Origin of the sequence: Tardiphaga sp. OK245 (assembly GCF_900108575.1) — a bacterium.
Taxonomy (GTDB): Bacteria; Pseudomonadota; Alphaproteobacteria; order Rhizobiales; family Xanthobacteraceae; genus Tardiphaga; species Tardiphaga robiniae.
On record NZ_FNWZ01000002.1, the window covers coordinates 572,663 to 628,828 of the forward strand.

General features: G+C 61.5%; 54 protein-coding genes (2 of these 54 only partly in view). 32 read left to right on the forward strand and 22 right to left on the reverse strand.

Features of this window, described 5'->3' with window-relative positions:
- The 3 genes from lnt to trmB all read left to right on the forward strand — a co-directional run.
- Positions 1–775: the 3' end of an apolipoprotein N-acyltransferase gene (lnt, locus tag BLW80_RS09355; protein ID WP_093757735.1), read on the forward strand. 833 nt of this gene lie to the left of the window's left edge; 775 of the gene's 1,608 nt are visible here — the last part of the coding sequence; its start codon lies beyond the left edge, outside the window; the stop codon is at positions 773–775.
- Between the two features lie 273 nt (positions 776–1,048).
- Complete coding sequence (locus BLW80_RS09360; RefSeq protein WP_068730045.1) at positions 1,049–1,465, forward strand: helix-turn-helix domain-containing protein; 417 nt, start codon at positions 1,049–1,051, stop codon at positions 1,463–1,465.
- Between the two features lie 78 nt (positions 1,466–1,543).
- A complete protein-coding gene (gene trmB / locus BLW80_RS09365; RefSeq protein WP_093758194.1) occupies positions 1,544–2,302 on the forward strand; it encodes a tRNA (guanosine(46)-N7)-methyltransferase TrmB in 759 nt (252 codons plus the stop codon).
- Between the two features lie 28 nt (positions 2,303–2,330).
- Here trmB and BLW80_RS09370 read toward each other — a convergent pair whose 3' ends face one another.
- Positions 2,331–3,332 carry a 2-hydroxyacid dehydrogenase gene (locus BLW80_RS09370; protein WP_068730047.1) on the reverse strand — a complete coding sequence of 334 codons (1,002 nt, stop codon included), beginning with the start codon at positions 3,330–3,332 and terminating at the stop codon, positions 2,331–2,333.
- A gap of 224 nt (positions 3,333–3,556) precedes the next feature.
- Between BLW80_RS09370 and BLW80_RS09375 the strand changes: the two genes are divergently transcribed.
- Together BLW80_RS09375 and BLW80_RS09380 are read left to right on the forward strand one after the other, a co-directional pair.
- A complete protein-coding gene (locus BLW80_RS09375) occupies positions 3,557–4,084 on the forward strand; it encodes an SH3 domain-containing protein (RefSeq protein ID WP_068730049.1) in 528 nt (175 codons plus the stop codon).
- Positions 4,085–4,194: 110 nt separating this feature from the next.
- Entirely contained in the window at positions 4,195–4,878 is a 684-nt protein-coding gene (locus BLW80_RS09380; protein ID WP_244528080.1) for an SGNH/GDSL hydrolase family protein, read from the forward strand.
- Positions 4,879–4,900: 22 nt separating this feature from the next.
- Here BLW80_RS09380 and irrA read toward each other — a convergent pair whose 3' ends face one another.
- Positions 4,901–5,389 (reverse strand): iron response transcriptional regulator IrrA, encoded by a 489-nt coding sequence (gene irrA, locus BLW80_RS09385; RefSeq protein WP_089263317.1) that lies wholly within the window; start codon positions 5,387–5,389, stop codon positions 4,901–4,903.
- A gap of 309 nt (positions 5,390–5,698) precedes the next feature.
- Here irrA and fabA point away from each other — a divergent pair, with 309 nt between their 5' ends.
- The 3 genes from fabA (at position 5,699) to fabI (ending at position 8,358) form a co-directional block, all read left to right on the forward strand.
- Positions 5,699–6,238, forward strand: a complete 540-nt coding sequence (gene fabA, locus BLW80_RS09390; protein ID WP_210269351.1) for a bifunctional 3-hydroxydecanoyl-ACP dehydratase/trans-2-decenoyl-ACP isomerase — start codon at positions 5,699–5,701, stop codon at positions 6,236–6,238.
- Between the two features lie 82 nt (positions 6,239–6,320).
- The gene (gene fabB, locus BLW80_RS09395) at positions 6,321–7,547 is read left to right on the forward strand and encodes a beta-ketoacyl-ACP synthase I (RefSeq protein WP_068730055.1); all 1,227 of its coding nucleotides are present in this window, start codon (positions 6,321–6,323) and stop codon (positions 7,545–7,547) included.
- A gap of 4 nt (positions 7,548–7,551) precedes the next feature.
- Positions 7,552–8,358 (forward strand): enoyl-ACP reductase FabI, encoded by an 807-nt coding sequence (gene fabI / locus BLW80_RS09400; RefSeq protein ID WP_093758195.1) that lies wholly within the window; start codon positions 7,552–7,554, stop codon positions 8,356–8,358.
- 6 nt (positions 8,359–8,364) lie between these two features.
- On the opposite strand, the gene BLW80_RS09405 is transcribed toward fabI, so the two are convergent.
- Entirely contained in the window at positions 8,365–8,970 is a 606-nt protein-coding gene (locus BLW80_RS09405; protein WP_089263313.1) for a glutathione S-transferase family protein, read from the reverse strand.
- A gap of 220 nt (positions 8,971–9,190) precedes the next feature.
- Positions 9,191–11,395: a catalase/peroxidase HPI gene (katG, locus tag BLW80_RS09410; protein WP_093757737.1), complete on the reverse strand. Its 2,205-nt coding sequence runs from the start codon at positions 11,393–11,395 to the stop codon at positions 9,191–9,193.
- Between the two features lie 237 nt (positions 11,396–11,632).
- Here katG and BLW80_RS09415 point away from each other — a divergent pair, with 237 nt between their 5' ends.
- A complete protein-coding gene (locus tag BLW80_RS09415; protein ID WP_093757738.1) occupies positions 11,633–12,538 on the forward strand; it encodes a LysR substrate-binding domain-containing protein in 906 nt (301 codons plus the stop codon).
- A 75-nt stretch (positions 12,539–12,613) separates the two neighbouring features.
- Here BLW80_RS09415 and BLW80_RS09420 read toward each other — a convergent pair whose 3' ends face one another.
- Together BLW80_RS09420 and BLW80_RS09425 are read right to left on the reverse strand one after the other, a co-directional pair.
- Complete coding sequence (locus tag BLW80_RS09420) at positions 12,614–12,985, reverse strand: ComEA family DNA-binding protein (RefSeq protein ID WP_068730064.1); 372 nt, start codon at positions 12,983–12,985, stop codon at positions 12,614–12,616.
- A gap of 101 nt (positions 12,986–13,086) precedes the next feature.
- Entirely contained in the window at positions 13,087–13,593 is a 507-nt protein-coding gene (locus tag BLW80_RS09425) for an Lrp/AsnC family transcriptional regulator (protein ID WP_093757739.1), read from the reverse strand.
- A gap of 132 nt (positions 13,594–13,725) precedes the next feature.
- Here BLW80_RS09425 and BLW80_RS09430 point away from each other — a divergent pair, with 132 nt between their 5' ends.
- Positions 13,726–14,121: a nuclear transport factor 2 family protein gene (locus tag BLW80_RS09430; protein ID WP_093757740.1), complete on the forward strand. Its 396-nt coding sequence runs from the start codon at positions 13,726–13,728 to the stop codon at positions 14,119–14,121.
- Positions 14,122–14,124: 3 nt separating this feature from the next.
- Here the strand turns inward: BLW80_RS09430 and BLW80_RS09435 are convergent, their stop codons facing one another.
- From BLW80_RS09435 to ccmA, 5 genes are all read right to left on the reverse strand, one after another.
- Positions 14,125–14,703 carry a DsbE family thiol:disulfide interchange protein gene (locus BLW80_RS09435; RefSeq protein WP_093757741.1) on the reverse strand — a complete coding sequence of 193 codons (579 nt, stop codon included), beginning with the start codon at positions 14,701–14,703 and terminating at the stop codon, positions 14,125–14,127.
- Positions 14,700–14,879, reverse strand: coding sequence for a heme exporter protein CcmD (gene ccmD, locus BLW80_RS09440; RefSeq protein ID WP_068730071.1), 180 nt, complete (start codon positions 14,877–14,879; stop codon positions 14,700–14,702). The genes BLW80_RS09435 and ccmD overlap by 4 nt, the downstream gene beginning before the upstream one ends.
- Complete coding sequence (locus BLW80_RS09445; protein ID WP_089263301.1) at positions 14,879–15,616, reverse strand: heme ABC transporter permease; 738 nt, start codon at positions 15,614–15,616, stop codon at positions 14,879–14,881. The genes ccmD and BLW80_RS09445 overlap by 1 nt, the downstream gene beginning before the upstream one ends.
- A 123-nt stretch (positions 15,617–15,739) precedes the next feature.
- The gene (ccmB, locus tag BLW80_RS09450; RefSeq protein WP_093757742.1) at positions 15,740–16,408 is read right to left on the reverse strand and encodes a heme exporter protein CcmB; all 669 of its coding nucleotides are present in this window, start codon (positions 16,406–16,408) and stop codon (positions 15,740–15,742) included.
- Positions 16,405–17,007, reverse strand: coding sequence for a heme ABC exporter ATP-binding protein CcmA (gene ccmA, locus BLW80_RS09455; RefSeq protein WP_093757743.1), 603 nt, complete (start codon positions 17,005–17,007; stop codon positions 16,405–16,407). The genes ccmB and ccmA overlap by 4 nt, the downstream gene beginning before the upstream one ends.
- Before the next feature lie 230 nt (positions 17,008–17,237).
- Between ccmA and acnA the strand changes: the two genes are divergently transcribed.
- The 3 genes from acnA (at position 17,238) to BLW80_RS09470 (ending at position 21,677) form a co-directional block, all read left to right on the forward strand.
- Positions 17,238–19,958 (forward strand): aconitate hydratase AcnA, encoded by a 2,721-nt coding sequence (gene acnA / locus BLW80_RS09460; RefSeq protein WP_093757744.1) that lies wholly within the window; start codon positions 17,238–17,240, stop codon positions 19,956–19,958.
- A 167-nt stretch (positions 19,959–20,125) separates the two neighbouring features.
- Positions 20,126–20,878 carry a DUF1223 domain-containing protein gene (locus BLW80_RS09465; protein WP_089263293.1) on the forward strand — a complete coding sequence of 251 codons (753 nt, stop codon included), beginning with the start codon at positions 20,126–20,128 and terminating at the stop codon, positions 20,876–20,878.
- A gap of 436 nt (positions 20,879–21,314) precedes the next feature.
- On the forward strand, positions 21,315–21,677 hold the full coding sequence (locus tag BLW80_RS09470) for a DUF2794 domain-containing protein (protein WP_089263291.1): 363 nt from the start codon (positions 21,315–21,317) through the stop codon (positions 21,675–21,677).
- A gap of 15 nt (positions 21,678–21,692) precedes the next feature.
- Here BLW80_RS09470 and BLW80_RS09475 read toward each other — a convergent pair whose 3' ends face one another.
- The 4 genes from BLW80_RS09475 to BLW80_RS09490 all read right to left on the reverse strand — a co-directional run bounded on the left by BLW80_RS09475 (position 21,693) and on the right by BLW80_RS09490 (position 26,713).
- Positions 21,693–22,217, reverse strand: a complete 525-nt coding sequence (locus tag BLW80_RS09475) for a GNAT family N-acetyltransferase (protein ID WP_089263290.1) — start codon at positions 22,215–22,217, stop codon at positions 21,693–21,695.
- Between the two features lie 82 nt (positions 22,218–22,299).
- Positions 22,300–23,088 (reverse strand): Bax inhibitor-1/YccA family protein, encoded by a 789-nt coding sequence (locus tag BLW80_RS09480; protein ID WP_089263288.1) that lies wholly within the window; start codon positions 23,086–23,088, stop codon positions 22,300–22,302.
- 312 nt (positions 23,089–23,400) lie between these two features.
- Entirely contained in the window at positions 23,401–25,968 is a 2,568-nt protein-coding gene (locus tag BLW80_RS09485) for an ABC transporter permease (protein WP_093757745.1), read from the reverse strand.
- A gap of 4 nt (positions 25,969–25,972) precedes the next feature.
- The gene (locus tag BLW80_RS09490; RefSeq protein ID WP_089263284.1) at positions 25,973–26,713 is read right to left on the reverse strand and encodes an ABC transporter ATP-binding protein; all 741 of its coding nucleotides are present in this window, start codon (positions 26,711–26,713) and stop codon (positions 25,973–25,975) included.
- Between BLW80_RS09490 and BLW80_RS09495 the strand changes: the two genes are divergently transcribed.
- The 6 genes from BLW80_RS09495 to sucD all read left to right on the forward strand — a co-directional run bounded on the left by BLW80_RS09495 (position 26,712) and on the right by sucD (position 32,897).
- Positions 26,712–27,419, forward strand: coding sequence for an arylesterase (locus tag BLW80_RS09495; RefSeq protein ID WP_093757746.1), 708 nt, complete (start codon positions 26,712–26,714; stop codon positions 27,417–27,419). The two genes, BLW80_RS09490 and BLW80_RS09495, sit on opposite strands and share 2 nt — an antisense overlap.
- A 227-nt stretch (positions 27,420–27,646) precedes the next feature.
- Complete coding sequence (thpR, locus tag BLW80_RS09500; RefSeq protein ID WP_089263280.1) at positions 27,647–28,183, forward strand: RNA 2',3'-cyclic phosphodiesterase; 537 nt, start codon at positions 27,647–27,649, stop codon at positions 28,181–28,183.
- Between the two features lie 64 nt (positions 28,184–28,247).
- A complete protein-coding gene (gene zapE / locus BLW80_RS09505; protein WP_093757747.1) occupies positions 28,248–29,432 on the forward strand; it encodes a cell division protein ZapE in 1,185 nt (394 codons plus the stop codon).
- Between the two features lie 207 nt (positions 29,433–29,639).
- Entirely contained in the window at positions 29,640–30,605 is a 966-nt protein-coding gene (gene mdh / locus BLW80_RS09510) for a malate dehydrogenase (RefSeq protein ID WP_093757748.1), read from the forward strand.
- 206 nt (positions 30,606–30,811) lie between these two features.
- Complete coding sequence (gene sucC / locus BLW80_RS09515) at positions 30,812–32,008, forward strand: ADP-forming succinate--CoA ligase subunit beta (RefSeq protein WP_089263274.1); 1,197 nt, start codon at positions 30,812–30,814, stop codon at positions 32,006–32,008.
- Positions 32,009–32,012: 4 nt separating this feature from the next.
- Positions 32,013–32,897, forward strand: a complete 885-nt coding sequence (gene sucD / locus BLW80_RS09520; protein ID WP_093757749.1) for a succinate--CoA ligase subunit alpha — start codon at positions 32,013–32,015, stop codon at positions 32,895–32,897.
- 130 nt (positions 32,898–33,027) lie between these two features.
- Here sucD and BLW80_RS09525 read toward each other — a convergent pair whose 3' ends face one another.
- From BLW80_RS09525 to BLW80_RS09535, 3 genes are all read right to left on the reverse strand, one after another.
- The gene (locus BLW80_RS09525) at positions 33,028–33,906 is read right to left on the reverse strand and encodes a sulfurtransferase (RefSeq protein WP_093757750.1); all 879 of its coding nucleotides are present in this window, start codon (positions 33,904–33,906) and stop codon (positions 33,028–33,030) included.
- Positions 33,907–34,031: 125 nt separating this feature from the next.
- Positions 34,032–35,171, reverse strand: a complete 1,140-nt coding sequence (locus tag BLW80_RS09530) for an acyl-CoA dehydrogenase family protein (RefSeq protein WP_093758196.1) — start codon at positions 35,169–35,171, stop codon at positions 34,032–34,034.
- A gap of 67 nt (positions 35,172–35,238) precedes the next feature.
- The gene (locus tag BLW80_RS09535; RefSeq protein ID WP_089263266.1) at positions 35,239–35,781 is read right to left on the reverse strand and encodes an OsmC family protein; all 543 of its coding nucleotides are present in this window, start codon (positions 35,779–35,781) and stop codon (positions 35,239–35,241) included.
- A gap of 236 nt (positions 35,782–36,017) precedes the next feature.
- Between BLW80_RS09535 and BLW80_RS09540 the strand changes: the two genes are divergently transcribed.
- The 7 genes from BLW80_RS09540 (at position 36,018) to BLW80_RS09570 (ending at position 45,005) form a co-directional block, all read left to right on the forward strand.
- On the forward strand, positions 36,018–36,701 hold the full coding sequence (locus BLW80_RS09540) for a TetR/AcrR family transcriptional regulator (protein ID WP_093757751.1): 684 nt from the start codon (positions 36,018–36,020) through the stop codon (positions 36,699–36,701).
- Positions 36,702–36,875: 174 nt separating this feature from the next.
- On the forward strand, positions 36,876–39,833 hold the full coding sequence (locus BLW80_RS09545) for a 2-oxoglutarate dehydrogenase E1 component (protein ID WP_093757752.1): 2,958 nt from the start codon (positions 36,876–36,878) through the stop codon (positions 39,831–39,833).
- Between the two features lie 116 nt (positions 39,834–39,949).
- Positions 39,950–41,194, forward strand: a complete 1,245-nt coding sequence (odhB, locus tag BLW80_RS09550) for a 2-oxoglutarate dehydrogenase complex dihydrolipoyllysine-residue succinyltransferase (protein WP_093757753.1) — start codon at positions 39,950–39,952, stop codon at positions 41,192–41,194.
- A gap of 122 nt (positions 41,195–41,316) precedes the next feature.
- Positions 41,317–42,063 (forward strand): SDR family oxidoreductase, encoded by a 747-nt coding sequence (locus tag BLW80_RS09555; protein ID WP_093757754.1) that lies wholly within the window; start codon positions 41,317–41,319, stop codon positions 42,061–42,063.
- 45 nt (positions 42,064–42,108) lie between these two features.
- Entirely contained in the window at positions 42,109–43,512 is a 1,404-nt protein-coding gene (gene lpdA, locus BLW80_RS09560; RefSeq protein WP_093757755.1) for a dihydrolipoyl dehydrogenase, read from the forward strand.
- Positions 43,513–43,550: 38 nt separating this feature from the next.
- Entirely contained in the window at positions 43,551–44,081 is a 531-nt protein-coding gene (locus BLW80_RS09565) for a hypothetical protein (RefSeq protein WP_068730456.1), read from the forward strand.
- Between the two features lie 30 nt (positions 44,082–44,111).
- Complete coding sequence (locus tag BLW80_RS09570) at positions 44,112–45,005, forward strand: alpha/beta fold hydrolase (RefSeq protein WP_244528178.1); 894 nt, start codon at positions 44,112–44,114, stop codon at positions 45,003–45,005.
- 4 nt (positions 45,006–45,009) lie between these two features.
- On the opposite strand, the gene BLW80_RS09575 is transcribed toward BLW80_RS09570, so the two are convergent.
- The 3 genes from BLW80_RS09575 to BLW80_RS09585 form a co-directional block, all read right to left on the reverse strand.
- The gene (locus BLW80_RS09575) at positions 45,010–45,600 is read right to left on the reverse strand and encodes a DUF4337 domain-containing protein (RefSeq protein WP_068730131.1); all 591 of its coding nucleotides are present in this window, start codon (positions 45,598–45,600) and stop codon (positions 45,010–45,012) included.
- Between the two features lie 103 nt (positions 45,601–45,703).
- Complete coding sequence (locus tag BLW80_RS09580; RefSeq protein WP_093757756.1) at positions 45,704–46,702, reverse strand: tyrosine recombinase XerC; 999 nt, start codon at positions 46,700–46,702, stop codon at positions 45,704–45,706.
- An 84-nt stretch (positions 46,703–46,786) separates the two neighbouring features.
- Positions 46,787–47,419 (reverse strand): carboxymuconolactone decarboxylase family protein, encoded by a 633-nt coding sequence (locus BLW80_RS09585; RefSeq protein ID WP_170849622.1) that lies wholly within the window; start codon positions 47,417–47,419, stop codon positions 46,787–46,789.
- A 144-nt stretch (positions 47,420–47,563) separates the two neighbouring features.
- On the opposite strand from BLW80_RS09585, the gene BLW80_RS09590 reads away from it, so the two are divergent.
- Positions 47,564–49,762, forward strand: coding sequence for a primosomal protein N' (locus BLW80_RS09590; RefSeq protein WP_089263251.1), 2,199 nt, complete (start codon positions 47,564–47,566; stop codon positions 49,760–49,762).
- 192 nt (positions 49,763–49,954) lie between these two features.
- On the opposite strand, the gene BLW80_RS09595 is transcribed toward BLW80_RS09590, so the two are convergent.
- Positions 49,955–50,446, reverse strand: coding sequence for a septal ring lytic transglycosylase RlpA family protein (locus tag BLW80_RS09595; RefSeq protein ID WP_089263249.1), 492 nt, complete (start codon positions 50,444–50,446; stop codon positions 49,955–49,957).
- A gap of 694 nt (positions 50,447–51,140) precedes the next feature.
- Here BLW80_RS09595 and BLW80_RS09600 point away from each other — a divergent pair.
- From BLW80_RS09600 to BLW80_RS09620, 5 genes are all read left to right on the forward strand, one after another.
- Complete coding sequence (locus tag BLW80_RS09600; protein WP_089263247.1) at positions 51,141–51,701, forward strand: F0F1 ATP synthase subunit delta; 561 nt, start codon at positions 51,141–51,143, stop codon at positions 51,699–51,701.
- Positions 51,701–53,236: a F0F1 ATP synthase subunit alpha gene (gene atpA, locus BLW80_RS09605; protein WP_068730144.1), complete on the forward strand. Its 1,536-nt coding sequence runs from the start codon at positions 51,701–51,703 to the stop codon at positions 53,234–53,236. Before BLW80_RS09600 ends, atpA begins: the two co-directional genes overlap by 1 nt.
- Positions 53,237–53,357: 121 nt before the next feature.
- Positions 53,358–54,233: a F0F1 ATP synthase subunit gamma gene (locus tag BLW80_RS09610; RefSeq protein ID WP_068730146.1), complete on the forward strand. Its 876-nt coding sequence runs from the start codon at positions 53,358–53,360 to the stop codon at positions 54,231–54,233.
- A 76-nt stretch (positions 54,234–54,309) separates the two neighbouring features.
- The gene (atpD, locus tag BLW80_RS09615; protein WP_089263243.1) at positions 54,310–55,752 is read left to right on the forward strand and encodes a F0F1 ATP synthase subunit beta; all 1,443 of its coding nucleotides are present in this window, start codon (positions 54,310–54,312) and stop codon (positions 55,750–55,752) included.
- Between the two features lie 157 nt (positions 55,753–55,909).
- Positions 55,910–56,166 carry the 5' portion of a F0F1 ATP synthase subunit epsilon gene (locus BLW80_RS09620; protein ID WP_093757757.1) on the forward strand. 151 nt of this gene lie beyond the right edge of the window, so 257 of the gene's 408 nt are visible here — the first part of the coding sequence; its start codon is at positions 55,910–55,912; its stop codon lies off the right edge, out of view.

Below are 56,166 nucleotides of genomic sequence, written 5' to 3' on the forward strand. Positions count from 1 at the left end.
TCCGCAGAATTCAGGCGTCGGTGCAGCCAATATCCTGATCTGGCCGGAATCCGCATTCCCGTTCTTCCTGTCGCGCGAACCCGATGCGATGGCGCAGATCGCCAATCTGCTGCCGAAGGGCACCGTGCTGGTCACCGGCGCCGTGCGCCCGCCGGATGCTCCGCTCGGCGTACGCATCACGCAGGCCTATAATTCTATTTACGTGATCGATCATGACGGCAGCATCCTGTCGACCTACGACAAACTGCATCTGGTGCCGTTCGGCGAGTATCTGCCGTTCCAGAGCTTCATGGAGAAGATCGGCTTCCAGCAATTGACCAAAGTCCATGGCGGCTTCATTCCCGGCACGCGCCGGAAGCCGATGGACATTCCCGGCGCGCCGCGCATGCTGCCGCTGATCTGCTACGAGGCGGTTTTCCCGGACGATATCACCACGCGTAACGATCGGCCGGGCTGGATCGTCAATCTCACCAATGATGGCTGGTTCGGGATTTCCACGGGCCCCTATCAGCACCTGCAGCAAAGCCGCGTCCGCGCCATCGAGGAAGGCCTGCCGCTGGTTCGCGCTGCGAACACCGGCATTTCCGTCGTGGTCGACCCTGTCGGCCGCCTGATCGCGCGGCTCGATCTCGGTGTCGAAGGCGTGCTGGATTCGGGATTACCAGCGGCCATTTCGCCGACGGTCTACTCGAAAATCGGCGATATTCCCGCCGCGATGTTTGTCGCGCTCGCGATCATTTTCGCCGTTCGGCGGCGTACGCCGGTACGCCACTAGCTTGATACTTGAAGCATTTGATATAGCTTGCAAGCTAGCTTTCGCCGCCTACCGAACAACCCTCTCGATGTGATTGCTTTTTAAGCTAGCTTTGTAAGCTTTATTTCTCACCTATTGAGAAATAAAGGTGCAGTGGCTTAAATTTTCCGCTTAGGAAAATTTGCGCGGTTGTTATAATCCACTAGGATACCTTTGGTTACAACCGAAGCCGCCCTAAATGACGGATTGCCACGCATTATCCGTCTCCCTTGATGTGATCCAGGAGTAATTGAGATGTCGACGAAAGCGCCCAATCCTGTTGACAAATATGTCGGCAGCCGTGTGCGCATGCGGCGCATTATGCTCGGCATGAGTCAGGAAAAGCTGGGCGAAGCCCTCGGTCTGACGTTTCAGCAAGTTCAGAAATACGAGAAGGGCACCAACCGCGTCGGCGCCAGCCGGCTGCAGCAGATTTCGGAAATTCTGCAGGTCCCCGTCTCGTTCCTGTTCGAAGGCGGCCCCGGCGCGATCCATAACGGCGAAGGCTTCGCTGAAGCGTCCTCGCCTGCCTATGTCTCCGACTTCCTCGCCACCTCCGAAGGCCTCGCTCTGACCCGCGCCTTCACGCGCATCACCGATGCCAAGCTCCGCCGCAGCATCGTCGACCTGGTCGAACAGATCGCTTCGCGCGAAGCCCCGGATCAGCGCTAAAATCACGGTACTTTCAACGGAAATTCGTCATCGCGCCTGATGGCGCCGATGGCGTTTCGGCTGTATCACTCGCGCGCGATGACCACAGCCAATTCCAATCATAACGATCACGATGCCCCCGCTGACGCGGGTGCGTCCACGCCTGCCGAGAGCGGCCATTACACCGGTTCGTTCTTCGGACGCCGCAAGGGCCACAAGCTGCGCGACCATCAAGCCGACCTGATGGCGACGCTGCTGCCGGCGCTCACCGTCGACATCGCACATCCCGCACCTGACGATATCCGCACGCTGTTCGGCACTGAGGTCGAGACCGTGCGTCTGGAGATCGGCTTCGGCGGCGGCGAGCATCTGGTCGCGGAAGCGCTGGCGCATCCTGACATCGGCTTCATCGGCTGCGAGCCCTATATCAACGGCATGGCGAAGATTCTGACGCAGATCGAGGCGCAGAATATCGGCAATATCCGCCTCGTCGCCGGCGACGCCGCTGAACTTCTCACATGGGCACCGGCGCAATCGCTGTCACGCATCGACCTGATCCATCCGGATCCGTGGCCGAAGAAGCGTCACTGGAAGCGCCGCTTCGTGCAGGACGCAACACTGGCGGCGATGGCGCGCGTGCTGAAGCCGTCAGGCGAATTTCGTTTCGTGCATGACATTCCGGATTACGTCGCGTGGACACTCTCGCATGTGTCGCGATCGCCGGATTTCATCTGGACCGCAGAGCGCGCCGATGACTGGCGCCTGCCATGGCCGAACTACACCATGACGCGCTACGGCCGCAAAGCCACCCGCGAGGGCCGCATCGCCGCCTATCTCATCTTCAAGCTGATCTCGTAAGATAAGCGGCGAGCGTAAGCGCTTCGCCTCACAGCATGTTCGGAAGCACACGATCCGGCGGCTTGTGATTGTCGAGGAAGGCACGGATGTTGATGATGACTTTCTCGCCCATCTCGACACGGCCTTCGATCGTCGCCGAGCCCATATGCGGCAACAATACCACTTTGCCGGCGCGCGCGAGCCGCACCAGTTTCGGACTCACCGCGGGCTCGTGCTCGAACACGTCGAGCGCGGCACCGGCAATGTCACCCGATTCGATCAGCTTGATCATCGTCTCTTCATCGATCACCTCGCCGCGCGCGGTGTTGACGATATAGGCGTCCTTGCGGATCAGCTTGAGACGGCGCGCCGACAGCAGGTGGAACGTCGCCGGCGTATGCGGACAGTTCACCGAGATGATGTCCATGCGCGCCAGCATCTGGTCGAGCGAATCCCAATAGGTCGCACCGAGTTCTTCGGCGATCTTCGGCGCGACAGGTTTGCGGTTGTGATAGTGGATCTGTAGCCCGAAGGCGCGGGCGCGGCGCGCCACGGCCTGGCCGATACGGCCCATACCGATGATGCCGAGTCGCTTGCCCCCTAACCGCTTGCCCAGCATCCAGGTCGGCGACCAGCCCTGCCAGTCCTTGCCTTCGGTCAGAATCGAGGCACCCTCGATCAGCCGGCGCGGCACCGCGAGAATCATCGACATGGTCATGTCGGCGGTGTCTTCAGTGAGCACCTTCGGCGTGTTGGTGACGGTGATGCCGCGGGCATGGGCCGCGACGACATCGATATTGTCGACGCCGTTGCCAAAATTGGCGATCAGCCTGAGCTTGCAGTCGGGATGCTCGAGCAGTTCCTTGGTGATCTCGTCGGTGACGGTTGGCACCAGCACGTCGGCGGTGCGGGTCGCTTCAGCGAGTTGCTCGGGCGTCAGCGGCGTGTCGTCGAGATTGATGTGCGCATCGAACAGTTCGCGCATACGGGTCTCGATCGAGTCCGGCAGCTTGCGCGTGACGATGACGAGAGGCTTTTTCTTGACCGACATGTCCTGCTCACTCGCGCTTTGGCTAATCCGTTCAGTCCGCATTAACCCGGTTGTTCGAAACTGCCGCAGCCGCGAATTCACCGTTTCCTCGGGTTCCCCGACACCCTTTTTGGTGCCTTGGCCTTCGGTCCTCTCTAGCAGAAGACCAAGCCAAAACAAGAACCCAACAGGCGCGTGCGGCGCGGCGGCACTTGCGTTCTTTGGATTGGGTTGAGGTGGGGTTGATGGCGTTCCGGCGATTTGCGTGTGCGATGTTGGCGATGGGTACTCTGATCGCGGCAGCAATCGATCCGGCTCTCGCTGCCAAGGACACGCCGCTGGGCGCCAGCGGCCTGCCGGTGCCGCGCTACGTCAGCCTCAAGTCGGATCACGTTAATGTCCGCGCCGGCCCCACCAAGGACAACGATGTCGCCTGGGTCTATACTCGCTCCGGCCTGCCGGTGGAGATCACCGCCGAATACGAGAACTGGCGCCGCGTCCGCGATTCCGAGGGCGCCGAGGGCTGGGTCTATCACTCGCTGCTGTCCGGCCGCCGCACCGCGGTCGTGACCATGAAATCCAAGGACGAACTCGCCTCGATCTATGACAATCCGGATGCGACCAGCGCTGTTGCGGCCCGGCTGCAGGCCGGCGTTGTGGCGCAGGTGAAGCGCTGCAACAATGGCTGGTGCCGGGTGATCGGCAACGGCTTTGATGGCTGGATCGAACAGCAACGGCTATGGGGCGTCTACGCCGACGAGAAGGTGAACTGAGCACATCCCGCATCGGGAGCCTGGCCTGCGCCGGCGCAGTGGTCGCCGTTGCAGCGCTGTCATGGTCCGGCCCGGCTCGTGCGCAATCCGCCACTGAGACGTGTCTGGCAGTGGATCAGCGACTGTCTGGTGATGCGACCCTTCCGCGCACCGTAGCTGCGCTCAAAACCGGTGGCCCGCTCAAGATCGTCGCCATGGGCTCGTCCTCGACGCTCGGCCTGTGGCAATCCGACCCCGCCAAAACCTATCCCGGCATGCTGCAGAGCGAGCTGCAACACCTGAAGCCGGGACTGCGGCTGGAGGTCATCAATAGTGGGCGGAACGCCGACACGATCCCGGGCAATATCGCCCGCTTCGACCGCGATGTGCTGGCGCATCGCCCGGATCTCGTGATTTGGCAGATCGGCACCAATGACGTGACCTGGCTGCAAAGCGCTGACAGCCTGACCGGCAGGATCGTCGAGGGCATCCGCCTGCTGAAGGCTGACGGCGCCGACGTGATCCTGATGGATCAGCAATACGCGCCGGTCATTCTCGCATCGCAATATTCCAAGATGCAGGCGAGCATAGCTGACGCCGCCCGGCAGGAACGCGTACCGCTGTTCTCACGCTTCGAGCTGATGCGCCGTGCAGTAGACGCAGGGCTCTCCATGGGAGCGCTAACGGCTTGGGACGGACTACACAATTCCGCAGCCGGCTACGAATGCACCGGCCGCTCCCTCGCCCGCGCGATCGTGGCGACGGCTGCAGCTGGCGAGCAAACGCCGCCGAAAACGGTTCGGCGGCGCAAATAACTTCAGAATTTGGATAAAGCCGTTAGCGCTTTTTGCGCAGACGAACGACCATGTCGATGCGGCTGATCTCGAAGCCCTCGGGGACTTCCGGCATCTTGGTCAGCACGAGGTTCTGGTCCGGAATATCGACCAGCTCGTGGTTGTTCTCGAGATAGTAGTGGTGATGCGAGGTCACATTGGTATCGAAATAGGTCTTCGTACCATCGACGCTGACCTGACGAAGCAGGCCGGAATCCGTGAGCTGATTGAGCGTGTTGTAAACGGTCGCCAGCGACACCGGCACCTTGGCGAGAGTCGCTTCCTCGTACAGCATTTCCGCGGTGAGATGACGCGCGCCCTTGCCGAACAGCAGCCAGCCCAGCGCCATGCGCTGACGGGTGGGACGCAGGCCGACCGACTGCAGCATCTCGTTGACGTCATGCCACGGGCAACCAGTCAAAGCCGGCTGGCGGCCGTGATTGATTTCCGCAACCGCAGCTGCGTCATCCAGAACTGAAACGCTGTCGCTCATATCCACGTCAGTAATCCTGCCGTTCACACTCAAAAAGAACACTGAATTAGCCTTCTATTATAGAAAGGCGGGGCCTCAGATGCAAGGTTTTCGCAACTAGGAGCCATGCATCAGAAGGGATGCTTCCGCAGTGCATCGCAACATGGTCAATAACCCGCCAAAAGCAGGCGATCCGGCGCTTTGCCGCCCCCTAAGCCTATGATAGAGAGCGCCCAACCGGGGCAAGTTCCCGTGTCATTTGGAACAATTCTATATGTGGCGACTCCAACCTGGGGTAGCCACCACCATCGATGGACCCAGAAAGCCGGCATGATCCAGGAACAACGCAACAGCTACGCATATGAAGACCTGCTGGCCTGCGGCCGCGGCGAGCTGTTCGGACCCGGCAATGCGCAATTGCCACTGCCGCCGATGCTGATGTTCGACCGCATCACCGAGATCACGGCTGACGGCGGCGAATTCGGCAAGGGTCTCGTGCGCGCTGAACTCGATGTCAATTCGGACCTCTGGTTCTTTGCCTGCCACTTCAAGGGCGATCCGGTCATGCCGGGCTGCCTCGGCCTCGACGCCATGTGGCAGATGGTCGGGTTCTTTCTGGGCTGGTCGGGCGGCATCGGCCCCGGACGTGCGCTCGGGCTCAGCGAGCTGAAGTTTTCCGGCCAGGTTCTCCCGAACGTCAAAAAGGTCGTGTACACCATCGATATCAAACGCGTGATGCGTTCAAAATTGTGGTTGGGGATTGCCGACGGCTCGCTTTCGGCCGATGGCGAGATTATCTATCGCGCCAAGGACCTGAAGGTCGGCCTGTTCAAGCAGGAAGCACCTGCCGCATTGCAGCCGGGAACGTGATCTACCGGGTGCCATTCAACGGCGGTCTCCGAGGGGGCGACCGCCAGTTCCACAACAACGTAATTCAAAGGGCGAGGCGATCATGAGGCGGGTTGTCGTCACGGGGATGGGCATTGTCTCATCTATCGGAAACAACACTCAGGAAGTGCTTGCGAGCCTCCATGAGGCAAAGTCGGGCATCACGCGCGCCGACAAATACGCAGAGCTTGGTTTCCGTTCGCAGGTGCAGGGCGCACCGACCATCAATCCGGCCGATGTGATCGACCGCCGCGCGATGCGCTTCCTCGGCGAAGGCGCCGCATGGAATCACATCGCCATGGAACAGGCCATCCAGGACTCCGGTCTCGAAGAGTCGGATATCTCGAACGAGCGCACCGGCATCATCATGGGCTCGGGCGGACCTTCCGCACGCACCATCGTCGAAGCCGCGGACATCACGCGAACGAAGGGTCCGAAGCGCGTTGGTCCGTTCGCGGTGCCGAAGGCGATGTCCTCGACCGCTTCTGCGACGCTCGCGACCTGGTTCAAGATCAAGGGTGTGAACTATTCGATCTCCTCCGCCTGCGCGACCTCGAACCATTGCATCGGCAATGCCTACGAGATGATCCAGTGGGGCAAGCAGGACGTCGTTTTTGCCGGCGGCTGCGAGGAACTCGACTGGTCGCTCTCGGTGCTGTTCGACGCCATGGGCGCAATGTCCTCGAAGTATAACGACACACCATCGACAGCCTCGCGTCCCTATGACGTCAGCCGCGACGGCTTCGTCATCGCCGGCGGCGCCGGCGTGGTCGTGGTCGAAGAACTCGAGCACGCGAAAGCACGCGGCGCCAAGATCTATGGCGAAATCATCGGCTACGGCGCCACCTCGGATGGCTACGACATGGTCGCTCCATCCGGCGAAGGCGCAGAGCGTTGCATGAAGATGGCGCTGGCCACCACCGGCGGCATCAAGATCGACTACATCAACCCGCATGCGACGTCGACGCCTGCCGGCGATCCGCCGGAAATGCAGGCGATCCGCAACGTGTTCGGCACTGGCGAGAAATGCCCGCCAATCTCGGCGACCAAGGCGCTCACCGGCCACTCGCTCGGCGCCACCGGCGTACAGGAAGCAATCTACTCGCTGCTAATGATGCAGAACGGGTTTATCTGCGAGAGCGGCAACATCACCGAACTTGATCCGGTGTTCGCCGACATGCCGATCGTGCGCAAGCGCATCGACAATGTGAAGGTCGGCACCGTGCTGTCGAACTCCTTCGGCTTCGGCGGCACCAACGCTACGCTGGTCTTCAAGCGGATGGATGCATAACGCGATGCCATCACTGATGCAGGGCAAGCGCGGACTGATCATGGGCGTCGCCAATGATCATTCTATCGCGTGGGGAATCGCCAAAGCCCTGCATACGCAGGGCGCCGAACTGGCTTTCACCTATCAGGGCGATGCGCTTGGCAAGCGCGTCAAGCCGCTGGCGGAATCGCTCAATGCGGATCTGATCCTGCCCTGCGACGTCGAAGACATCGCCAGCGTCGATGCTACGTTCTCTGCGATCAAGGAGAAATGGGGCAGGCTGGATTTCCTGGTCCACGCCATCGGTTTCTCCGACAAGAACGAACTCAAGGGCCGCTACGCCGACACCACGCGCACCAATTTCTCGCGCACCATGGTGATCTCCTGCTTCTCCTTCACCGAAATCGCCAAACGCGCGTCGGAAATCATGAAGCCCGGCAGCGCCATGATCACGCTAACTTTTGGCGGATCGACCCGCGTGATGCCGAACTACAATGTCATGGGCGTTGCCAAGGCCGCTCTCGAAGCCTCGGTGCGTTATCTCGCATCTGACTTTGGCCGCCAGGGCATTCGCGTCAACGCGGTGTCGGCTGGCCCGGTACGTACACTGGCCGGCTCGGGCATCGGCGATTCCCGCGCGATGTTCGCATTCCAGCAGAAGCATTCGCCGCTCGGCCGCGGCGTAACACTGGAAGAACTCGGCGGCACTGCGCTGTATCTGCTGTCGGATCTTTCCGGCGGCGTGACCGGCGAAACGCATTTCGTCGACTCCGGCTACAATATCATCTCGATGCCGCATCCGGATGCGTTGAAGGCAGACGCAAGCGAGTAATTCGCCTTACGTCTTTTCCCCCGATGCAAATTCCATTGCCCGCTGGAAGGCCGGACGAGCGCTGCAACGGTCGAGATAGCGCTCGAACGCCGGGCGCGACGGGACCATCTTGAAATTGCGCACGGCAAAGTTCAGTCCTGAACCGATGGCGATATCGGCGGCAGAGAATTGTGCGCCAAGAATCCATGGACCTTCATCAAGCGCGGCTTCGAGCACATCGAACACGCGCTGCGCATCACCCCAGCCCGCGGCCACCGGATTCAGCTCCATCTTGGTCGCGATCTGTGCGATCGCCGGTTCGATACAGCCCGGCGCAAAGAACAGCCAATAGAGATATTTCGCGCGATGAGAATCGCCGAGCGGGGGCGCCAGCTTCGCCTCGGGGTAGCGTTCGGCCACATAAGCGCAGATTGCCGCAGCCTCGGCCATAGTGGCGTCGCCATCCTGCAGAGCCGGCACCTTGCCCATCGGATTGACGGCGAGGAATTCCAGCGTGCGCTGCGCACCGGTGGAGATATCGGTCAGCACGCGCTCATAGGCGACGCCGGTTTCCTCCATCAGCCAAAGCGCCGTGAATGAGCGCGAGCGCGGCGACCAGTAGAGTTTCATCATCTGGAGATCCTCCGGAGAAACATTTTGCCATTTGTGCGGGGATTCGGACGAGCGTGCAAGACGCAGAGCGCTCAGACTCTTTGAAACTCTCATCGCCGCGAAAGCGGGATCCAGTAACCGGCAGTGTCAGTGATGACAGTTGAGTATGACGCGGCGCGACAAGAAAAAGCCCCCGCGACATAGTCGCAGGGGCTTTCATATTCACGATGGCGGGCCGAGGTTACTCAGCCGCCTGCAGTATCGGCCTCTCGACGAGATCAAAACGATCCGCGTTCATCACCTTGACCCAAGCCTTGACGAAGTCCTTCACGAACTTCTGCTTGGCGTCGGTGCTTGCATAGACCTCCGCGAAGGCACGCAGCTGCGAGTGCGAACCGAAGACCAGATCGGCGCGTGTACCGGTCCACTTGACTTCGCCGCTCTTGCGATCACGTCCCTCGTACACGTTGTTCGAGCCATCGACTGCCTTCCACTGCGTGCTCATGTCGAGCAGGTTGATGAAGAAGTCGTTGGTCAACGTCTCCGGTGTCTTGGTGAAGACACCGCGCACGGACTGCCCGGAATTCGCACCAAGTACTCGCAAGCCGCCGACGAGAACCGTCATTTCCGGAGCAGTCAGCGTCAGCAATTGCGCGCGATCCACCAAAGATACTTCGGCCGGTACGGCAGACGTGCCCTTGAGGTAGTTACGGAAGCCGTCCGCGACCGGTTCCATCACCTCGAAGGATTCCACATCGGTTTGCGCCTGCGAGGCGTCGCCGCGCCCCGGAGAGAACGGAACGGTTACATCCAGGCCAGCATCCTTCGCGGCTTTCTCGACCGCCGCGCTGCCGCCGAGGACGATCAGGTCGGCAAGCGAAACCTGCTTGTCACCGGATTGCGCCGCGTTGAACTCCTTCCGGATTCCATCGAGCACCTGCAACACCTTGGCTAGCTGAGCCGGCTGGTTAACCTCCCAGTCCTTCTGAGGGGCCAGACGGATGCGCGCGCCGTTGGCACCGCCACGCTTGTCGCCGCCACGGAAGGTGGAGGCCGAAGCCCAGGCCGTGCTGACCAATTCGGACACGGTCAGGCCCGATGCCAGCAGCTTGGCCTTGAGCGCAGAGACGTCGGTGTCGTCGATCACCGGATAGTCAACCGCAGGGATCGGATCCTGCCAGATCAACTCTTCCTTGGGCACTTCCGGACCGAGATAACGCACGCGCGGACCCATGTCGCGATGAGTCAGCTTGAACCAGGCCCGAGCAAAAGCTTCAGCGAAGGCCTGCGGATTCTGCAGGAAGCGGCGTGAGATTTTTTCATAGGCCGGATCCAGACGCAGGGACAGATCCGTCGTGAGCATGGTCGGCTTGTGCTTCTTCGATGGATCATGCGCGTCGGGGATCACTTCCTCGGCGTCCTTGGCCTCCCACTGGATGGCCCCACCGGGGCTGCGGGTCTGCACCCATTCATACTTGAACAGGTTCTCGAAGAAGAAGTTGCTCCACTGCGCCGGCGTCTGCGTCCAGGTGACCTCAATGCCGCTACCAACGGCGTCTGCACCGGATCCAGTACCGTAGTTGCTCGCCCAGCCAAGACCCTGCGCTTCCAGGCCGGCAGCTTCAGGCTCGGGACCCTTGTGGGACTCAGGCGCAGCGCCATGGGTCTTACCGAAGGTGTGACCGCCGGCGATCAGCGCCACGGTTTCCTCGTCGTTCATCGCCATGCGCTTGAAGGTCTCGCGGATGAAGCTGGCGGCCGCAACCGGATCGCCGCTGGCACCCGGACCTTCCGGATTCACATAGATCAGGCCCATTTCCGTGGCACTGAGCGGAGCTTCGAACTTGTCGAGCGACCGGTGGGACAGCCACGTGGTTTCGGGGCCCCAGTTCACGTCCTGATCAGGCTCCCAGACGTCGGCGCGACCGCCGGCGAAACCGAAGGTGCGAAAACCCATGGTCTCCAGCGCCACGTTGCCAGTCAGGATCAGCAGGTCGGCCCACGAGATCTTGTTGCCGTATTTCTGCTTGATCGGCCACAGGAGGCGGCGTGACTTGTCGATGTTGACGTTGTCCGGCCAAGAATTGAGCGGAGCGAAACGCTGCTGACCGCGACCGCCACCGCCGCGGCCATCGCTGAGCCGATAGGTGCCGGCGGCATGCCACGACATGCGGATGAACTGCGGACCGTAATGTCCGAAATCAGCCGGCCACCAATCCTGCGAATCGGTCATCAGCTTGCGCAGGTCGTTTTTCAACGCCTCGTAATCAAGCTTCTTGAATTCCTCGGCGTAGTTAAACGCATCGCCCATCGGATCGGACAGCGACGAGTGCTGGTGGAGAATCGACAGGTCTAGCTTGTTCGGCCACCAGTCACGATTGGCCCGGGCAGCGGGGGCATGCGCAACGGGGCACTTGCCGGCGCCATTCTCATTCGTCGTGTCCATCAGTCTCTCCTTCTGGCTGTTTGGAATATGAGCCGTCCCAGGCAACACCGACACATCGGATCGCCTTCAAAAACCCGCTCAAATTTTCCAAAAGCTGTCTAATTTCAATTGTCTGCCGAATTCCTCGGCGAGCTTGTCGCTCACCCTAATTGGATTTCGTGACGAGAGATTGGAAGAATTCTTAGATCAGGTCCAGTCGAATTGTCTTCTCCTTCCGATCAGTTTATCTGATGATCCATGATTACGCTCCGCCAGCTCCGCTATCTCGCCGCGCTCGCCAAACACGGTCATTTCGGCCGCGCGGCCGAGGCCTGCAACGTCACCCAGCCTGCGCTGTCGATGCAGATACGCGATCTCGAACGGACGCTGGGCGTCAAGGTGGTGGAGCGCCGGCCCGGCGAGGTGATGCTGACCGATGTCGGGCGCGAAGTCGCGCGGCGCGGCGAGGACGTGCTGGCGGCCTCGCGCGACCTGGTGGACTTTGCGCGGCATCGCGGCGGACTCCTGACCGGGCGGCTGACGCTCGGCGTGATCCCGTCGCTGGCGCCGTATCTACTGCCGCGGATCCTGCCGGTGCTACAGAAACAGTTTCCGGAATTGCGGCTGGAGCTGCGCGAGACGCAGACTAGGCAACTGGTCGACGATATCAAGTCAGGCGCACTCGATGCCGCGATGCTGGCGCTGCCGCTTGGCGAGCCTGAGATCGATACGGCCAAATTGTTCGACGATCTGTTCCTGCTCGCGGTGCCGGCAGACGATCCCCGCCCGGCCGACAAACGCATCAAGGCGATGGAGATCGACCAGAGTCGACTGATCCTGCTGGAAGACGGCCACTGCCTGCGCGATCAGGCGCTGGCCTTCTGCGCCACCGCAGCGCGCGGCCATCAGTCCGGCGGCAACGGCATGGCCTTCGCTGCGTCCAGCCTCTCCACGGTGATGCAGATGGTCGCCAGCGGCTATGGCGTGACATTGATCCCGCAGATCGCCGCCGATGTCGAACAACGCGACCAGCGCGTCAAATTCCTGCGGTTGGAGAATCCGCAGCCCGGCCGCACCATCGGCCTCGCCTTTCGCCGGACGTCTCCGCGCAAGGCGGACTTCGCCGCATTGGGCGATGTGGTGAAGGACAGCGTTATCGGCTGATCGTGATGGACCGCAAAAGAAAACGCACCGGCGCGGCTGCGCCGATGCGTTTCCGGACGAGCGAAGCGATCGCGCCTAGCTCTTCTGCTTGGCGATGACCTTGTCCTTGATGCCGTCATAGGTCTTCTCGGGCACGATCTTCTTCTGCACGAGTTCGTCCTTGCCCTTATACGGACGGCCTTTGACGATGGCCGCCGAATAGGCCTTGCCGATACCCGGCAGAGCCTCGAGCGCCTCGACACTCGCCGAGTTGAGATCAAGCAGTTCAACCTTCGGTGCCGGAGCCATCTTCGATTCGCTGGCAGGCGCCATCTTGGATGTGGCGGCCGGAGCCATCTTGCCGGCGGGAGCAGCAGGCTGCGGCGACTGCGCCATCGACGGCGCGGATGCGAGCAGACCCAGAGTGAGAGCGGCAGCGGTCAAAGTAGCAAATTTGAAATGGCGCATCGTGGTGTCCCTCCAAGGACGGTTAAGTAACGCCATCAAGCTAGCTGCGGATTCATGGCGCCGCCATGGCGCGAAAATGAACCGCAGATAAAAGCTGAAGTTTATTTCGTGCGTACTTCGGGAGCGACCGGTTTCAAGTGTTGGAGCGGGAGCGGCGCGCCCGCCTTCAGCGTTTGAATCGCGATATTGCTCCGCACCTCGCGCACGATGGACAGGTTGAGAAGCTTGCCGACAAGGAAACGTTGATAGCCAGCCAATTCAGGCACGACCACTTCAAGAAAGTAATCGGACTCGCCGGATACGAGATGGCATGCGACCACCTCGGGCATCTCCACGACGGCCTTCTCGAACGCGATTGCACGTTTGTTGGCATGCCCGTCGATCTTCACACCGACGAAGGCCGTAAACCCCAATCCAACGCGCTCACGCCGCAACGCCGCACGGTATCCATCGATGTATCTCGCTCGCTCCTGGTTCTTGACCCGCCGCAAGCACGGCGACGGCGACAAGCCGACCCGATCGGCCAGTTCGATGTTGCTCAGGCGGCCGTCGGCCTGAAGCTCCGTGATAATTCGGCGATCAATATCGTCCAACTGGATTTCGGGCATGATCCACCAATCTAAGGTCAGTAAAGGACCATTCGTTGCGCGAGCACGCTCGATATTAGCCAAGTTCGCAAGGACATGCGCAGGGGTCAAGTGTCATCGTCGGACTCACTCTCCCAACGAAAGAGCATCCCGATGCCCGACCGACTGATAACGCAATCACTGCTCGATGCCGTCGAATGCTACTTCGACCTGATGTTCGACAACGACGTCTCGCATTTCGATCAGGTATTTGCCGGAAGTGCACAACTGCATGGACTGCGCGACGGCAGCCTACGTTTGCTGCCGGCCGCAGACTACAAGGCGATGCTGGCCTCTACACCATCGCCAAAGAGCAAGGGCGCGCCGCGCGAACAGGCGGTATTGCTGGTGGACTTCGCCGCACCGACCCAGGCGCTGGTCAAGGTTCTCGTCCGGATCGATACGCTCTGGTACTGCGACTACCTGTCCTATCATCGCATCGGCGATGCCTGGCTGGTGACCGCGAAGTCGTTTCATATTGCCCGGCGGCTCGAGGCGACCGATCAATAGGCGTCAGGACCCTGCCTGCAGTGCCTTGTCGATCTCGACTTTCAGCACGCGCTCGTAATTTTCCTGCGTGATGCCACCGACCATCTTGTAGGCGATGCGGCCGTCGCGGCCGACGATGAAGGTTTCGGGCACGCCATAGACACCCCATTCGATCGCGGCGCGGCCGTTGCCGTCGACGCCAACGATGCCGAACGGATTGCCGTAACGACCGAGAAAGCGGCGCGCGTTGTCCGGTGCGTCCTTGTAGTTGATGCCGACCAGTTGCAGCCGTTTGTCCTTGCCGAGTTCTGTCAGCAGCGGCGCCTCCTCATGGCACGGCACGCACCACGATGCCCAGACATTGACGAGACTGACCTTGCCCTTGAAGGCTGCGGGATCAAGACCCGGCACCGGCGCACCGCTATCGGTAAGGCCTTCCAGTGCCGGTAATGTCGTCTGTGGCGCGGCGCGGCCGATCAATGCCGAGGGCAGTTTCGCAGGGTCGGCTCCGAGCCGAAACCAGAACAGCCCTGCGAGCGCGGCAAAGATCAGCAGAGGCAGTGCCAGCACCCAGCGGCGCTTTGGAGTGGCTTGCGTGGTCATGTGAGATCCGTCGCGCCACGACCCGAGCGCCGCGCCACGCCGGAGGATTCCAACTCATGCAGCCGTGCGCGGACGCGGCGGTGATCGATGGCGATCCACACGATGAGGATCAGCACCACCGCTGCGACCAGCGCGTAGGACGTGACGATGAAAGATGCGTAGGGACCAAGCGCCATCACGGGAGTGCCACCGGCTTTGAGGCCTGCAGCATCTGCAGCGCACGCAGGCGGCGCCGCAGGATCTCGTTACGCATAGCCGCGAGATGCAGTGTGATGAACAGCAGCGAGAATGCCACCGCCATCACCAGCAGTGGGATCAGAAACGACTTGTCGAGCGACGAGCCGCCCATCTTCATCACCGACGCAGGCTGATGCAGCGTATTCCACCAATCGACCGAGAACTTGATGATCGGAATATTGATGGCGCCGACGAGCGTCAGCACCGCAGCGGCGCGCGCCGCCCGCGATGGGTCTTCAACGGCACGCCACAGCGCGATCAGGCCGAGATACATCAGAAACAGAATGAGCACCGAAGTCAGTCGGGCGTCCCATTCCCAATAGGTACCCCACATCGGCCGGCCCCACAGCGAACCCGTGACCAATGCGAGAAAGGTGAAGGCCGCGCCGATCGGTGCTGCGGATTTGGCGGCGACGTCGGCGAGCGGATGCCGCCACACCAGCGTGCCCAGCGATGCCACGCTCATGACGCCCCAGACGAACATCGACAGCCAGGCATTGGGCACATGGATGAACATGATCTTGACGGTGGCGCCCTGCTGATAGTCATCGGGGGCCATGGCCGACTGATACAAGCCGATCGCAAGCAGAATGCCCGTCGCCATCGCCAGCCACGGCAGGATGCGGGTGGCGAGCGACAGGAACCGGGTTGGATTGGCGAGTTCGGTCAGCGTCATGACATTTCCAATAGTCGCGGCCCTGTCCGCGATCAATGCAACTTATTCTCGTTCAACACGGCTCGCGACGAGTTGACCCAGGTCAATCCAGTGTCTCAGCCTGTCGTGATCCATCCAACTGTCTCAATCCAGTCCATGCCGCAGGCTCGCCGCCGCCGCGAAAGGTCCGATCACGAGGCTCGCCAGCGATAGCGCGCAGAGGATCGAGAATGGCGTCGAGAATGACAACTGTCCGGCGATGGCCGCATTCGAGGCCGCAACGCCGAAAATCAGCACCGGTATCGATAACGGCAACACCAGCACCGCCAGCAAGAGCCCTCCGCGCTGCAGCGTCACCGCCAGCGCGGCCCCGATCATGCCGGTGAAGGTCAGCGCCGGCGTGCCCGCCAACAGCGTCAGGGCGACCGCCAGCGTCGCCGATCCGTCGAGATTGAGCAGCAGCCCCAGCACTGGCGTCGCGACGATCAGCGGCACGCCCGCGGCCAGCCAGTGTGCAAGAGCCTTGGCGGCGCAGGCGAGTTCCAGTGGCGTCCGGCTCATCAGAATGAGATCCAGCGAGCCATCGTCGTGATCGGCGGTAAACAACCGGTCCAGCGTCAGCAGGCTCGCGAGCAGCGCCCCGAGCCAAAGAATCGCCGGCCCCAGCCGTGCCAGCAGCGCCAGATCCGGCCCCAGCGCGAAAGGCATCAGGACGACAACCGTCAGAAAGAACAGCACACCGATCAGCGCCCCGCCGCCAACCCGGACGGCAATGCGGATATCGCGTCGAATCAACGCGCCAAGGGCACTCACGCCTCGCCCCCGATGCGCAACTCCCGGGCGGGAATGCCGAGCGGACCATGGGTCGCGGCAATAACCAGTCCGCCCGATGCGAGATGATCCGTCATCAGCCCAGCAAACACTCGCTGGCTGGCGAGATCCAGCGCTGCGGTCGGTTCGTCGAGCAGCCAGATCGGACGGCGGACGGCCAGCAGACGCGCAATTGACAGCCGGCGGCGCTGGCCGGCCGACAAGAAACCCGCGGGCAATGCTGCGGCATGGGAGAGGCCTACTGCTGCAATGCACGTGGCTGGATCGGCCGGCCTGCCACCGAGGAAGTCGGCCCAGAAGGTCAGGTTTTCCATCACCGTCAAAGCCGGTTTCATGGCGTCGCGGTGGCCCAGGTAATGGGCCTGTTCGGCAACGGTCATTTCGCCGTCGCCGCCCTCGAGAGTGATGGAGCCCTCGGCCGGCGCCAGCAGGCCTGCGATCAACCGCAGCAACGAAGTTTTGCCTGCCCCGTTAGGGCCAATGACCGCCACGGCCGTGCCTGCCGTGGCATCGAAATCGAGCCCGGCGAAGACTTCGCGGCCGCCCCGCAGGCATCGTAAATTGCGCCCCGAGAGCCGCATCTTAACCCTTCCATGACGATCTGATTTGGCTCAGAGGTCGCCGCGGCGTTGTTGCATCATTTCGCAGGGCTGCAAACGATTGTCGATATGGCAGCGGTTCTAGAAAGATTCTATAAGTCGGAACTTGATGCAGCACACAATCGGCGCCTGCGAGCAAACCGGCCTTCTCCGCCGACGGTGTCTCGGTACCATTTTCCGGGTATCGGTCAACTGAATTGGGACCCCTTCACATGACCTCGCTCGACAGTTTCAAGTGCCAAAAAACCCTCAAGGTGGGCGCTAAAACTTACGTGTACTACAGCCTGCCGCTCGCTGAGAAAAATGGTCTGACAGGCATTTCGAAGCTGCCCTATTCGATGAAGGTCCTGCTGGAAAACCTGCTGCGCAACGAGGACGGCCGCAGCGTCAAGAAGGAAGACATCGTTGCTTTCTCGAAATGGCTGAAGAAGCGCAAGCTTGAGCACGAAATCTCGTTCCGCCCTGCGCGCGTGCTGATGCAGGACTTCACCGGCGTCCCGGCGGTGGTCGATCTCGCTGCCATGCGTAATGCGATGCAGGCGCTGAAGGGCGATCCCAAGAAGATCAACCCGCTGGTCCCGGTCGATCTGGTCATCGACCACTCGGTGATCGTGAACTTCTTCGGTGACAACAAGGCGTTCGGCAAGAACGTCGCCGAAGAGTACAAGCAGAACAAGGAGCGCTACGAGTTCCTGAAGTGGGGCCAGAGCGCGTTCTCGAATTTCTCCGTCGTGCCGCCCGGCACCGGCATCTGCCATCAGGTCAATCTCGAATATCTCGCCCAGACCGTCTGGACGAAGAAGCAGAAGATGACGGTCGGTAAGAAGACCGGCACCTTCGAGGTCGCCTATCCGGACACGCTGGTCGGCACCGACTCGCACACCACCATGGTCAACGGCCTCGCCGTGCTCGGCTGGGGCGTCGGCGGCATCGAGGCGGAAGCCGCGATGCTCGGCCAGCCGCAGTCGATGCTGCTGCCCGACGTGGTCGGCTTCAAGCTGTCGGGCGCACTCAAGGAAGGCGTCACCGCCACCGACCTCGTGCTCACCGTCACCCAGATGCTGCGCAAGCAGGGCGTCGTCGGCAAGTTCGTGGAATTCTACGGCCCCGGCCTCGACGCCATGTCGGTCGCTGACAAGGCGACAATCGGAAATATGGCGCCGGAATATGGCGCGACCTGCGGCTTCTTCCCGGTCGATGCCGCCACCATCGACTATCTGAAAACTTCGGGCCGCAAATCGGCGCGTGTCGCACTGGTTGCCGCTTATGCCAAGGCGCAGGGCCTGTACCGCACCGCCAAGTCGCCCGATCCGGTGTTCACCGAAACGCTGAAGCTCGATCTCGGCGACGTAGTACCCTCGATGGCCGGCCCGAAGCGTCCCGAAGGCCGCGTCGCACTGCCCGCCATCGCCGAAGGCTTCTCTGCCGCGCTAACCACCGAATACAAGAAGCCGGATAACCACAACGCGCGCTTCCCCGTCGAGGGCAAGAACTTCGATGTCGGCCATGGCGATGTGGTGATCGCTGCCATCACCTCCTGCACCAACACCTCGAATCCGAGCGTGCTGATCGCCGCCGGCCTGCTGGCACGTAACGCCGTGGCCAAGGGCCTCAAGACCAAGCCGTGGGTGAAGACCTCGCTGGCGCCGGGCTCGCAGGTCGTCGCTGAATATCTCGCCAATTCCGGCTTGCAGCTCGACCTCGACAAGATCGGCTTCAACCTCGTCGGCTTCGGCTGTACCACCTGTATCGGCAATTCCGGCCCGCTGCCGCCGGAGATTTCGAAGTCGATCAACGACAACGGCATCGTTGCCGCAGCGGTTCTCTCGGGCAACCGTAACTTCGAGGGTCGCGTCTCGCCGGACGTGCAGGCAAACTATCTCGCCTCGCCGCCGCTGGTCGTCGCGCACGCACTTGCCGGTACGGTGACCAAGAATCTCGCGATCGAGCCGATCGGCGAAGGCAAAGATGGCAAGCCGGTGTTCCTGAAAGACATCTGGCCGACCACGAAGGATATCAACGCCTTCATCAAGAAGTACGTGACGTCGACGATCTTCAAGAAGAAGTACGCAAACGTGTTCGACGGTGACGCCAACTGGCGCAAGATCAAGACGGTCGAGAGCGAGACCTACAAGTGGAACATGGGTTCGACCTATGTGCAGAACCCGCCCTACTTCGAAGGCATGAAGAAGGAGCCGGAGCCGACCACTGACATCGTCGATGCGCGCATCCTGGCTTTGTTCGGCGACAAGATCACCACCGACCACATCTCGCCGGCCGGCTCTATCAAGCTCACCTCGCCTGCTGGCAAGTATCTGTCGGAGCATCAGGTGCGCCCGGCCGACTTCAACCAGTACGGCACGCGCCGCGGCAACCACGAAGTGATGATGCGCGGCACCTTTGCCAATATCCGCATCAAGAACTTCATGATGCAGGGTGCTGACGGCAACGTACCGGAAGGCGGCATGACCAAGCACTGGCCCGATGGCGAAGCGATGTCGATCTACGACGCCGCGATGAAGTACCAGGCCGAGCAGGTGCCGCTGGTCGTGTTCGGCGGCGCCGAATACGGCAACGGCTCGTCGCGCGACTGGGCTGCGAAGGGCACCCGTCTGCTCGGCGTTCGCGCCGTGATTACCGAAAGCTTCGAACGTATTCACCGATCCAATCTGGTCGGCATGGGCATTCTGCCGCTAACCTTCGAGAACGGCTCATCGTGGAAGAAGCTCGGCCTCAAGGGCGACGAGAAGGTCACGATCCGCGGCCTGACGGGCGACATCAAGCCGCGCCAGCAGATGGTGGCGGAAATCGTGTCGGCCGATGGCTCACTCCACAAGGAGACGCTGCTCTGCCGCATCGATACGCTGGACGAGCTCGAATATTACCGCAATGGCGGCATCCTGCATTACGTGCTGCGTCAGCTTGCAGCCTGACGCCCATACGTGGTGTGACGTAGTGCCTCACCGCGAAGTGAGTGGCTAGTGAACAGAAGGCGGCCTATGAAGGGCCGCCTTCTGGCGTTTGAGGGCATGAACGTGTTAGCGACACCAATGTGCGACACCGTCTGTTATGTGTCTCACCTCGAGCGTGGCAAAACCTCATGAAATCCTTTGGCGGCATATCGCAGTGGACCGGCGCGCTCAGCGTGTGCGCCGCCATTGCAGCAAGCGGTAGCGCGCTGGCCCAGCCTAGGGCCGTGGTGGAGCTGTTTACCTCGCAAGGTTGCTCGTCCTGCCCGCCTGCAGACAAGATCATCGGCGACCTCGCCAAAGACCCATCCGTGATCGCATTGAGCATGCCGATCGACTACTGGGACTACCTGGGCTGGAAGGACACGCTGGCCGACTCGCGTTTCAGCGCGCGGCAGAAGGCCTATTCACAGATGCGCGGCGATCGCGACGTCTACACGCCGCAAGTCGTCGTCAACGGCGCCACTCAGGTGATCGGCAGCGATGCCGATCGTATCCAGGGCGCGATCAGCGAAACCAAGAAAGGCACCGTGATGACGGTGCCGGTGTCGATGTCGGTTTCCGGCAAACACGTCAACGTGTCCGTTGCCGCATCGAGCAATGCGCCGGATACGGCGCATGGCGAAGTCTGGATCTGTTCCGTGTCGAAGGCAGTGCCGATCACGGTCGGGCGCGGCGAGAATCGCGGCAAGCAACTGACCTACTACAATGTCGTCCGGAACTGGCTGAAGGTCGGTGACTGGACCGGCAACGCCGCCAACTGGACGCTGCCGCTGGAGAACATCTCCAGGGATGGGGTCGATGCCGCCGTCGTTTATGTGCAAGACGGCACGCGCGACAAGCCCGGCGCGATGCGCGGCGCGGCTTATACGTCGCTACAGTAAGTCTTCAGATTGATAACTTCGGTAGCTGCTGCGCTTACGCGTGGCATGCCCGCACCATTGTGAGCCCTCGGCGAAGACTGGATTGCTTCGTCGCTTCGCCTATCGCAATGACGCTTGATGGTCTCGCAAAAGCATCCACCAAAAAGAAAAGGACCAACTTGCGTTGGCCCAGTGGGGATTAACTTCCTGCGCAGGGTCCGATCCCAACGACCGCGGGGGGCTGGGGGCTGAGGAATCCGAGACCGGAAGAACCGGACCCGACGCAGTATCTTCTTGTCGCAATCCAGAAGGGCGCCCGATGGGCCAAAATTTGGCGGCAATAAGATTCACCTGACGTTCCCGTGACGGGAAATTTCTACCATCGGGCCTGCGGATCGGCCCTTGCAGAGGACCGCGGTCGGCGCGATCATGTCGACGATATGACAGGAGGCGCTGCATGAATGTGATTCCGGGAGATACTGAGCCCACCGAGAATCGCGCGGCGACGGGCTCTGCCGCCGCCGCACCCGTCGTCAGCTTCAATCGCCTTGAGCTCAGTCGCATCCTCAACCTGTACGGCCGTATGGTCTCCGACGGCGAGTGGCGCGATTACGCCATCGACTTTCTGCGCGACCGCGCGGTGTTCTCGGTGTTCCGCCGCTCGTCGGAAGTGCCGCTCTATCGCATAGAGAAAGATCCGCGACTGGCGCGCAAGCAGGGCATGTATAGCGTGATTTCGGCCAGCGGCATGATTCTGCGCCGCGGCCAGGAACTCGACCGCGTGCTCCTGGTGATCGATCGCAAGCTGGCGGTGGTGTAATCGATTCGCAGAGCGTCAGGGCAGCGTGCGGGCGCCGTCGCCAAGTGCGAGCTGCATCGAAACGGTATCAAGCCAGCGATCGAACTTGAACCCGACATCGGTATGCACCCCAACCATCTGAAATCCGGCATTGCGATGAACCGCGATGGAGCCAGCATTCGCGCTGTCACCGATCACGGCGACCATCTGGCGGTAGCCGCGGCTCTCGCATTCGGCGATCAACCGCGCGAGAAGTTTGCCGCCAACGCCTCGCCGTTGGGCTTTCGGATCGAGATAAATCGAATTCTCGACGGTAAAGCGATAGGCCGGTCGCGGGCGATGCGCGCTGGCATAGGCATAGCCGACAACCCGGCCTTCCAGCACAGCCGCGAGATACGGATAGCCCCCGCTCACCATCCCCTCGAAACGCCGCGTCATCTCGGCCAAATCCGGCGGGATCAGTTCGAACGTGGCCGTGCCGAACTGCACCGCCTCGGCATAGATCGCGGTGATCGCGGGCAGATCTGCCGCCGTGGCGGGCCTGATTTCAATATCGGACATGGCGCTGAGACTATTTTTGCTCCACCCAAAAGAAAAGCCCCGGCCTTTCGGCCGGGGCTAAGATCTTCTCTATGCTCTGAGCTTATTCGCGCTGTCCGAGCAGCTGCAGCAGCAGCGTGAACAGGTTGATGAAGTTCAAGTAGAGCGACAGGGCACCGGTGATCGCCGCGCGCTCGGCGATATCACCGCCCTGCGAGGCGTAACCGTAGATGTAGTCGTTCTTCAACCGCTGGGTATCGTAGGCAGTGAGGCCCGCGAAGATCAGCACACCGACGACCGACACGATGAACTGCAGCATCGACGAAGCGACGAAGATGTTCACGACGCTCGCGATGATGATGCCGAACAGGCCCATCAGCAGGAACGAGCCCATGCCCGTCATGTCACGCTTGGTAGTGTAGCCGTAAAGGCTCAGCGCACCGAACGAGGCAGCGGTGATGAAGAACACCCGCACGATCGACGTGTGCGTGTACACCAGGAAGATCGACGACAGCGAGATGCCCATCAGAGCCGCGAAGGCCCAGAACAGCAACTGCGCAGTAGCCGGCTTCAGCCGGTTGATGCCGAACGAGATGGCGAACACCATGACCAGAGGCGCCAGGATGAACACCCACTTCAGCGGGCTCACGAACATCGCATAGCCGAACGGCGTCAGGTAGGAGCTACCGATCCGGGCAGCAGCGCCCGACGGATCGGTCGTGACAGCCGCCATGTACACGCCGAGAGCAGCGAGGCCGGTGATGGCCAGACCGATCGTCATGTAGTTGTAGATGCGCAGCATGTAGGAGCGCAGTCCGGCGTCCACGGCAGCGGCATCGCGCGCGCCGGCCCGGCCGAAGGGGGAAGCATAGTTACGGTCTAGATCCGACATGGTCGAAACCTCGATGTTGTCCGGCTGATCGCAAAGGGTTCGCGTCGCCGGTTCGAATTATATCCCAGATATCTGCGCTTCCTGACACTAAACTCGATTTAATAAAAAATCGATGTCATCTGCGCTCGATGCCTGACCCATAGGGTATGTGGTAAACTAACACATTCGCTGCAAGCTTCCACGCGTGGCGGAATGTCGCTCCGATTTACATTCAGGCAACCGGGTAAACTTTCAGCCTGACGCAAGCTTGGCGATTTCTCAGTCATTTTGCACGAATCAGCCCGCGCAAAGGCTGCTTCGTGTCAAAACGGATCACAAATTCCGTAACACGGTGGCTGGCTTCTGGTTCAAGGCTACCAACGTACCCACCAGGCCCAGGCCCACTGTGACAATTAGCGCCGCCAGCACGACGCCAGCCGCGCTGCCGGCCTGCCAGACGAAGCTCAGCGTCATCAGGCGCGTGACGATCAGCCACGCCGCCACCGAGCCGGCGATGACCCCAAACACCGCCGTGGCCAGGCCGATCATCAGATATTCGAGTGCATAGGCACCCAGAAGCCGCGCACGCGTGGCGCCGAGGGTCTTGAGGATCACGGCGTCATAGACGCGATGCCGGTGACCGGCGGCCAGCGCGCCACCGAGCACGAGGATGGCCGAGAGCAGCGTCACCGCGCTGGTACCGCGGATCGCCAGCACGAGATTTGTGACAACCGATCCCACAGTGTCGAGCGCTTCCCGGACCCGCACGGTGGTGATCATCGGGAATGCGTCGGCCACCGCCTTGACCAGACCGGCGTCTTGGGACGGATCGGACTTCGGTTCGGTCAGCGTGGCAATATGGGTATGCGGCGCACCGCGGAAGGTATTGGGCGAGAACACCAGGACGAAATTGATGCCGAGGCTCTGCCAGTCGACGGACCGCATATTGCCGATCCTGGCGGTGATATCGCGGCCGAGCACGTTGACGGTGACCTCGTCGCCCAGTTTGAGCCCGAGCCCGTCGGCCAGCTTCTTCTCGAACGACACCAGTGGCGGGCCGCTATAGTCGGGCGCCCACCATTCGCCCTCGACCAGCTTGGAGCCACGCGGAACCTCGTTGGTGTAGCTGAGGCCGCGGTCGCTCTGCAGCACCCATTCGGCATCGGATGACGGTTTGAGGTCTTCCGCCTTGACGCCGCGCGCGGCGACGATCCGGCCGCGCAACATCGGCACATCCTCGACGGTCGACTGCGGCTGCTTCTCCCTGAGAAACGCGCTGAAGCGGTCGGCATCGGTTGAGGGAATGTCGATGAAATAGAACGAAGGCGCCTTCTCCGGCAGCGCTGCCATGAACTGCCGGCGCAGATTGCCGTCGATCTGGGTGACGGTCACCAGCACCGTCAGGCCAAGTCCGAGCGACATCACCACCGACGGCGTCAGCGCGCCCGGCCGGTAGATATTGGCAATAGCCAGCCGCAGCATGGTCATGCTCGGCCGCGGTAATTTGCGCGCAAAAGCCATCAATGCGCCGGCGATACCGCGCAGCAAGGCGAACACGACCATCGACGATACCACAAATACGGCAGCGACGCGTTTGTCGTAAGCGAGCCCGACCACCACCGCGATCAGTAGCCCGACCACGAGTGCCATCCAGAGCATATAGCGCAGCTTCGGCCGGTGCGATTCCGTCAGTGCCGCATCACGAAACAGCGCCGCAACCGGCACGTCGTGTACGCGCGCCAAGGGCCATAGGCCGAAGGCCAGCGCCGTCAGCAGCCCGTACAGTAGCGACAACGCCAGCTCACCGAGATGAAGCGCCGGCACCACCGGCAGCGGCAGCAGCTTGCCAAACAGGCCGACAATGGCAAACGGCAGGGACGCACCGACCACCATGCCGATCAGCGAGCCGATCACCGCCAGCACCAGTACCTGGGTGAGGTAGATCGCGAATACGTCGCGGCCGGTCGCACCAAGCGCTTTCAACGACGCGATGACATCGCGGCGGCGATCGATATGGCTCTTCACGGCATTGGCGACGCCGACGCCGCCGACCAGCAGGGACGCGAGGCCGACCAACGTCAGGAACTGGGTGAATCGCGTGATGGTACGCTCAAGCTGCGGCGACGCGTTGTCGCGCGAACGGATTTCCCAGCCGGCTTGCGGCAATTGGGCACGCGCATCGTCGGCCAGCGCCTTGGCAGCGCGATCGCCGGAAACGGTGTCCGGCAGGCGAACACGATAGATCCAGCGCACCAGACTGCCGGGCTGCAGAAGCTTGGTGGCGCGCAGAGCGTCCTCACTGGTGAGGAAACGCGGCGCGAACCCGACACCGCCAGCGAGTTTGTCGGGCTCCGCTGAAATTTCGCTGCGAAGCTCGAACGTCGCATTACCGACCGTGAGGCGGTCACCGACCTTGAGGCCTAGCCGGGCCATCAATGTCGTATCCGTCGCGGCGCCATAGGCCCCGTCGCGTTCGGCGAGCAGATCGCTCATCGGCATGTCGGGCGCCAGGGTCGCCTTGCCGAGCAAGGGATAGCTGCCATCGACGGCCTTGATCTCAACAAGCGCAAGATTGCCGTCCTGCGCGCGCGCCATGCCGCGCAGCGTTGCGGCAACCGACACTGCACCGCGTGCGCGCAAGAAGGCGAGTTCTTCCGGCTTGGCCTCACGCTGCATCAGCGAGAATGCCACGTCGCCGCCGAGCAGCGTACGGCCTTCGCGCGCCACGCCCTCGCCCAAACTTGCCGCGACCGAACCAACGCCTGCGATGGCCATGACGCCCAGCGCGATGCAGGCGATGAAAACGTAGAAGCCGCGCAGGCCGCTGCGCATCTCGCGGAAAGCGTAACGCAACGCCAGCGACGGGCCTCGGCTGTTAGGAATGGTCTCGGTGATGGTCATCGGATCAGGCCGTCTCGACCCAGTTGCGCTCGGTGGCGGGCCCATCGATCCGGCCGGAACGTAATCGCACCACGCGGTCGCAGCGATGCGCCAGCGTATTGTCGTGCGTCACCAGCACCAGCGTCATGCCGCGCTGCGCGTGCTGCGCGAACAAGAGATCGACGATCTGGCCGCCGGTGGATTCGTCGAGATTGCCAGTCGGCTCGTCGGCGACCAGGATCGCGGGATCCGGCGCCAATGCGCGCGCCAGCGCGACGCGCTGCTGTTCGCCACCGGAAAGCTGGGTCGGATAGTGATGCAGACGGGCGCCGAGACCGACCGCTTCCAGCTCGCGCGCCGCACGGCCGGCTGGGTCGGGATGACCTGCCAGCTCCAGCGGCACCGCGACATTCTCCAGCGCCGTCATGGTCGGGATCAGGTGAAAGGACTGGAAGACAATGCCGACATGACGGCCACGAAACCGCGCCAATCCGTCCTCATCGAGATCATTGAAAGAGGTGCCATTGACCACCACCTGACCGGAGTCAGGACGCTCCAGCCCCGCCATCACCATCAGCAGCGTGGACTTGCCGGAGCCCGACGGGCCAATCAGCCCGATCGCTTCACCCGATCCGACGCGCAGGCTGATATCCTTGAGGATATGCACCCGCGCGGCGCCGGTGCCGAGCGAGAGGTTGATGTTAGAGATTGAAATGGTGTCCGGCGAAACGCCGGCCGATGATGAGGCTTCAATGAAAGTATCCATGCGAGCTTCATATGGCACTTCGTTTGCGGCGGTCGAGGGGCTGCTGCGCACGTTTATGTGGCTGGTCGTCGCCGGGCTGACGGTCGCACTTCCGATCCCCACCGCTACGGCGCAGACGGCCGCCACCGGCACGGCCAAGCCCGTCAAACTGGTCGTGCTGGGGGACTCCCTGAGTGCAGGTTATGGCCTGCCGGCGGCAGCCGCGTTTCCGGTCCGGCTACAAAAGGCCATGAAGGACAAGGGGATAGAGGTCGAGATGATCAATGCCGGTGTATCCGGGGATACCACTTCGGGCGGCCTCGGGCGGCTCGACTGGTCGGTGCCCGAGGGGACGCAGGGCGTGATCATCGAACTCGGCGCCAACGACGCGCTGCGCGGTACAGATCCGAAAGTCCCGCGCGCGGCATTGACCGAGATATTGACGCGACTGAAGGCCCGCAACGTCGCCGTGCTTCTCTGCGGCATGGTAGCACCGCCGAACTATGGCGCCGACTATGCGGAAAAGTTCAATTCGATCTATCCGGATCTGGCCAAGCAATTTGGCGTGCCGCTCTATTCGTTCTTTCTCGAAGGCGTCGCCGGTGACAGTAAACTCAACCAGGCCGACGCGATGCATCCGACAGCGGAGGGCGTCGACATCGTCGTGAAAAACATCCTGCCCAGCGTCGAGGCATTTGTCGGCACGATCGCTGGGCAACGCAGTTGAGAAACAGGCAGCCTCAACCTTAATGACGGTTTTTCACGGAACCTTCATGCACCGAGCGCGGCATCTGCTTCGCAGAGTCACAGAAGTCGGGTAAAAAAAGACATCGGTGATTCGTCACCGGCTCGTTTGTTCGGGCATGATTTTCGCCGAGGGGTGCGGGCGTGCATAAGCACACCGTAGTCAGCACCTTTCGGCGAAAATCGCGCCCCGGCAAAGAGGAGCTGACTATGCCGCGTTTGTTCGCCGGACTGGAGATACCAGCCGAGATCGGCCAGACATTGGCCAATTTGCGTGGCGGCCTGCCAGGCGCACGCTGGATCGATCCCGAAAATTATCATGTCACGCTTCGCTTCATCGGCGATATCGATGGCGTTTCCGCCAACGAAATCGCCGATCTGATGTCACGCGTGGAGCGCAGACCCTTCGAGGTCGCGGTGCGTGGCCTTTCGAGCTTCGGCGGCAAGAAACCCCGCGCTGTCGTCGCTGCGGTCGAGCCGAGCCGTCCGCTGCTTGAACTGCAATCCGAACTGGAACGGCTGGTGCGCCGCTGCGGGCTCGAGCCCGAGGGCCGCAAATTCACGCCGCATGTCACGCTGGCCAGACTGCGAGATTCCTGCGACCGCGACGTCGCCGACTATCTTTCGGTGCGGGGCTACTTCCCGACGAAGATCTTCACCGCCTCGCGCTTCGTGCTGTTCTCCTCGCGGGCATCCACGGGCGGCGGCCCTTATCTGGTCGAGGATTCCTACGCGCTCTGCGCATGAGCGCATATCCGCTCGACCAATTCGCATCTTGCATTTTCCGGGCGCATGGGGCCGTTAGGGCCCCATGTCGTCCAGCCCTCCACAATCCTTCCGCGAACAATATCAAGCCCTGGTAGCCTCCGGCGCTATCGAGGCTGACCCGGCGCAGGCCGGCGCCGTCGAGGCCATCGCGGCGCTCGACGTTGCGCTGTCCACTTATAAGCCACCGCGCAAGCAGGGCTTCTTCGGACGCCTGTTCGGCGACAAGGATATGCAACCGCCGCGCGGTCTTTACGTCCATGGCGAGGTCGGCCGCGGCAAGACCATGCTGATGGACCTGTTCTTCGAAGCCAGCGCGGTCACGCACAAGCGTCGCGCCCATTTCCATGAGTTCATGGCCGACACCCATGAGCGCATCTATAATTTTCGCCAGAAAATCGCGGGCGGCGAGCTGCCCGACGGCGATGTCATCGCGCTGACGGCGAATTCGATCTTCGAGGAAGCCTGGCTCCTCTGCTTCGACGAATTTCACGTCACCGACATCGCCGATGCGATGATCCTCGGCCGACTGTTCGCACGGCTGTTCGAACTCGGCACCGTCGTCTTCGCGACGTCCAATGTCGAACCCGTCAATCTTTACAAAGGCGGCCTCAACCGCGCGCTGTTTTTGCCGTTCATCAAACAGATCGAAGATCATATGGAAGTGCGCAAACTGGATTCGCGCACAGACTATCGATTGGAAAAGCTGGCCGGCGTAAAGAGCTGGCTGGTGCCGGACGATGATGCAGCAAAGGCTGCGCTCGACAAGGCCTGGGCAAAGCTCACGGGCGGCGCACCGGCAAAGTCGCGTGAAATCTCGATCAAGGGCCGCACGCTGCGCGTTCCCCTGGAAGCGCAGGGCGTGGCCCGGTTTTCATTTGGCGACCTCTGCGAGAAGCCGCTTGGCGCGTCAGACTACCTGAAACTGGCGCACGACTATCACACGCTGTTCATCGAACATATTCCGATGATGGACTACGGCGACCGCAACGCCGCCAAACGCTTCATCGCACTCATCGACACGCTCTATGACAATGCCGTGAAGCTGATGGCCTCGGCGGCCGGCGAACCGCACGCGCTGTATCAGGCCAGCGAAGGTTTCGAGGCAATGGAATTCGCGCGGACCGCGTCGCGGCTGTTCGAGATGGGTTCAGAAACATATCTGGCCCTGCCCCATGGCCGCAGCGATTCCACCGCGTCAGGCGCCACCACCGGCCTGGTCGAAACCTGACGCGCGCGATCAGATCGATATCAAAGCGGAATCGGTACTTTCGCGAGCGATTCCAATTTCCAGTTCACTCATAATAATTTGCATTGCAGGCCGGCGCTCGACAATTGGGCAGGCTCCGACTTGAACGGTGTCCGCGAAAGGGATAACCAGCCTGTCAGCATTTCCTGCTCCCTCCCTACCCCTTCGGGCTTAAAGGATAGATTTCCCATGGCGCGTAACAAAATCGCATTGATTGGTTCTGGTCAGATCGGCGGAACACTTGCTCACCTCGTCGGCCTGAAAGAACTCGGCGACGTCGTGATGTTCGACATTGCGGAAGGCGTGCCGCAGGGCAAATCGCTCGATCTCGCGCAGTCCTCACCGGTCGACGGCTTCGACGCCAAGCTGACCGGCGCCAACTCCTATGAAGCGATCGAAGGTTCGGACGTCATCATCGTCACCGCCGGCGTGCCGCGCAAGCCGGGCATGAGCCGCGACGACTTGCTCTCGATCAACCTCAAGGTGATGGAGCAGGTTGGCGCAGGCATCAAGAAGTACGCCCCGAATGCCTTCGTGATCTGTATTACCAATCCGCTCGATGCGATGGTCTGGGCGCTGCAGAAGGCTTGCGGCCTTCCAGCAAACAAGGTCGTCGGCATGGCGGGCGTGCTGGACTCGGCGCGCTTTCGCTACTTCCTGGCCGATGAATTCAATGTGTCGGTCGAAGACGTCACCGCTTTCGTGCTCGGTGGCCACGGCGACACCATGGTTCCGCTGGTCAAATATTCGACCGTTGCCGGCATTCCGCTGCCGGATCTGGTCAAGATGGGCTGGACCTCGCAGGCTCGCATCGACGAAATCGTCGACCGTACCCGTAACGGCGGCGCCGAGATCGTCAACCTGCTGAAGACCGGTTCGGCCTTCTACGCTCCGGCCGCTTCGGCCATCGCGATGGCCGAGAGCTATCTCAAGGACAAGAAGCGCGTTCTACCCTGCGCCGTTCACCTCAACGGTGAATACGGCGTCAAGGACATGTATGTCGGCGTTCCCGTTGTCATCGGTGCGAAGGGCGTCGAGCGCATCGTCGAGATCGAACTCCTCGGCAAGGACAAGGAAGGCTTCGACAAGTCGGTGGCTTCGGTGGTCGGCCTGATGGACGCCTGCAAGAAGATCGCACCCGACCTGCTCGGCTAAGATCAAGCTCACTTCACCGGCACCCTCTGGGTGCCGGTTTTGCATTTGACGACGTTGGCAAACACTGCAACGAACCCCTCAGCCAATTCGTCCGTCACGCGGAATTATCGTCGGCTTTGACTTGCAGCATGCTTGGTATACGGTATGCCAGTTTAAAGAAAATGACGTGAATTCCAAGTTCACCATCCGGGGTTCGGGAGCAACTTATGAATATCCATGAATATCAGGCGAAGGCCGTGCTGAAGGAATTCGGCGTGCCCGTTTCCAAGGGCGTGCCAATCCTCAAGGCCGAGGAAGCTGAAGCTGCCGCCAAGCAGCTGGGCGGTCCGTTGTGGGTGGTGAAGAGCCAGATCCACGCCGGCGGCCGCGGCAAGGGCAAGTTCAAGGAAGCATCGGCCGGCGACAAGGGCGGCGTCCGCCTCGCCAAGTCGATCGACGAGACCAAGCAGTTCGTCAAGGAAATGCTCGGCGCGACCCTCGTGACCGAACAGACCGGCCCCGCGGGCAAGCAGGTCAACCGGATCTATCTGGAAGACGGCTCGGACATCGAGAAGGAATTCTATCTCTCGCTGCTCGTCGACCGTGAGACCTCGCGCGTTGCTTTCGTGGTTTCCACCGAAGGTGGCATGAACATCGAGGAAGTCGCGCACAACACCCCGGACAAGATCGTGACCTTTTCGGTCGATCCGGCCACCGGCGTGATGGGCCACCACGGCCGCACCGTGGCTCAGGCGCTGGGCCTCAAGGGCGATCTCGCCAAGCAGGCCGAAAAACTGGTGTCGCAGCTCTACACTGCGTTCATCGCCAAGGACATGGACATGCTGGAGATCAATCCGCTGATCATCTCCAAGCAGGGCGAGCTGAAGTGCCTCGATGCCAAGATGTCGTTCGACTCGAACGCCCTGTATCGTCACCCGGAAATCGTCGCGCTGCGCGACACCACGGAAGAGGACGCGAAGGAAATCGAGGCATCGAAATATGACCTCGCTTACATCGCGCTCGACGGCACCATCGGCTGCATGGTCAACGGCGCCGGCCTCGCAATGGCTACGCTCGACATCATCAAGCTCTATGGCGAAAGCCCGGCCAACTTCCTCGACGTCGGTGGCGGCGCTTCCGAGGAGAAGGTGACTGCAGCGTTCAAGATCATCACTGCCGATCCGAACGTGAAGGGCATCCTGGTCAACATCTTCGGCGGCATCATGAAATGCGACGTCATCGCTGCCGGCGTTGTCGCCGCAGTGAAGGCTGTCGGCCTCCAGGTGCCACTGGTTGTCCGCCTCGAAGGTACCAATGTCGAGGAAGGCAAGAAGATCATTCGTGAATCCGGTCTCAACGTTCTGCCCGCCGACGATCTCGACGACGCCGCTCAGAAGATCGTCAACGCCGTGAAGGGAAAGTAAGCCGATGTCCGTCCTGATCGACAAGAACACCAAGGTCATCTGCCAGGGCTTTACCGGCAAGAACGGCACCTTCCACTCCGAACAGGCGATTGCCTACGGCACCAAGATGGTCGGTGGCACCTCGCCGGGCAAAGGCGGCTCGACGCATATCGGCCTGCCGGTATTCGACACCGTGGCCGAGGCTCGCGACAAGACCGGCGCCGATGCATCCGTGATCTATGTGCCGCCGCCGGGCGCAGCCGATGCGATCTGCGAAGCCATCGATGCGGAAATCCCGCTGATCGTCTGCATCACCGAAGGCATTCCGGTGCTCGACATGGTGCGCGTCAAGCGTTCGCTGTCCGGCTCCAAGTCACGCCTCATCGGGCCGAACTGCCCGGGCGTCGTCACCGCCGGCGAGTCGAAGATCGGCATCATGCCGGCCAACATCTTCAAGCCCGGCAGCGTCGGCATCCTGTCGCGCTCCGGCACGCTGACCTATGAAGCCGTGTTCCAGACCACCCAGGCCGGCCTCGGCCAGAGCTCGGCGGTCGGCATCGGAGGCGATCCGGTCAAGGGCACCGAATTCATCGACGTGCTCGAGATGTTCCTGGCCGACCCCAAGACCACCTCGATCATCATGATCGGCGAAATCGGTGGTTCGGCGGAAGAGGACGCGGCGCAGTTCATCAAGGACGAAGCTAAGCGCGGCCGCAAGAAGCCGATGGTCGGCTTCATCGGCGGCGTCACCGCACCTCCCGGCCGTCGCATGGGCCATGCCGGCGCCATCGTGTCGGGCGGCAAGGGCGACGCCCAGTCGAAGATCGCAGCCATGGAAGCCGCCGGCATCCGCGTCTCGCCGTCGCCGGCCCGCCTCGGCACCACGCTGGTGGATGTGCTGAAGGGCTAAGCTGAGCTCAAAAGCGCTGAGAATAAGAAAGGCCCGCTCGCGAGAGCGGGCCTTTTGTTTTGACACTCTGACTGGATCGCCCGGTCAAAGCGCGCAATTGCGCGCCAGGCCGGGCGACGACACTGGAGTTCTACGCCGCCTGCGCCTGCTTCTCGCCAACCAGCGGCAAACCTTCCTCGATTGGATACTTCGTATCGCGGCTCCATTCGTTCCACGAACCAAAATACATCCGGACATCAGCCACGCCGGCGTTCTTTAGCGCGAGAAACGTGTTCGACGCGCGTGCGCCCTTGAAGCAGTAAAGATAGACAGTGGTCGACGGCGTGATCCCGACAGTGGCGCATTCGGCGAGGATCTCGTTCTTCGACTTGAAGCGCGGACCTTCCGATGTCGGCTTCATCATGCGGTACCACTCGATCCAGACGGCGCCGGGAATGCGGCCCATGCGCGGGCAGAAGTCCTTGCCATAGGGCGACGAACTCTCGCCGATCCACTCGTCGACATCGCGCACGTCGAGAATGGCGATCGACGGATTGCCGAGCGCGCCCTGCATGGTGCCCGCATCGATCAGGATCGAGCCGGCTTCCGGCTTGATGGCGAAGGACGCTGCTGTCGGCGTCGGAACATCCGTGGTGGTCGGCAGGCCCTTCATGGTCCAGGCTTCAAAGCCGCCATGCAGAACCTTGATCTTGGGATAGCCGAGAAACTCCAGCAGGAAGTAGCCGCGGCAGGACTGGCCGAATCCCGAATTCATCGACTGTTCGTAGATCACCGCAGTCTCGCTGCCGGACAGGCCGGCACCGCCGAAGGCGGCAGCGAACTTCTTCTTCAGCTCGTCCATGCCTTCGGGCGTCGAGGTAGCGAGGAACGTAAAGATCTCATGGAGATTGACGGCGCCGGGGATATGCCCGGCCGCATAGGCGTCGGGATTGCGCGTGTCGATGATGACACAAGGTTCTGACTTCATGAACGTGACGAGGTCGTCTGCGGAAATGAGAACTTCAGCCATTGAAAGCCTCCACTGTGTTGAACCGTCGTTGTTGAGTCGTTTGTGCTGGATCGCCTGTCGTTTCGCCGTGACTTAAGTCAATTCGCTTTCCGTTCGCGTGATCGGGATCATTTGCATGATCGGGATCACGCCCCGCCCTGGTCTCCCTGATATTCGCGCGCATTGTCTGCGAGCATTTTTCTGAGCTGCTTGGTGGCGGGGGTGACGATCGCCACGAAATAGGCTTCGCGCAGTCGGCGCTGGGCGCGGTGCGATTTGAGATAGCCGCGCGCGCCACAATGCAGCATCGCTGCATGGGCTGCGGCGACGGCGGCGTCGCCGGCGCGCAGACGCAGTTCGACGACGCTGCGCCAATAGGCATTGCTCGTGTCAAAGGGTGTGGCGGCGAGCATCATCGTCTCGGCCTCCATTTTCGCGAGAAGCCCGGCGAAATCCTCGGGCTGCTGCGGCAGGAAGCAATTGACGTGGGCGAGCGACGGCTTGACGCTCTCCATGATAGCAACGCAATCGCGCACCAGTCCGAGTCCCATGCCCATCTGCATCAAGATGAATCCCGCGCGAATTCTCTTCACGAAGGGCATCGCCGGTGCCGCGAGCACCTGATCGTCTGGAATGAAGACGTCGCGAAATTGCACGGCGTAGGTGCCGGTGCCGTCCATCGCGAGGAACGGCTTGCACGGCGTCAGCGAGAGATTCTCGTCGGCGCAGTCGGCGAGGAACATCACCTTCTCGCCGGAGCCGTCATCGAGTTCAAAGATGGTGCCGAACATATGGTCGGGGCCAAGATTCGATACCCATGGCAGAGCACCGCGCACGATGTAACCGCCGTTAGTGCGGCGACCTTTCAGCTTGAGCTTCTCGATGCCAAAGAAGCTCTTCATCGGATTGGATAGGCCGGTGCCGCCAAGCAGCTTGCCCCTCGCGGCATCGCTCAGATACTTCGCCTTCAGTGCGGCGTTGTCGGAGTTGAGGATGTACCAGACCAGCGTGTTCTGGCACCACGCCATGAAGGCCGTGGAGCCGCAGGTCTCGCCGATGGTGGTGACGCCCGCGATGGTCTCGCCGAGATCGGCATGCGCCGACCAGGCACCGACATCGCCGAGATGACGCAATGCCTGAGCCGGATAGATCGTGCCCTCGTCGATCTCTAACGCGATCGGCGACAGATCGGTGCGCGCGACGACAGCTATTCGTTCAACGAGCGACGGTGTGTCGCCGGCCCCTTCAATATCGTCAGATTTCCGCAGCACTGCCGTCGTGGTCATGTCGATCTCCGTCACGCGCAAGGAAGAGAGACTGCGGCCGCATCGCTGCGGCCGCGCTAACTCACATTCAGGCAGAGACTTCGAGATTGACCGGGCGCGTAAACGTGTTGGCGACGGGCGACCACTTCTTGACGTGGGTGATCAGTGCATCGATCTCGGCCTGCGGAACGCCTTCGCATTCCATGTCGACCTTGATACGCACATCGGTAAAACCGACCGGCTTCTCGCTGATATCGCCGGTGCCCCAGACAGCTGTGATGTTGAGATCGCCTTCGAGCTGCAGTTCGAGTTTGTTGACGGTCCAACCACGATGCACGGCATTTGCGTGCAGACCGACGGCGATGCAGGAGCCAAGCGCCGCCAATGACGCCTCTGACGGATTCGGCGCAGTGTCGTCGCCGAGCAGCGCCGGCGGCTCATCGACGATATAGGGCGGCAGGTTGCGGATGTAGTTGGCGTGGCGGAACTTGCCCTCGGCCACCGTTTTGCACTTCAGCGTCTTGATGACATTGGGATTGGCTTTGCCGTTGGCGATCAGCTGTTCGAGGCCGCCTTTGTCGATCGGCGCGAGGCAGCCGGTCAGGGCGGTTTTGGCGGCAACAGCAGTCATTGGTTTTCTCCCTTGGGAATTGGAAAGATACAGAACGTTCTGTAGCTTTGCAGAAACCGTGCCAGCGTCGGCCGATGCGAAAATCATCGTGGGATCAGCGAGTTGCGCAATTGACGCAAAATGGGTCAGAGGCTGAACTGCCGCTTAGCGCGGCAAAAGCGTATTTACCCGCTCGAATATTGGTCAGGAACCGATGATCGCTTGCGCCGCGCGCGCGCCATGACATATGACAGGGCATGACTGATGCGATGCCGCAGGCTGTCGAAAGCAATGTTCCGCAGGTAACGCCGCGGGAGCGGCTGATGGACGCGGCAAGAAGGCTGTTCTGCAAGAATGGCATTAATGCCACCGGCATCGACGCCATCGTCAGTGAGGCTGGCACGGCCAAAACCACGCTCTACAAGAACTTCAAATCGAAGGACGATCTCGTCGACGCCGTGCTCAAGGCGGAAAGCGAGGCTTGGCGCGGCTGGTTCATTGCAGCCGTGGAACGCGCCAAAACCCCGCGTGAAAAGCTGGATTCGATCTTCCCCGCGCTGAAGAGCTGGTTTGCCGAAGAGACCTATTATGGCTGTGTTTTCATCAATGCAGTCGGCGAGCACTCCAAAGACGAGACCCGGCTGCGCGACATCACGATCCGGCACAAATCGTTCATTCTCAAGCACATCTCCGGACTGGCTGAGGCCGCCGGCGCCAAGAAGCCGGACTTTCTCGCGCACCAGATTGGCCTCTTGATGGATGGCGCCATCGTCGCCGCCATGGTGACCCGCGATCCGACTGTCGCGGACGCCGCCGGTATGGCCGCCAATGCCCTGCTCGACGAGGCCTGCGGACTGCCCAAAATCCGCCGCACCCGGCGCGCCGGACTGCAAGGCGGCGCTGCCGCTTTGGCCAAGGAAGACCTCAGTGTCGTCGACTGAAATCAGCGGACAAAATCTCGCGCACAAAGAATTGACGAAATATTCAGTTCTTCGTGCTTTTCAGGGCGCACATTCGGATTAAATAGGGTAGAAGCTCGCTCGACTTTAGGATGGTCCGGCAACCGGATCAGCCCTCGTTAAAATTTCCGCGCGATACCAAATCAGGACGCCATCATGTCTCGCCAGGACGCGAACGCCGCCTTTGCACTCTCCTCATTTCTGCAAGGCGCAAACGCCACTTACATCGACGAACTCTATGCCCGTTACGAAAAGGACCCCTCCTCGGTCGATGCCGAGTGGCAGGAGTTCTTCAAGAGCCTGAAGGACTCGCCCGCCGACGTTCAGAAGAACGCCGAAGGCCCGTCCTGGGAGAAGGCCAACTGGCCGCTGACGCCCAAGGACGACCTGACCTCCGCCATGGACGGCAACTGGGCCCAGGTCGAGAAGGTGATGGGGGCCAAGCTCGCCGCCAAGACCGCGCAGCCCGGTGCTGCGGCCCCGACCGGTGACATCAATCAGGCGACCCGCGATTCGGTGCGCGCCTTGATGCTGATCCGCGCCTTCCGCATGCGCGGCCATTTCCACGCCAATCTCGATCCGCTGGGCATCGAAGGCCAGAAGGATCACGAGGAGCTCGATCCGCGCTCCTACGGCTTCACCGATGCCGACTACGACCGCAAGATCTTCCTCGATAACGTCATCGGCCTCGAATACGGCACGCTGCGCGAGATCGTTGCGATCCTGCAGCGCACCTACTGCCAGACCCTCGGCGTCGAATTCATGCACATTTCTAACCGCGCGCAGAAGGCGTGGATCCAGGAACGTATCGAAGGCCCGGACAAGGAAATCAGCTTCACGCCGGAAGGCCGCCGCGCCATCCTCCAGAAGCTGGTCGAAGCCGACGGCTTCGAGAAGTTTTGCGACGTCAAGTTCACCGGTACCAAGCGCTTCGGCCTCGACGGTGGCGAATCACTGATCCCGGCGCTGGAACAGATCATCAAGCGCGGCGGCAGCCTGGGTGTCCGTGACATCGTCGTCGGCATGCCACATCGCGGTCGCCTGAATGTGTTGACCCAGGTGATGGGCAAGCCGCACCGCGCGCTGTTCCATGAATTCAAGGGCGGTTCGGCCAATCCGGACGAGGTCGAAGGCTCGGGTGACGTCAAGTATCACCTCGGCGCCTCGTCGGATCGCGAGTTCGACAACAACAATATCCATCTGTCGCTGACGGCGAATCCGTCGCATCTTGAAATCGTCGATCCCGTGGTGCTCGGAAAGGTCCGCGCCAAGCAGGACCAGAATGGTGATCCGCCAGACCAGCGCATTTCCGTGCTGCCTCTGCTGATGCATGGCGATGCGGCCTTCGCAGGTCAGGGCGTGGTCGCAGAATGCTTCGCGCTGTCGGACCTGAAGGGCTATCGCACCGGCGGTTCGATCCACTTCATCGTCAACAACCAGATCGGCTTCACCACCTATCCGCGCTACTCTCGTTCGTCGCCCTATCCGTCCGACGTTGCGAAGATGATCGATGCTCCGATCTTCCACGTGAACGGCGACGATCCGGAAGCGGTGGTGTTCGCCGCCAAGATCGCGATCGAGTTCCGGCAGAAGTTCCACAAGCCTGTCGTCATCGACATGTTCTGCTATCGCCGCCACGGCCATAACGAAGGCGACGAGCCGGCGTTCACCCAGCCGGTGATGTACAAGAAGATCGGCGCGCATCAGTCGACACTGGATATCTATGCCAAGCGCATCATCGCCGATGGCGTGATGACCGAAGGCGAAGTCGACAAGGCGAAGGCCGACTGGCGCGCCCGTCTCGATGCCGAACTCGAAGCCGGCGCCGGCTACAAGCCGAACAAGGCTGACTGGCTCGACGGCAAGTGGGCCGGCTTCAAATATGCCGACCAGGAGGAAGATCCCCGTCGCGGCGTGACCGGCGTCGACGTCAAGACGCTGAAGGAGATCGGCGCCAAGATCACCAAGGTGCCCGATGGCTTCCGCGTTCACCGCACGGTGCAGCGTTTCCTCGACACCCGCGCCAAGGCGATCGACAGTGGCGAAGGCATCGACTGGGCGACCGGCGAGGCGCTGGCATTCTGTACCCTGATGGAAGAAGGCCACCATGTCCGGCTGTCCGGCCAGGATTCGGAGCGCGGCACCTTCTCGCAGCGCCACTCGGTGCTGTTCGACCAGGAAGACGAAAGCCGCTACACGCCGTTCAACCACCTCAAGCCCGACCAGGGTCACTACGAGGTCATCAACTCGCTGCTGTCCGAAGAAGCCGTGCTCGGATTCGAATACGGCTACTCGCTGGCCGAGCCGAAGGCGCTGACCATCTGGGAAGCGCAGTTCGGCGACTTCGCCAACGGCGCACAGGTGCTGTTCGACCAGTTCATCTCCTCGGGTGAACGCAAGTGGCTGCGTATGTCGGGCCTCGTCTGCCTGCTGCCGCATGGCTATGAAGGCCAGGGCCCGGAGCATTCCTCCGCACGCCTTGAGCGTTTCCTGCAGATGTGCGCGGAAGACAACATGCAGGTGGTCTATCCGACCACTCCGGCCAACTACTTCCACATGCTGCGTCGTCAGTTGAAGCGTGAGATCCGCAAGCCGCTGATCGTCATGACGCCGAAGTCGCTGCTACGCCACAAGCGTGCGGTGTCGAAGCTGAGCGAACTCGGTGCCGACACCTCGTTCCACCGCGTGTTGTTCGACGATGCGGAGAAGCTGCCGGACGAGAAGATCAAGCTCACCGCTGACAACAAGATCCGTCGCGTCGTGCTGTGCTCGGGCAAGGTCTATTACGACCTCTACGAGGAGCGCGAGAAGCGCGGCATCGATGATGTCTACCTGATGCGCATCGAGCAGCTCTATCCGGTGCCGCTGAAGACGCTGGTGCAGGAGCTGACCCGCTTCAAGGGTGCGGAATTCGTCTGGTGCCAGGAAGAGCCGCGCAATATGGGCGGCTGGCACTTCATCGAGCCGTATCTTGAATGGGTGCTCAACCAGATCAACGCCACTCACAAGCGTCCGCGTTATGCCGGCCGCGCTGCTTCGGCAGCGACCGCCACCGGCCTGATGTCCAAGCATCTCGCCCAGCTCAAGGCCTTCCTCGACGAAGCGCTCGGCTAAGCCTCCATTCTATTGGCGAATGCCCCGCACCCGCGGGGCGTTCGCATATCCCCATTGATTTCAAGTTCAGGCAGGAATGACCGAGCGGGTCGCCACGCCACAAGAGGAAATAGACAATGACTGAAATTCGCGTTCCCACGCTCGGCGAATCCGTGACGGAAGCCACCATCGGCCGCTGGTTCAAGAAGGCCGGCGATGCCGTCGCCGTTGACGAGCCGTTGGTCGAACTCGAGACCGACAAGGTCACAATCGAAGTGCCCGCGCCGTCCGCTGGCGTGCTCGGCGAGATCGTTGCCAAGGACGGCGAGACCGTGGCCGTCGGCGCACTGCTCGGCCAGATCACCGATGGTGCCGGCGGCGCCAAGCCGGCTGCAGCTCCCGCGAAACCCGCTGCCCCGGCTCCGGCCGCCGCACCCGCCGCTGCTACGCCTGCTCCCGCTCAAAAGTCTGCACCCGTCGATGCGCCGCTGGCGCCGTCGGTCCGCAAGATATCGGCCGAGAGCGGCATCGATGCCGCCACCGTCCCCGGCTCGGGCAAGGATGGCCGCGTGACCAAGGGCGACATGCTCGCTGCGATCGAAAAGGCTGCGTCGGCACCCACGCCGATCAATCAGTCTGCCGCCGCCGTGCAGGTACGTGCGCCGTCACCCGCTGACGATGCTGCCCGCGAAGAGCGCGTGAAAATGACGCGCCTGCGTCAGACCATCGCGCGTCGCCTCAAGGACGTGCAGAACACCGCAGCGATGCTGACGACCTTCAACGAGGTCGACATGACCAACGTGATGGCACTGCGCTCGCAGTACAAGGATGTGTTCGAGAAGAAGCACGGCACCAAGCTCGGCTTCATGGGCTTCTTCACCAAGGCCTGCGTGCAGGCACTGAAGGATATTCCGGCCGTGAATGCCGAGATCGATGGCTCCGACCTGATCTACAAGAACTATTATCACGTCGGCGTTGCCGTCGGCACTGACAAGGGCCTCGTCGTTCCCGTAGTGCGCGACTGCGATACCAAGTCGATCTCCGACATCGAAAAAACCATTGCGGATTTCGGCAAGCGCGCCCGTGACGGCCAGCTCAAGATCGACGAAATGCAGGGCGGCACATTCACCATCACCAATGGCGGCATCTACGGTTCGCTGATGTCGACGCCGATCCTGAACGCACCGCAGTCGGCCATCCTCGGCATGCACAAGATCCAGGAACGTCCGGTCGTGGTCGGCGGCAAGATCGAGATCCGCCCGATGATGTATCTGGCGGTGTCCTACGATCACCGCGTGATCGACGGCAAGGAAGCCGTGACCTTCCTCGTCCGCGTCAAGGAGAGCCTGGAAGATCCGGCCCGTCTCGTTCTGGATCTCTGACCTCTCCTTATTCACTATTATCAACCGGTAGCGGCGACGCTGCCGGTTGATGGCCAAGAAGCCTTGATATCCGAAGCCTCGATACCTGAAGTCTTGGCACCTCAGCGAAGCTGGAGCAGGACATGACCGATAGCGTCGTCATCATCACTGGTGGTAGCCGGGGTATCGGCCGCGCAACGGCGCTCAAGGCGGCGGCACGCGGGTTCAAGGTCGTGGTCGGCTATGCCAGCAACGAAGCCGCTGCGAGCGAAGTTGTTACGAAGATCGAAGCGACCAACGGCAAGGCCATCGCCGTAAAATGCGATGTCGGTTCCGAGGCGAACATTCTCGCGCTGTTCAAGGCGGCTGACGCGTTCGGGCCACTCGGTGCGCTGGTCAACAATGCTGGCATTGTCGGCCCTTCCATCCGCGTCGATCAGATGACTGCCGAACGCATCGCCAACATGATGACGGTGAATGTCACCGGCAGCATTCTTTGCGCCCGCGAGGCCGTGAAGCGCATGTCGACCAAACACGGCGGCAAGGGTGGCGTCATCGTCAATCTGTCATCGGTAGCCGCCAAACTGGGGGCGCCGAACACTTATGTCGACTATGCCGCCTCGAAGGGCGCGATCGATTCCTTCACCATCGGATTGGGACACGAAGTCGCAGCCGAGGGCATTCGCGTTGCTGGCATTCGGCCGGGTTTGATCGATACCGATATTCACGCGTCAGGCGGCGAGCCGGACCGCGCGCATCGTCTTTCCGTCAACGTGCCGATGAAGCGCGTCGGCACTGCGGATGAAGTTGCCAATGCCATCGTCTGGTTGCTGTCGGACGAGGCTTCTTACGTAACATCCACCATTCTCGACGTGTCCGGTGGCCGCTGAGGCTCTGACACCCCATATCATCTGAAGACAATACAGGACTACATCATGGCTTCTTACGACCTCGTTGTTATCGGCACCGGACCCGGCGGTTATGTCTGCGCGATTCGCGCGGCGCAACTCGGCATGAAGGTCGCCGTCGTCGAGAAGAACAGCACGCTGGGCGGCACCTGCCTGAACATCGGCTGCATGCCCTCGAAGGCTTTGCTCTATTCGTCGGAGCTTTTTGAGGAAGCCGGCCACTCCTTCGCCAAAATGGGCATCAAGGTGTCTGCCCCGACGCTCGATCTTCCCGCGCTGATGAACTTCAAGCAGCAGGGCATCGACGGCAACGTCAAGGGCGTCGAATTCCTGATGAAGAAGAACAAGATCGATGTCGTGATGGGTACCGGCCGTGTGCTCGGCACCGGCAAGGTCGAAGTCATCGGCGCTGACGGCAAGGCCCAGACGCTGGAGACAAAGAACATCGTCATCGCTACCGGCTCTGACGTCGCGAAGCTGAAGGGCATCGAGATCGACGAGAAGCGCATCGTGTCGTCGACCGGCGCGCTGTCCCTCGACAAGGTGCCGGAGAAGATGATCGTGGTCGGCGCCGGCGTGATCGGCCTCGAACTCGGCTCGGTGTGGCGCCGCCTCGGCGCCGAAGTCACCGTCGTGGAATTCCTCGACCGTATCCTGCCCGGCATGGATGGCGAAGTCGCCAAGCAGTTCCAGCGCATGCTCGAGAAGCAGGGCATGACCTTCAAGCTCGGCGCCAAGGTCACTGGCGTCGATACGTCGGGCAAGAAACTGAAGGCGCAGATCGAGCCAGCCGCAGGCGGCGCTGCCGAATCCATCGAAGCCGACGTGATTCTCGTGGCGATCGGCCGCGTGGCTTACACCGAAGCGCTTGGCCTCAAGGAAGCTGGCGTCGAACTCGACGAGCGCGGCCGCGTCAAGATCGACCATCACTTCTCGAGCAACGTGAAGGGCGTCTACGCTATCGGCGACGTCGTCGCGGGCCCGATGCTGGCGCACAAGGCGGAAGACGAAGGCGTTGCCTGCGCCGAGATTCTTGCAGGCCAAGCCGGTCATGTGAACTATGACGTGATCCCGGGCGTGGTCTACACCACGCCGGAAGTCGCCGCCGTCGGCAAGACCGAGGAAGAGCTCAAGGCTGCCGGTATCGCTTACAATGTCGGCAAGTTCCCGTTCACCGCCAATGGCCGCTCCAAGGTCAACCAGACCACCGATGGTTTCGTGAAGATTCTCGCAGATGCGAAGACCGATCGCGTGCTCGGCGTGCATATGATCGGCCGCGAAGTCGGCGAAATGATCCACGAGGCCTGCGTGCTGATGGAATTCGGCGGTTCCGCCGAAGATCTGGCCCGCACCTGCCATGCCCATCCGACCCGCTCCGAGGCGGTGAAGGAAGCTGCATTTGCAGTAGCCAAGCGCGCTATCCATATGTGAGTCACGGCCGGCACGACGCCGGCTGGGAGACGAACACCATGATGCGACGCGTGCTGCAGCCGCTATGGTTCTTCCTCGCCTTGATCTTCCTGATCGAAGCGTGGTTGTGGGATCATCTCGAACCGGTCGTCGCGCGCATCGTTGCAGCGATACCGCTGCGCGCATTCAAGGAATGGCTGGCCGCGAGAATCGCGCGGCTGTCGCCAATGTTGACGCTGGTCGTGTTTGTTATTCCGGCGATCCTGCTGTTTCCGTTGAAACTGGCCGGCGCCTGGCTGCTTATGCATCAGTATTGGATCAGCGCTTTCGCGCTCATCGTATTCAGCAAGTTTCTCGGCGTCGGCGTCGCCGCGTTCATCTTCGATGTGACACGGCCGAAGCTGTTGCAGATGAACTGGTTTCGGAAGCTCTACGAATTCGTTCTCGACATCCGCCGCCGGGCCGGCGAATTGGTCGCGCCTGTGACGGCAAGAATCAAGGCGACGATGGCGATGTTCCGCTCCAATTCATCGTCGCGTTGGATGCGGCTGGTACAACGGCTGCGTCATCGGGCGCATTCGGCACGGTAGTAGATCGAACGGGAGAACGACTTGGCTGAACTGGCACGCATCCAGACTCCCCTTCTCGATATTGCTTATGAACATAGCGGACCGAATGACGGCCTACCCGTCCTGCTGATGCATGGTTTTCCCTATGACATCAGAGGCTATGACGACGCGGTCGCCATCATCAACGCTGCCGGCTTTCGTACCATCGTGCCCTATCTGCGTGGCTATGGGCCAACGCGGTTTCTTTCCAGCGCGACCATCCGCTCGGGGCAACAGGCCGCGCTTGGGCAAGATCTGCTGGAGCTGATGGACGCGCTGCGTATCGGCAAGGCCCTGGTCGCCGGCTATGACTGGGGCGGCCGCGCGGCCTGCGTCGTCTCGGCGCTATGGCCCGAACGCGTGCACGGCCTCGTCAGTTGCACCGGCTACAACATCCAGGACCTGACGAATGCGGCGCGGCCGTCCGCTCCCGAGCAGGAAGCGCGACAGTGGTATCAGTATTATTTCCATACCGAACGCGGCCGCAACGGCCTGATCCAGAACCGCGACGCACTAGCCAAACTGCTCTGGAAGATGTGGTCGCCCAGCTGGGCATTCGATGACGCGACATTCGAGCGCTCGGCGTCGGCCTTCGACAACGATGACTTCGTCGATGTGGTCGTGCACTCTTATATGCACCGCACCGGCAGTGTCGCCGGCGATCCGAATTATGCTTTTCTGGAGACCCAGCTTGCGGCGCAGCCGAAGATCGATGTCCCGACTATCGTTCTGCACGGCGCTGACGATGGCATTGGACCCGTAAAGAATTCCGAGAATCACGGCCAGTATTTTACGGGCCCTTACGAGCGCCGCGTCATCGCGGGCGTTGGCCACAATGTACCGCAGGAAGCACCCAAGGCGTTTGCCGAAGCGGTCCTGCAGCTATGCCGGACCGCTTCGGCTTAAGTCATTACATGAGATGAACCGCATGCGGCGCGAACAGGCCGATCGCGGTAAAGGCGACGCCGGCAATCGCCAGTGCACCTGATACCCAGGCCAGCGCGATCATGCCGGTGATGATCGTGGCCGATGCCAGCACGATGCCGATCTGGAATGCGGCGGAGGCCACTTCATAGTGATGATAACGCGCCATTGCGAGGTCGCGCGCATGCTCGGCTTCCTTGGCACGGGCAGCGAGCTGTTCGGAGCCTTCGCCGGTCTCCGGCTCGGAGCGATAACGATCCGCGGTCTTCTTCCAGTCGTCGATCTGCTTGGACAGTGCGGCCTTGGCGGCATCGTCACCCATCAGGCCGAGGCTGAGCCTGGCCTGATCCGACGTCGCCTGAACGACGGTGCGGCGGATGCTTTTGGCCTGGAAGAACGCCCAGAGGTTGGATGCCTCGACGTTCTTGCTGATAGATTCGGTTTGCGCACCCTTGCCGAGGGTTTCCGAGAACGCCAGAAACAGCGCGATCACGGCAATCAGTAGTGCAATATTCTTGTTCGAGCCGGATGCATGCTCGGCATGCTCCGCGTGCTCCATACTTTCGTGCGCGCCCATCGTAATCCCCTCCGGTTGGTCGATGTGTCGATTTGACCGAACCGCGGCGACTTCGCAAGGGGCAGCTCATGACACTTCTACTACAGCTGGGGCTTGCCCGGCCCTACGCTCGCGGGTGTGCGGTCTTGTAGACCTCGAACAGCCGCTCGGTGTCGATGCCGGTATAGATCTGTGTGGTCGACAGCGAGGCGTGGCCGAGCAATTCCTGGATCGCGCGGAGATCACCACCGCGGGTCAGCAGATGGGTGGCAAAGGAATGGCGCAGCGCGTGCGGCGTGGCGCTGTCGGGCAGGCCGAGCGCGCCGCGCATGCGCTCCATGGTCAACTGGATGATCCGAGGGCTAAGCGGCCCGCCCCGCGCGCCGACGAACATCGGGCCATCGGCAGGGAGCGGATGCGGGCACTGCGCGGCGTAGTCGGCGATGAGCTCCAGCACATTATGCAGCACCGGCACCATACGGGTCTTGTTACCCTTGCCGTTGACGATCAGCACATCGCCCGCGCCGGCTGCCGGCACGTCGCGGCGCTTCAGGCCAAGGGCTTCGGAGATACGCAAGCCCGAACCATACAGCAATGCCATGACTGCGGCGTCGCGCGCCCAGATCCACGGATCGCGATTTTCGCCCGCGCGCTCATCCGCATCGGCGAGGCGCTTGGCCGAGACCATCTGCAACGGTTTCGGCAGGCTCTTGCCTATTTTCGGCGCGCGAATCGCGGACAACGCACCGACATTGCCCTTGCCTTCGCGCTCCAGAAAACGACCGAATGACCGTAGACCGGCCAGCGCGCGCATCAGCGAGCGGCCACCAATGTCATCGCTGCGCCGTGCCGCCATGAAGGCTCTGATATCGCTGGTTTCCAGTTTGGCGAAACGCGGTAGCGAGACGAGCGCGCCCCAGTGTTCGGCGAGAAATGTCAGAAACTGCCGGACGTCCCGCGCATAGGCTTCGAGCGTCTTTGGCGACAGCCGCCGCTCGGCGCGGAGATGTGACAGCCACCGCGCCATCTGCAGCGAGACGTCGGCATCCGCACAGATGAGGTCGATCGGCGCCGGCCCACCTGATTTGGCTTCGGCTGGTTTCTTGTCGGAAAGCTTGGCCATCGGGATGCCTTGCAGTTCGCGGTACGCGAACGGGCGGAGATTATCACACCCTGCTCGTTTCACTTTGGTGAACCGCCTGCATCGTCAATCCGGGAACCGCTTCAGGGGCTCCGCGACACCGGCCGGGAGGCCTGTTCGCGCTGCATTCATGGCCATGGCCAGGAAGGTGTAATAACCATTGATCCCGAGCAGATCGATGACGCCCTGCTCGCCGAATTTGGCGACGGCCTTGTTCCAGGTCGGATCACTCACGCGTTTGGTGCGCTGGATCTCGATCGACATGTCGTAGGCGGCCTCTTCGTCCTCGGCCATGCCAACAGGACGCCGGCCATCGGCAATCGCATCGGCTATCTCGTTGCGCAGGCCGGCCTTGATCGCGATGTCATGATGCGCAACCCACTCATATTGCTGGGTCCATTCGCGTGCGGTGATCAGGATGATCATTTCGCTGAGTCGCGGCGCCAGTACGCTCTTGAACCTGAGATGATCGCCCATCGCCTTGGCGCGGAGCATCACTTCCGGGCTGCGAATCAGCGGCACGAAGGGGCCTCGGACTTCATAGCCCCGGCCGCCGGAGAACTCCTCGGCAGCTTTCTTCTGCGCTTCGGTGTATTTGTCGGCCGGGATCGGCGGCATCCGGTCCTGCGCCAGCGCAGGTATCACGACGGCAGAAAACATGACCAATGAGGCGATTGCCCCGGCGAGCCTGTGGCGCATGATGTTTCTCCCTGCGGGTTCTTGTTCTTGTTTCATTGTCGTGGCCGCCGATCGGTCATAAGACCGGCCATCCGGCGGACACTGGTCCGGACCGCACCGCGAGCTTAGGTTAGCGGATACCCCATTTCGAGTCTGATTCCGCCGATGGACGAAGCTGCGCGCACCAAAACATCGTCTGGCGTCGTTGACGTGCTGGTGCCGGTCGCGCTGAACCAGGCTTATTCCTATCGCGTGCCTCGTGGCCTCGATCTGCAGCCCGGCGATGTCGTCAGCGTGCCACTCGGCGCCCGCGAGGTGATCGGCGTGGTCTGGGCAGAAAATGCCAATCCCGACCCCCGCCTGCACAACCGCCTGAAAGAGGTTGGCGAGAAATTCGATGTCCCCCCGCTGAAGCAGGAATTGCGCAGCCTGGTCGACTGGGTGGCGAATTACACTTTGTCCGCGCGCGGCATGGTCATGAAGATGACTCTGCGGATGGGCGAGCACCTCGGCCCGGAGCGAGTGCGCATGGGCGTCCGCCTGGTCGGCGAAGTGCCCAAACGCATGACCTCGGCACGCGCACGGCTGATCGAGATCCTGTCGGACGGCCTGCTGCACGCGAAGTCTGAGGCAGCCAAGGAGGCCGGCGTCAGCGCAGGCGTAATCGACGGCCTCGTCGATGAAGGCACGCTTGCTATTGAAGCCATGCCCCGCGCGCTGCCGCCGCCAGCGCCTGATCCCACCTTCGCCGAACCGGACTTTTCAAACGATCAGGCCGTCGCGGCCGAGGCGATGCGGACCTTCGCCGCCAAGGGGGATTTTCACGCCGCTTTGCTCGACGGCGTCACCGGCTCCGGCAAGACCGAGGTGTATTTCGAGGCGGTTGCCGAGGTGATCAGGCGCGGCGAACAGGTGCTGATCCTGATGCCCGAAATTGCGCTGACGGGGCAATTCCTGGAGCGCTTCTCAAAACGCTTCGGCGTGCGGCCGCTGGAGTGGCATTCCGAACTGACACCGCGCACCCGCGCGCGCAACTGGGCGTCGATCGCCAATGGCGAGGCCCATGTCATCGTCGGTGCGCGTTCGGCGCTGTTTCTGCCTTACGCGAAACTCGGCCTGATCATCGTCGATGAGGAACATGACCAAGCCTACAAGCAGGACGAAGGCGCGCATTACCACGCCCGCGATATGGCGGTGGTGCGGGCGTCGATTGCGAAGATCCCCATCGTGCTCGCTTCTGCCACGCCATCGGTCGAGTCCGAGGTCAACGCGCGCAAGGGGCGCTATCAGCGCATCGCTCTGCCATCGCGCTTCGGCGGCCAGCACATGCCGCATATCGAGGCCATCGACCTGCGCCGCGAAGGGCCGATGCGCGGCCGCTTCATCGCACCGCGCCTCGCCGAGAAAATCCAGATCGCCATCGAGCGCAAGGAACAGGCGTTGCTGTTCCTCAATCGCCGGGGCTATGCGCCGCTGACGCTATGCCGCGGCTGCGGACACCGGTTTGCCTGCACGATCTGCGATGCGTGGTTGGTCGATCATCGCTTTCGGCAGCGGTTGGTGTGCCACCACTGCGGTTTCTCGATGCATCGCCCGCATCAATGCCCGCATTGTCAGGCCGAAGAATCGCTGGTCGCCGTCGGGCCCGGCGTCGAGCGCTTGCAGGAGGAAGCGGCGAGCCTGTTTCCGGATGCGCGCACCATGGTGCTGTCGAGCGATCTTATTACGTCGATCGATGCGATGCGCACGGAGCTGGCCGAGATCGCAGAGGGCCGTGTCGATGTCATCATCGGCACGCAACTCGTGGCCAAGGGCCATAACTTCCCGCGGCTCAATCTGGTCGGCGTCATCGACGCCGACCTGGGCCTCGGCAATGGCGATCCGCGCGCCGCGGAGCGCACCTATCAGATGCTCAATCAAGTCATCGGCCGCGCTGGACGTGAACAGGGACGCGGCGTCGGCTATCTGCAGACCCATCAGCCGGAGCATCCGGTGATGAAGGCGCTGATCGCAAACGACCGCGAAGCGTTTTACGCCAGCGAGATCGAGGCCCGCGAGCGCGCGGGCTATCCACCCTTCGGCCGACTGGCGAGCCTGATCATCTCAGGCGGCGACCGGCCAACCACGGAGGGCTATGCGCGCAAGCTCGCCGCCGTAGCGCCGATCGACGAGCGCATCATGGTGCTCGGCCCCGCCGAAGCACCGCTCGCCGTGATCAAGGGTCGCTATCGCTTCCGACTGCTGGTGAAGTCGGCGCGCAATGTCGACCTGTCGCACTATCTCCGCGACTGGCTGGCGCACGGCCCAAAGCCTACAGGCAACCTAAAGCTCGAAGTCGATGTCGATCCGCAGAGCTTTCTTTGAGCTTCGTCATTCCGGGGCGCTTGCTCTTGCGGGCGAAGCCGTAATGAATGACAGCGTGAACTGACAACGCAAAACAAAAAAGCCTGCTGTCTTTTGATGACAGCAGGCTCTTTTACTCAACGCTTACTCTACTCAATACACACACAACGCTACTGAACTTGGAAGATCAGGGACGCGACGCGTTTGTCTTGCTTACATGACTTCCGCAACGACACGGCCGACACCACGGCCGGTCAGACCGATCGCGCTCGCTGCGCCCTTGGAAAGGTCGAGCACCCGGCCACGGATGAACGGGCCGCGATCGTTGACGGTGACGACAACGCTGCGACCGCCGTGGGTGACGCGGAGCTTGGTGCCGAACGGCAGCGAACGATGCGCGGCGGTCATCGCATTCTGATTGAAGCGCTGACCCGACGCAGTGCGGCTGCCGGACTCATTGCCGTAATAGGACGCAACACCTGAGAAGCTGCGGCCGCCGGTCGAAGGCGCGATCGACGCATTGGCATCGAACAGCGACGGCGAAGCCTTGGCGACGTGATGGTGCTTGTGGTGATGGCGATGGTGCCGGGATTTGGCCGAAGCCTCAGAAACCGTTCCCCCGAGAACAAGAGCGGCAGTCATGACAGCGATTGCCGTACGCGGCCGGGCGATAGCGCCCAGCGTCGATTTTCCGTAACGCAGCATAAGTTGTTGTCCCTCAGACAGTATTGCCACAAATGTGGCAAGTGGACCCCCGTCCCAATTTCATTGGCTGAGCGTTTGACGAGGTAATGAGGCGTAAAATAGGCAACGCAATCGTTCCATGACCAGATGAAATATCTTGTGATGGAACAGAACATGCCTAATGAGCCGCTTTAATGAATTTTTAACTATTAAATATACTGCACATTACATAACTATACTGAATAGCTAAGTGATCGCCGTGCATGGATAGCATTCGATAAGTAAATGTTAAGCAGTCCGAAACGGTGACATGAAACACGCACGCCGCGCTGCCCGCCGCGATTTCAATTGCCGACTCACCGTACTCGACGTTGCGTGATTCAAAAGAATCGGCACCGTGTACCGTCATGCGGAATAAGAAATTCCGCCTCGGAGATGGACGATGAAACACTCCGTCAGCGACCCGATTGGCGCGTCACATCTCCCTGAAATGATTCTTTGCGAGGGCCTGCGACAAGGCATCATCAAACGCTTTCGTCGCGTTGCACCAGCGCGCGGGCTATGTTAGCAAAGCCGCGATTTGAACGGGTCACGACATTTTATTGTGACCTAAAAATCGAAGTCCCGCTTGAATTCCAAGGACTTGGATCGCTAGGCGCCACATTCAGGCGATAGTTATTCCCTTGCGAGTTTGACAGCCTGAAGAGCGCAATTCGTGGCAACACAAGATCCGTCGGTTTCGGGAATGTCCGGTCGTTATGCAACGGCTCTGTTTGAGCTGGCGCGTGACGAAAAGTCCGTCGATGCGGTGAAGGCCGATCTCGACAAATTCGCAGCGATGCTGGCCGACAGCGCCGACTTGGCGCGACTGGTTCGCAGCCCGGTGTTCTCTGCCGAGATTCAGGGCAAGGCCCTCGCTTCGGTTCTGGAGAAAGCCGGAATTACCGGCATCACCGCCAACTTCCTCAAGGTCCTCACCGCCAACCGCCGCCTGTTCGCCATTGGTGACGTGGCGCGCGGCTTCAATGCGCTGGTCGCCAAGTTTAAGGGCGAAGCTACGGCTGACGTCACCGTCGCCGAGCCGCTCAGTGACAAGAATCTCGACGCTCTCAAGACCGCGCTGAAGTCAGTGACGGGCAAGGACGTCGCGCTCAACGTGAAAGTCGATCCGTCCATCATCGGCGGGCTTGTCGTCAAGCTCGGCAGCCGCATGGTGGACAGCTCGCTTCGCACCAAACTCAACTCGATCAAGCACTCGATGAAAGAGGCAGGCTGATGGACATCCGCGCCGCAGAAATTTCCGCGATCCTCAAAGACCAGATCAAGAATTTCGGCCAGGAAGCTGAAGTTTCTGAAGTCGGACAGGTGTTGTCCGTCGGCGACGGCATTGCCCGCGTCTACGGCCTCGACAACGTCCAGGCCGGCGAAATGGTCGAATTCGAGAACGGCACCCGTGGTATGGCGCTGAACCTCGAAACCGACAACGTCGGTGTCGTTATTTTCGGCGCTGACCGCGAAATTAAAGAAGGCCAGACTGTTAAGCGCACCCGTTCGATCGTGGACGCGCCGGTTGGCAAGGGTCTCCTCGGCCGCGTGGTCGACGCGCTCGGCAATCCGATCGATGGCAAGGGTCCGATCCAGGCCGACAAGCGTATGCGCGTCGACGTCAAGGCACCGGGCATCATTCCGCGCAAGTCGGTCAACGAGCCGATGGCAACCGGCCTGAAGTCGGTCGACGCTCTGATCCCGGTCGGCCGTGGCCAGCGCGAGCTGATCATCGGTGACCGTCAGACCGGCAAGACCGCAATCGCACTCGACACCATTCTAAACCAAAAGTCGCTGAACGTTGCTGGCGCTCCCGAGAGCCAGAAGCTGTACTGCGTGTACGTCGCCGTTGGTCAGAAGCGTTCGACCGTCGCTCAGTTCGTGAAGGTGCTCGAAGAGCAGGGCGCGATGGAATACTCCGTCGTGGTCGCCGCGACCGCTTCAGATCCGGCTCCGATGCAGTACATCGCGCCGTTCACCGGCTGTACGATCGGCGAATTCTTCCGCGACAACGGCATGCACGCTGTCATCATCTATGACGATCTCTCCAAGCAGGCCGTCGCTTACCGTCAGATGTCGCTGCTGCTGCGTCGTCCGCCGGGCCGCGAAGCTTATCCGGGCGACGTGTTCTATCTTCACTCGCGTCTGCTCGAACGCGCTGCGAAGCTCAATGATTCCCAGGGCAATGGTTCGCTGACGGCGCTGCCGGTCATCGAAACCCAGGCCAACGACGTGTCCGCCTACATTCCGACCAACGTGATTTCGATCACTGACGGTCAGATCTTCCTTGAAACCGATCTGTTCTTCCAGGGCATCCGTCCTGCCGTGAACGTCGGTCTGTCCGTGTCGCGCGTCGGCTCCGCCGCGCAGACCAAGGCGATGAAGAAGGTCGCCGGCAAGATCAAGGGTGAGCTCGCGCAGTACCGCGAAATGGCGGCCTTTGCGCAGTTCGGCTCGGACCTCGACGCGTCGACCCAGCGCCTGCTGAACCGCGGCGCGCGTCTGACCGAACTCCTGAAGCAGCCGCAGTTCTCGCCGCTGAAGATGGAAGAGCAGGTTTGCGTGATCTGGGCCGGCACCAACGGCTATCTCGACACTCTGCCGATCGCCAAGGTTCGGGGCTTCGAAGACGGTCTTCTGTCGCTGCTGCGCGGCAAGAACGTTGAGATCCTCAACGCGATCCGCGACAGCCGCGATCTCAAGGATGACGTCGCCGCCCAGCTCAAGGCCGTCGTCGAAGGCTTCGCGAAGACCTACGCTGCTTAATACTGTCAATGAATGGCCGGCTCCCGCCGGCCATTCGCGTTGATGTCCGGCACGAGGTCGGGCGTTTCGAACGAGAGGTTCGCGATCGGCCAAACGGCCAGATCGCCGGGGTGGACTAAGAATGGCCTCACTTAAAGACATGCGCGTCCGCATCGCCTCGACCAAGGCGACGCAGAAGATCACCAAGGCAATGCAGATGGTCGCAGCGTCGAAGCTGCGTCGTGCGCAGACCGCTGCCGAAGCTGCACGTCCTTACGCCGAGAAGATGGATACCGTGATCGCCAGCATTGCCGGCGCTACAACGGCAGGCTCCGGTCCGGCGCTGCTCGTCGGCACCGGCAAGGATCAGGTTCATCTGCTGCTGGTCTGCACCGGCGAGCGTGGCCTGTGCGGCGCTTTCAATTCCTCGATCGTCCGTCTGGCGCGCGAACGCGCACTGGCGCTGATGAACCAGGGCAAGACGGTCAAATTCTTCTGCGTTGGTCGCAAGGGCTACGAGCAACTGCGCCGTAATTTCGACAAGCAGATCGTCGGTCATCTCGAATTGCGTTCGGTGCGTCAGCTTGGCTTCGTCAATGCCAACGACATCGCCAAGAAGGTTCTCGAACTCTTCAACACTGGCGAATTCGACGTCTGCACGCTGTTCTATTCGCGCTTCAAGTCGGTGATCGCGCAAATCCCGACTGCCCAGCAGATCATTCCCTTGGTAGTCGAGGCGCCTAAGGCCGATGCCGGCCCAACGCCGAGCTACGACTACGAGCCCGCCGAGGATGAGATCCTCGACGGCCTGCTGCCGCGCAATCTGGCGGTGCAGATCTTCCGCGCTCTGCTGGAGAACAACGCTTCGTTCTACGGCGCGCAGATGAGCTCGATGGACAACGCTACGCGCAACGCCGGCGACATGATCCGCAAGCAGACATTGATCTACAACCGCACCCGCCAGGCGATGATTACGAAGGAGCTGATCGAAATCATCTCCGGCGCCGAGGCGATCTAATAACAACCTTCCGGCCTCATGGGCCGCCGTTCAAGTTTCGGACTTCCGAGTCCTTGAAGTTTATGGAGAAGTTTTTATGGCCGCATCCGCCAACCAGACCGGACGTATCACCCAGGTCATCGGCGCCGTCGTCGACGTGCAGTTCGAAGGTTACCTGCCCGCAATTCTGAACGCGATCGAAACCAAGAACGGTGGCAACCGCCTGGTTCTCGAAGTCGCCCAGCATCTCGGCGAATCGACCGTCCGCACCATCGCGATGGACACCACCGAAGGTCTGGTCCGCGGTCAGGAAGTCACCGACACTGGCTCGCCGATCCAGGTTCCCGTTGGCGTCGGCACCCTCGGCCGTATCATGAACGTGATCGGCGAGCCGATCGATGAAGGCGGTCCGATCGCTTCGGAAGGCAACCGCGCTATCCATCAGGAAGCGCCGATGTATACCGAGCAGTCCACCGAGGCTGAAATTCTCGTCACGGGCATCAAGGTCGTCGATCTGCTTGCGCCTTACGCCAAGGGCGGCAAGATCGGCCTGTTCGGCGGCGCCGGCGTCGGCAAGACGGTTCTCATTCAGGAACTGATCAACAACGTCGCGAAGGCGCACGGCGGCAACTCGGTGTTCGCCGGCGTCGGCGAGCGTACCCGCGAAGGTAACGATCTCTATCACGAGTTCATCGAATCCAAGGTGAACGCCGATCCGCACAATCCGGATCCGGCCGTGAAGTCGAAGTGCGCTCTCGTGTTCGGCCAGATGAACGAGCCTCCGGGCGCCCGCATGCGCGTTGCTCTGTCCGGTCTGACCGTCGCCGAGCACTTCCGCGATCAGGGCCAGGACGTGCTGTTCTTTATCGACAATATCTTCCGCTTCACCCAGGCAGGTTCGGAAGTGTCGGCGCTGCTCGGCCGTATTCCTTCGGCGGTGGGTTATCAGCCAACGCTCGCGACTGACATGGGCGCGCTGCAGGAACGTATCACCACCACGCATAAGGGTTCGATCACCTCGGTGCAGGCCATCTACGTTCCGGCCGACGACTTGACCGATCCGGCGCCTGCTACCTCGTTCGCCCATTTGGACGCGACGACCGTGCTCAACCGTGCGATTTCGGAAAAGGGCATCTACCCCGCAGTGGATCCGCTCGACTCCACCTCGCGCATGCTGTCCCCGCTGATCGTAGGCCAGGAGCACTACGAGACCGCGCGTATGGTTCAGCAGGTGCTGCAGAAGTACAAGTCGCTGCAGGACATCATCGCCATTCTCGGCATGGACGAACTGTCGGAAGAGGACAAGCTGGCCGTGGCCCGCGCCCGCAAGATCGAGCGCTTCCTGTCGCAGCCGTTCTTCGTCGCTGAAATCTTCACGGGTTCGCCGGGCAAGTTCGTCGAGCTCGCCGACACCATCAAGGGTTTCCGCGCGATCTGCGAAGGCAAGTATGATCATCTGCCGGAAGCCGCCTTCTATATGGTCGGCGCGATCGAAGAAGCCGTCGAGAAGGGCAAGAAGCTGGCTGCTGAAGCGGCATAAAGTTCTTACCCTCCCCCCGCGCGAAGCAAAGCTTCGCTAGGCGGGGAGGGTCGGCGCATTTGCGCCGGGGTGGGTGTGCCACAAGCGCCTTCGCCCTTGGTTACCCCCCTCCCCAACCCTCCCCCGCAAGGGGAGGGAGCAGTCAGCGGATAACGACATGGCCACGTTCCACTTCGATCTCGTCTCACCGGAAAAGCTCGCTTTCACAGGCGAAGTCGAGCAGGTCGATATCCCGGGCGCCGAGGGTGATGTCGGCGTGATGGCCGGCCACGCACCTGTGGTGATTGCGTTGCGTCCGGGCATTATGACTGTCACCAACGGTGGCAAGCATGAGAAGATCATTGTGCTCGGCGGCCTTGCCGAAGTCTCGGACAAGGGCTTGACGGTTCTTGCTGACGTCGCAACCTCAATCGC

Excerpts from the sequence above, each read along its gene's own strand:
- BLW80_RS09360 (WP_068730045.1), top strand. The coding sequence starts at position 1,049 with ATGTCGACGAAAGCGCCCAATCCTGTTGACAAATATGTCGGCAGCCGT.
- trmB (WP_093758194.1), top strand. The coding sequence starts at position 1,544 with ATGACCACAGCCAATTCCAATCATAACGATCACGATGCCCCCGCTGAC.
- BLW80_RS09370 (WP_068730047.1), bottom strand. The coding sequence starts at position 3,332 with ATGTCGGTCAAGAAAAAGCCTCTCGTCATCGTCACGCGCAAGCTGCCG.
- BLW80_RS09375 (WP_068730049.1), top strand. The coding sequence starts at position 3,557 with ATGGCGTTCCGGCGATTTGCGTGTGCGATGTTGGCGATGGGTACTCTG.
- irrA (WP_089263317.1), bottom strand. The coding sequence starts at position 5,389 with ATGAGCGACAGCGTTTCAGTTCTGGATGACGCAGCTGCGGTTGCGGAA.
- fabA (WP_210269351.1), top strand. The coding sequence starts at position 5,699 with ATGATCCAGGAACAACGCAACAGCTACGCATATGAAGACCTGCTGGCC.
- fabB (WP_068730055.1), top strand. The coding sequence starts at position 6,321 with ATGAGGCGGGTTGTCGTCACGGGGATGGGCATTGTCTCATCTATCGGA.
- fabI (WP_093758195.1), top strand. The coding sequence starts at position 7,552 with ATGCCATCACTGATGCAGGGCAAGCGCGGACTGATCATGGGCGTCGCC.
- BLW80_RS09405 (WP_089263313.1), bottom strand. The coding sequence starts at position 8,970 with ATGATGAAACTCTACTGGTCGCCGCGCTCGCGCTCATTCACGGCGCTT.
- katG (WP_093757737.1), bottom strand. The coding sequence starts at position 11,395 with ATGGACACGACGAATGAGAATGGCGCCGGCAAGTGCCCCGTTGCGCAT.
- BLW80_RS09415 (WP_093757738.1), top strand. The coding sequence starts at position 11,633 with ATGATTACGCTCCGCCAGCTCCGCTATCTCGCCGCGCTCGCCAAACAC.
- BLW80_RS09420 (WP_068730064.1), bottom strand. The coding sequence starts at position 12,985 with ATGCGCCATTTCAAATTTGCTACTTTGACCGCTGCCGCTCTCACTCTG.
- BLW80_RS09425 (WP_093757739.1), bottom strand. The coding sequence starts at position 13,593 with ATGCCCGAAATCCAGTTGGACGATATTGATCGCCGAATTATCACGGAG.
- BLW80_RS09430 (WP_093757740.1), top strand. The coding sequence starts at position 13,726 with ATGCCCGACCGACTGATAACGCAATCACTGCTCGATGCCGTCGAATGC.
- BLW80_RS09435 (WP_093757741.1), bottom strand. The coding sequence starts at position 14,703 with ATGACCACGCAAGCCACTCCAAAGCGCCGCTGGGTGCTGGCACTGCCT.
- ccmD (WP_068730071.1), bottom strand. The coding sequence starts at position 14,879 with ATGGCGCTTGGTCCCTACGCATCTTTCATCGTCACGTCCTACGCGCTG.
- BLW80_RS09445 (WP_089263301.1), bottom strand. The coding sequence starts at position 15,616 with ATGACGCTGACCGAACTCGCCAATCCAACCCGGTTCCTGTCGCTCGCC.
- ccmA (WP_093757743.1), bottom strand. The coding sequence starts at position 17,007 with ATGCGGCTCTCGGGGCGCAATTTACGATGCCTGCGGGGCGGCCGCGAA.
- acnA (WP_093757744.1), top strand. The coding sequence starts at position 17,238 with ATGACCTCGCTCGACAGTTTCAAGTGCCAAAAAACCCTCAAGGTGGGC.
- BLW80_RS09465 (WP_089263293.1), top strand. The coding sequence starts at position 20,126 with ATGAAATCCTTTGGCGGCATATCGCAGTGGACCGGCGCGCTCAGCGTG.
- BLW80_RS09470 (WP_089263291.1), top strand. The coding sequence starts at position 21,315 with ATGAATGTGATTCCGGGAGATACTGAGCCCACCGAGAATCGCGCGGCG.
- BLW80_RS09475 (WP_089263290.1), bottom strand. The coding sequence starts at position 22,217 with ATGTCCGATATTGAAATCAGGCCCGCCACGGCGGCAGATCTGCCCGCG.
- BLW80_RS09480 (WP_089263288.1), bottom strand. The coding sequence starts at position 23,088 with ATGTCGGATCTAGACCGTAACTATGCTTCCCCCTTCGGCCGGGCCGGC.
- BLW80_RS09485 (WP_093757745.1), bottom strand. The coding sequence starts at position 25,968 with ATGACCATCACCGAGACCATTCCTAACAGCCGAGGCCCGTCGCTGGCG.
- BLW80_RS09495 (WP_093757746.1), top strand. The coding sequence starts at position 26,712 with ATGCGAGCTTCATATGGCACTTCGTTTGCGGCGGTCGAGGGGCTGCTG.
- BLW80_RS09490 (WP_089263284.1), bottom strand. The coding sequence starts at position 26,713 with ATGGATACTTTCATTGAAGCCTCATCATCGGCCGGCGTTTCGCCGGAC.
- thpR (WP_089263280.1), top strand. The coding sequence starts at position 27,647 with ATGCCGCGTTTGTTCGCCGGACTGGAGATACCAGCCGAGATCGGCCAG.
- zapE (WP_093757747.1), top strand. The coding sequence starts at position 28,248 with ATGTCGTCCAGCCCTCCACAATCCTTCCGCGAACAATATCAAGCCCTG.
- mdh (WP_093757748.1), top strand. The coding sequence starts at position 29,640 with ATGGCGCGTAACAAAATCGCATTGATTGGTTCTGGTCAGATCGGCGGA.
- sucC (WP_089263274.1), top strand. The coding sequence starts at position 30,812 with ATGAATATCCATGAATATCAGGCGAAGGCCGTGCTGAAGGAATTCGGC.
- sucD (WP_093757749.1), top strand. The coding sequence starts at position 32,013 with ATGTCCGTCCTGATCGACAAGAACACCAAGGTCATCTGCCAGGGCTTT.
- BLW80_RS09525 (WP_093757750.1), bottom strand. The coding sequence starts at position 33,906 with ATGGCTGAAGTTCTCATTTCCGCAGACGACCTCGTCACGTTCATGAAG.
- BLW80_RS09530 (WP_093758196.1), bottom strand. The coding sequence starts at position 35,171 with ATGACCACGACGGCAGTGCTGCGGAAATCTGACGATATTGAAGGGGCC.
- BLW80_RS09535 (WP_089263266.1), bottom strand. The coding sequence starts at position 35,781 with ATGACTGCTGTTGCCGCCAAAACCGCCCTGACCGGCTGCCTCGCGCCG.
- BLW80_RS09540 (WP_093757751.1), top strand. The coding sequence starts at position 36,018 with ATGACTGATGCGATGCCGCAGGCTGTCGAAAGCAATGTTCCGCAGGTA.
- BLW80_RS09545 (WP_093757752.1), top strand. The coding sequence starts at position 36,876 with ATGTCTCGCCAGGACGCGAACGCCGCCTTTGCACTCTCCTCATTTCTG.
- odhB (WP_093757753.1), top strand. The coding sequence starts at position 39,950 with ATGACTGAAATTCGCGTTCCCACGCTCGGCGAATCCGTGACGGAAGCC.
- BLW80_RS09555 (WP_093757754.1), top strand. The coding sequence starts at position 41,317 with ATGACCGATAGCGTCGTCATCATCACTGGTGGTAGCCGGGGTATCGGC.
- lpdA (WP_093757755.1), top strand. The coding sequence starts at position 42,109 with ATGGCTTCTTACGACCTCGTTGTTATCGGCACCGGACCCGGCGGTTAT.
- BLW80_RS09565 (WP_068730456.1), top strand. The coding sequence starts at position 43,551 with ATGATGCGACGCGTGCTGCAGCCGCTATGGTTCTTCCTCGCCTTGATC.
- BLW80_RS09575 (WP_068730131.1), bottom strand. The coding sequence starts at position 45,600 with ATGGGCGCGCACGAAAGTATGGAGCACGCGGAGCATGCCGAGCATGCA.
- BLW80_RS09580 (WP_093757756.1), bottom strand. The coding sequence starts at position 46,702 with ATGGCCAAGCTTTCCGACAAGAAACCAGCCGAAGCCAAATCAGGTGGG.
- BLW80_RS09585 (WP_170849622.1), bottom strand. The coding sequence starts at position 47,419 with ATGCGCCACAGGCTCGCCGGGGCAATCGCCTCATTGGTCATGTTTTCT.
- BLW80_RS09590 (WP_089263251.1), top strand. The coding sequence starts at position 47,564 with ATGGACGAAGCTGCGCGCACCAAAACATCGTCTGGCGTCGTTGACGTG.
- BLW80_RS09595 (WP_089263249.1), bottom strand. The coding sequence starts at position 50,446 with ATGCTGCGTTACGGAAAATCGACGCTGGGCGCTATCGCCCGGCCGCGT.
- atpA (WP_068730144.1), top strand. The coding sequence starts at position 51,701 with ATGGACATCCGCGCCGCAGAAATTTCCGCGATCCTCAAAGACCAGATC.
- BLW80_RS09610 (WP_068730146.1), top strand. The coding sequence starts at position 53,358 with ATGGCCTCACTTAAAGACATGCGCGTCCGCATCGCCTCGACCAAGGCG.
- atpD (WP_089263243.1), top strand. The coding sequence starts at position 54,310 with ATGGCCGCATCCGCCAACCAGACCGGACGTATCACCCAGGTCATCGGC.